Below are 56947 nucleotides of genomic sequence, written 5' to 3'. Positions count from 1 at the left end.
GGCATCGATCTGCGTGGCGCCGCTCTGGTGCAGCACCACGGGGCGCTGCTCGGCAGGCATCAGCGCCAGCGCCTGCGGAACGATCTCGTTGAGCGCCCGCGCGCCCAGGCTGCCGCCCACCACCAGCAGGCGCAGCGGGCCGCTGCGGCCGGCAAACCGCTCGACCGGGCCGGGCTGCCGGGTGAACGCGGCACGCAGCGGGTTGCCCACCCACTGGCCCTGCTTGAACACGTTGGGGAACGCCGTGAACACGCGGTCGGCCACGCCGGCCAGCACCTTGTTGGCCATGCCGGCCACCGAGTTCTGCTCATGCAGCACCAGCGGCTTGCCGGCCAGCACGCCCATCATGCCGCCGGGGAAGGTGATGTAGCCGCCCAGGCCCACCACCACGTCGGGCTTCACGCGCCGCACCACTTGCAGGGCTTGCCAGAAGGCCCGCAGCAGGCGCAGCGGCAGCAGCGCAAGTGTGGCCAGGCCCTTGCCGCGCACGCCCGAAAAATCGATCAGCTCCAGCGCAAAGCCGTGCTGCGGAACGATGCGCGACTCCATGCTGCCGGGCGAGCCCAGCCAGTGCACGCGCCAGCCGCGCGTGCGCAGCTCTTCGGCCACGGCAAGGCCCGGAAAGATGTGGCCGCCAGTGCCGCCTGCCATGATCAAAGCGGTTTTCTGCGTCATACGCGGCCTCCGCGCATCGAATGCTGCGCATTCGGCAGCGTTGCACGCTGCTGCAGCTTGTTTTGGTGAAACAACTCCTCATACGCGGCCTCCGCGCATGAGGAGTTTGTTTTCATAGTCCACGCGCAAGACCACGGCCAGGGCCACCAGATTCATCAGAATCGCCGACCCGCCAAAGCTCATCAGCGGCAGCGTGAGCCCCTTGGTGGGCAGCGCGCCCAGGTTCACGCCCATGTTGATGAAGGCCTGGAAACCGACCCAGATGGCCACGCCCTGGGCCACCAGTCCCGAGAACACGCGGTCCAGCGCAATGGCCTGGCGGCCGATGTGCATGATGCGGCGGGTCATCCACAGGAACAGCACGATGAGCGTGAGCACGCCGACGAGACCGAACTCCTCGCCAATAACGGCCAGCAGGAAGTCGGTGTGGGCCTCGGGCAGCCAGTGCAGCTTTTCGACGCTGCCGCCCAGCCCCACGCCAAAGATCTCTCCACGACCAATCGCAATCAGGGAGTGCGAGAGCTGGTACCCCTTGCCCAGCGCATGCGCTTCGCTGAACGGGTCCAGGTAGGCGAACACGCGCTCGCGCCGCCAGGGCGAGCTGGCGATCATGACGCCGAAGGCCGCCACCAGCACCCCGGCGATCAGGAAGAACATGCGGGCATTCACCCCGCCCAGGAACAGGATGCCCATGGCGATCACGGCCACCACCATGAAGGCGCCCATGTCGGGTTCGGCCAGCAGCAGGACGCCCACGATGGCCACGGCCGCCCCCATGGGCAGCACGGCGCGGAAGAAGCGCTCCTTCACCTCCATCTTGCGCACCATGTAGTCGGCGGCATAGATGAGAACGGCCAGCTTGGCCACCTCGGACGGCTGAAAACCCACCGGGCCGACCGACAGCCAGCGGCGCGCGCCATTGACCACCTTGCCCACACCCGGGATGAGCACCGCGATCAGCATGACCAGCGCCGCCACGAACAGCCAGGGCGCCATGCGTTCCCACAGGGCCATGGGAATCTGGAAGGCCAGCAGCGCGCCGACAAACCCCACCACCAGGTACATCACGTGGCGCGTGAGGAAGTGCGTGGCGGCATAGTTGGCAAAGCGCGGGTTGTCCGGCATCGCAATGGAAGCCGAATACACCATCACCGTGCCCCAGGCCAGCAGCGCCACCACGACCCACAACAGGGCCTGGTCAAACCCCAGCACGCTGGCCGGGGTGCTGGACGACTGGCGGTATTCGGTGCCGCCCACGCGCACGGGCAGCACGTCCACGGCCTGGGGGGCCGCCCCGCCGAACCAGCCGGTCAGGCGCTGCAGGAAGGCGCTGGCGGACACGTTCATGCCATTCCTCCTTGCGCGGGCACACCGGCCTCGTCGGCCAGTTCGCGCACGGCGTCGCAGAACACCTGGGCGCGGTGAGCGTAGTCGCGGAACATGTCGAGGCTCGCACAGGCGGGCGACAGGAGCACGGCGTCTCCCGCATGGGCCCGCCGTGCGGCCAGCCCGACGGCCTCGGGCAAGGTGGTGGCATCCATCAGCGGCACGCCGCAATCGGCTAGCGCGGCGCGGATCTGTGGCGCGTCCCGGCCGATCAGTACCACCGCGCGGGCATGGCGCGCGACGGGCGCGGCCAGCGGGGTGAAGTCCTGCCCCTTGCCCTCGCCGCCCAGGATGACGACGATGCGGCGCTCGGCCCCCAGCCCGGAGAGGGCCGCGACGGTGGCGCCCACGTTGGTGCCCTTGCTGTCGTCAAAGTACTCCACGCCCTGGACGATGGCCACCGGCTCGACGCGGTGCGGCTCGCCCCGGTACTCGCGCAGGCCGTACAGCAGCGGGGCCAGGGTGCAGCCCGCGGCCGATGCCAGGGCCAGCGCGGCCAGGGCGTTCAGGGCGTTGTGCCGGCCACGGATGCGCAAGGCATCGGCCGGCATCAGGCGCTGCAGGTGCAGGTCTTCCACCGCGTCGCTGCGGCCGCGCTTGCGGGTTTCGTCGCCGTCCATCGCGCGCACCAGCCAGGGCATGCCGCTGATGACCTCGATGCCGAAGTCGCCCGGGCGCTGCGGCAGGTCGGGACCGAACGTGGTGTGGGCGCGCACCTGGGGCTTTTGCAGCTTGACCTTCACGGGCGGCGGCACAGGCTGGGCAGCCCCCACGCTTGCCACTGCGTGTGCTGCGCTGCCCCCCAGGGGGGCCGCTGCCGCCTTCGGGCGGCCGGGCGGCGGCAGCATGCGCATCACCTCCGCGTCGTCACGATTGAGCACCATCAGCGCACCCTGGCCGAAGATGCGCGCCTTGGCTGCGGCATACGCGGCCATGTCGCCATGCCAGTCCAAGTGGTCCTGCGTGATGTTCAGCACCGCAGCGGCGGTGGGCTCGAAGCCGCCCTCGCCGTTGCGCACGCCGTCGAGCTGGAAGCTCGACAGCTCCAGCACCCAGGCCTCGGGCAGCAGGCCTGCATCCACATGCTGCGCCAGCGTGTCCAGCAGCGTCGGGCCGATGTTGCCCGCCACGGCCACGCGCCGGCCCGAGCGTTCGATGAGCTGCCCCGTGAGCGAAGTCACGGTGGTCTTGCCGTTGGTGCCGGTGATGGCCAGCACCGCGGGCGTGTAGCCCTGCGACACGCGCAGCGCATGCAGGGCCGAAGAAAACAGGTCTAATTCGCCTCCAACGCTTACACCACAAGCGCTGGCAGCTATCACAACAGGAGCAATCGTGGCCGGGCTCAGCCCGGGCGAGCGGAACACCGCGTCCAGCCCCTGGCCTTCGACCAGGCGGGCGTCGAACGCGCCACACACCAGGCGCACCTGGGGCAGTTCCTGCGCCAGCACCCCGCGCTGGGGCGGTGCCTCGCGCGTGTCCGCCACGGTGACGTCGGCGCCGCAGCGCACGCACCAGCGCGCCATGGCCAGGCCGGAGGCGCCCAGGCCCAGGATGAGCACCCGCTGCCCGTGCAGCAACTGCGCCAGCACCTCGGCAGCGGAGGCGGCCGGGGGTTCCGGGGCCTGCGGGTCGCCGGCGGCCGGAGCGTCTGCCGCGGGCTCGGGCGTTTCGGCGGCGGGGGCCGCGGGCGCCTCGGGCGCGTTCACGTCCGCAAAGATCTGGGCCACAAAGTCGGCGGCGGCCTTGGCGGCCGACACGGCGGACGGCTTCTCCGGGTCCCACGCGGGTTTGCCGGCCGCGGTGGCCGGGGCGGCCACAGGCTCGGCGGCCACGCCCATATCCCCGCCCGTGTCGCCGTGCGCTTCCGGCACCGCGGCAGGCGCGCTGTCGGCCGGCGCCGCAGACGGTTCCACCGGCACGGGCTGCAGCGCTTGCGCGCGCGCGGGCGCCGCCGGCCCGGCCGCGGGCGGCTGGGGGGCGGGCACGGCGGTCGTGCCAGCGGGCAGGGTGTCGTCGGTGTTCATCGCAGCTTCAGGGTGGACAGGCCGATCAGGCACAGCAGCATGGTGACGATCCAGAAGCGCACGACCACCTGGGTCTCCTTCCAGCCGCTCTTTTCAAAATGGTGGTGCAGCGGCGCCATCTTCAGCAGCCGCCGGCCCTCGCCATAGCGCCTCTTGGTGATCTTGAACCAGGTGACCTGCAGCATCACCGACAGCGCCTCGACGACGAAGATGCCGCCCATGATGGCCAGCACGATTTCCTGCCGCACGATGACGGCGATGGTGCCCAGAGCACCGCCCAGCGCCAGCGCGCCCACGTCGCCCATGAAGACCTGCGCCGGGTGCGCGTTGAACCACAAAAACGCGAGGCCCGCGCCGGCCATGGCCGCGCAGAAGATCAGCAGCTCGCCCGAGCCGGGAATGTGCGGGAAGAACAGGTACTTGGAATACACCGAGCTGCCGGTGACGTAGGCGAACACGCCCAGGGCGGAACCCACCATCACCACGGGCATGATGGCCAGGCCGTCCAGGCCGTCGGTCAGGTTCACGGCATTGCTGGAGCCCACGATGACCAGATAGGTCATGACGACAAAGCCCAGCACGCCCAGCGGGTAGCTCACTTCCTTGAAGAAGGGCAGCTGCAGACCGGCCTTGGGCGGCAGGTCCAGCGCAAAGCCGGACTGCACCCAGCCCACGAACAGCTCCCACACCTTGGCGTTGGAGCTTTCCGAAATGCTGAACACCAGGTACAGCGCCGCCATCAGGCCGATCACCGACTGCCAGAAGTACTTCTCGCGCGAGCGCATGCCCTCGGGGTCCTTGTTGACCACCTTGCGCCAGTCGTCCACCCAGCCGATGGCACCAAAGCCCAGCGTGACGATGAGCACGATCCACACGAAGCGGTTGGACAGGTCGAACCACAGCAGCGTGGAGATCGCGATCGACAGCAGGATGAGCACACCGCCCATGGTGGGCGTGCCGCTCTTGGACAGGTGCGTCTGCAGGCCATAGCCGCGGATGGGCTGGCCGATCTTGAGCGAGGTGAGCACGCGGATCACCTTGGGCCCCGCCACCAGGCCGATGAGCAGCGCCGTCATGGCCGCCATCACCGCACGGAAGGTGAGGTACTGGAACACGCGGAAGAAGCCGAACTCGGGCGACAGGCCCTGCAGCCATTGCGACAGCATCAGCAGCATGGCGCACCTCCGGCCCAATGTTGGGCAACGGCGCAGTGCGCGGTGCGGGCGGTGTCACGGGGTTGCGCCATGGTGTCCCTCCGGTGCCGCATTGCGTTGTTGTTGTTCGGGTGCCTGCTGCGGCACGGCTGCGGCAGAGGCGATCGCCTCCACCACCTGTTCCATCTTCATGAATCGCGATCCCTTGACCAGCACGCTGCCCACGGTGGGCAGGGCGTCGCGCACTGCGGCCTGCAGTGCGCCCATCTTGTTGAAAACCCGGGCGCTGGGGCCGCTGCCGCTTCTGCTGCGGTCAAAGGCCGCCGCGGCATGCACCGACTGCGCCCCCAGCACAAACAGGTGTGCAATGCCGGCGGCGCGCGCATGCGCACCCGCCTCGGCGTGGAACTGTGGCCCCTGGTCGCCCACCTCGCCCATGTCGCCCATCACCATCAGCTGCGGGCCGGGCAGTTCGGCCAGCACGTCGAGGGCGGCGCGCATGGAGTCGGGGTTGGCGTTGTAGGTGTCGTCCACCACGGTGATGTCGCGGCCCGCGGCACGCAGGCTGAAAGCGCGCGAACGGCCCTTGACCGGCACGAAATCCTGCAGCCCCTGCCCAATCGCCGGCAACGGAACGCCCGCCGCCAGCGCGCAGGCGGCAGCGGCCAGCGCGTTGGTCACGTTGTGGCGCCCGGCAATGTGCAGGCGGGTGGAGAAGCCGCCCTGCGGCGTGCCCACCTCGACAGCCCAGGCACCCTGCTCCCAGGCGGCCCGCTGGCAGACCACGTCGCCGCCTTCGCCGAAGGTGAGCGTGCGGCGCCCCTGTGCGAGCGTTTGCCACAGGCCGGTGTAGGCATCCCCTGCGGGGAACACGGCCACGCCGTCGGCGGGCAGGCTGGCAAACACCGAGCCGTTCTCGCGCGCCACCGCCTCCACCGTGTGCATGAACTCCAGGTGCTCGCGCTGCGCGTTGTTCACCAGCGCCACCGTGGGCTGCGCCATGGCGGCCAGGCGGGCAATCTCGCCCGGGTGGTTCATGCCCATCTCGATCACGGCGGCGCGGTGCGCGGCGGTGAGGCGCAGCAGCATCAGCGGCACGCCGATGTCGTTGTTGAAGTTGCCCTGGGTGGCAAAGGCCGCGTCACCCTGCCAGGCGCGCAGGATGGACGCGATCATCTGCGTGACGGTGGTCTTGCCGTTGCTGCCCGTCACGCCGATCAGCGGCAGGCTGAACTGCGCACGCCACGCGGTGGCCAGCGCGCCCAGGGCCGCCAGGGTGTCGGGCACCTCGATGCCGGCCAGCCCGGCCGCCTCCAGGCCGCCATGGGCCAGGGCCGCCGCGGCGCCGCCGGCGCGCGCATCGGCCAGGAAGGCATTGGCATCGAAGCGCTCGCCCTTGAGGGCCACGAACAGGTCGCCCGCCTGCAGCGTGCGCGTGTCGGTGTGTACGCGCACCAGCGGCGTGGCGCCGTCGCCTACCAGGCGGGCGGCGGGCACGCGGGGCTGCACCAGGGCCAGCGCCTGCTGCAGGGTCAACATCACGCCAGTGGGGGCGGTCATGCGGTGGCTCCTCGGGCCTGCAGCGCAGCACGCGCATGGGCCAGGTCGGAGAACGGAACGCGCACGCCCGCCGTCTCCTGGGTGTCTTCGTGGCCCTTGCCGGCGATCAGCACCACGTCGGCGGGGGCGGCTTCGGCAATGGCCTGGGCAATGGCGGCGGCGCGGTCGGGCTCGGCCTGCACGGTGCTGCCGGCAATCGTGCCCTGCAGGATCTGGTGCAGGATGGCGGCGGGGTCTTCGCTGCGCGGGTTGTCGCTGGTGACCACCACGCGGTCGGCGTGCCGCTGGGCCACGGCGCCCATCAGCGGGCGCTTGCCGGCGTCGCGGTCGCCGCCGCAGCCAAACACGCACCACAGCTGGCCTCCACGCTCCTGCGCGATGGGGCGCAGCGCGAGCAGGGCCTTGTCCAGGGCGTCGGGCGTGTGGGCGTAGTCCACGGCCACCAGGGGCTGGCCGGGGCTGAGGATCTGCTCCATGCGGCCGGGCACGGGTGTGAGCTGGGCGCAGGCATACAGCGCATGCTCCAGCGGCACGCCCAGCGCGCGCAGGCCGGCCAGCACGCCCAGCAGGTTGGACACGTTGTACAGCCCGATCACCCGTGTCTGCAGCACATGCGTGTGCACGCCCTCGGCCACCGTGAAGCGCAGGCCGCCCTCGCCCATGGCGATGTCGCGGGCGGCCAGGCGGGCCGGGCCGGTGATGGAGAGGCTCCACAGGTCCAGCATGCGGTCGGCCAGCGAGGCGTGCAGCTCGGCGCCGCGCGGGTCGTCGATGTTGACCACGGCCGCCTGCAGCCCGGGCCAGTCGAACAGGATGCTCTTGGCCTGCCAGTAGGCCGCCATGCCCGGGTGGTAGTCCAGGTGGTCTTGCGTGAAGTTGGTGAACACCGCCACGCGGATGCGCGTGCCCACCAGCCGATGCTCGGCCAGGCCGATGGACGAGGCCTCGATGGCGCAGGCCGTGCGGCCCGCGTCGGCAAACTGCTGAAAGGCGCGCTGCAGCCGCACAGGGTCGGGCGTCGTCATGCCGGTGCTGCTGAGCGCAGGAGGTGTGCCCATGCCCAAAGTGCCCACTAGGGCGCATCCACCTTGCGCAAGCAGCTCTTGCTTTGATAGCAAATTCAGCGCTTCGGCCAACCACCATGCGGTGCTGGTCTTGCCGTTGGTGCCGGTCACAGCCAGCACGTCCAGGCGCTGGCTGGGCTGCTCGAACCATTCCGCCGCAATCAGGCCGGTGGCAGCCTTCAGGCCGCGCAGTGCCGCCACGGGCAGGCCGCCGAGCGCAAAGGCGTCCGCCCCGTCCTGCTCGACCAGGCACGCCACGGCGCCCCGCGCCAGCGCGTCGCCAATGTGCGCGCGGCCGTCCGTGGCCGCACCGGGCCAGGCAATGAACGCATCGCCGGGGCGAACCAGGCGGCTGTCGGTCTGCAGCGTGCCCGTGACGCGCTCGCGCAGCCAGGCGACGGCTTCCTGCACCGAGGCCAGCAAGGGCACTGTGGATGGCGTCATAGCGATTCCTCCACCGCGTTGGCCACGATCTGCGGCTTGACGGCCATGTCGGGCGGCACGCCCATCATGCGCAGCGTCTGTTGCACCACTTCGCTGAACACAGGCGCGGCCACCAGGCCGCCGTACACCTGCCCGGCGCTGGGCTCGTCGATCATCACGGCCACGATGATGCGCGGCTTGTCGATGGGCGCCATGCCGGTGAACCACGCCCGGTACTTGCCCGAGGCGTAGCTTTTGCCCACCTGCTTGCGCGCCGTGCCGGACTTGCCACCCACCGAGTAGCCCAGCGTCTGGGCCTTCTGGCCCGTGCCGCCGGGGCCGGCGGCCATCTGCAGCATCTTGCGAACCTGGTCGGCCGTGCGCTCGGAGAACACGGGCACGCCCACGGCGGGCTCGCTGGTCTTGAGCATGGTGGCGGGAATCACGCGCCCGCCGTTGGCGAACACGGTGTACGAGCGCGCCATCTGGAACAGGCTGGCCGACAGGCCGTAGCCGTACGACATGGTGGCCTGCTCCACCGGGCGCCAGGTCTTGTAGGGCCGCAGGCGCCCCGTCACCACGCCCGGGAAGTGCAGCTGCGGCTTTTGCCCGAAGCCGGCGGCCGAGAAGGTCTCCCACATCTCGCGCGCGGGCATCTGCATGGCGATCTTGGTCGTGCCCACGTTGCTGGACTTCTGGATCACGCCTTCCACCGTGAGCACGCCGTAGTTGTGCGTGTCCGAAATGGTGGAGCCCGTGATGGTGATGCGGCCCGGGTTGGTGTCCACGATGGTGTCGGGGCGCACGCGGCCGGTCTCCAGTGCCAGGCCGATGGTGAACGGCTTCATGGTGGAGCCGGGCTCGAACACGTCGGTGAGCGCGCGGTTGCGCAGTTGCTCGCCGGTGAGGTTCTGGCGCTTGTCGGGCACGTAGCTGGGGTAGTTGGCCAGCGCCAGCAGCTCGCCGGTGTGGGCGTCCAGCACCACCACGCTGCCCGCCTTGGCCTTGTGCGCGGTCACCTGGTCGCGCAGCTTCTGGTACGCGAAGAACTGCACCTTGCTGTCGATGGACAGCTGCATGTCCTTGCCATCCACGGGCGGCACGGTCTCGCCCACGCCTTCGACCACGCGGCCCAGGCGGTCCTTGATCACCCGACGCGACCCAGGCTTGCCCGCCAGGTCCTTGTCGAACGCCAGTTCCATCCCCTCCTGGCCGTGGTCTTCCACGTTGGTGAAGCCCACCACGTGCGCAGCGGCCTCGCCTTCGGGGTACTGGCGTTTGTATTCCTTGCGCTGGTAGATGCCCTTGATGTCCAGCTTGGCGATCTGCTGGCCCACGTCCCAGTCCAGCTGGCGCTTGACCCACACGAAGGTCTTGTCCTCGTCGGCCAGCTTTTTCTGCAGCTCGGCCAGCGGCATGTCCAGCAGCTTGGCCAGCTCCTTGAGCTTGGCCTGCACCTCGGGCTTGTCGTGCTCCACGTCTTCGGGAATGGCCCAGATGCTGGCTGCCGGCACGCTGGAGGCCAGGATCAGCCCGTTGCGGTCCAGGATCTTGCCGCGGTTGGCGGGCAGTTCCAGCGTGCGCGCAAAACGCACCTCGCCCTGGCGCTGGAAGAACGCATTGCCAAACACCTGCACGTAGGCGGCACGCCCGGCCAGGCCCAGAAAGCCCAGCGCGATCGCGGCCACGATGAACTTGCTGCGCCACACGGGCGTCTTGCTGGCCAGCAGGGGGCTGGCGGTGTAGACCACGCTGCGGCGGCTCATGGTTGCCCCCCTGTGGCGCTGGCCGGTGCGGCCGCAGCGCCCTGCGGGTCGGACACATACTGCGTGATGGCCGGCGTGGCCGTGCGCATGTTGAGCTGGGCGCGCGCGATCTTCTCCACGCGCAGTGGCGTGGCCTGGGCGCGCTTTTCCACCTGCAGGCGCTGGTTCTCGGTTTCCAGCCGGCGGGCCTCGGCCGTGGCGCGGTCCAGTTCGGTGAACAGGCGGCGCGACTCGTACTGGGTGTGCACCAAATAGATGGCGCTGGCCAGCACGGCCATGAGCAGGACGACGTTGAGCCGAGTCATACCCCGCGACCTCCAGCATCGGTGGAGACGGGCGCGGCCCCGGCGGGGGACGCCGAGCAGGGGCCGCCCCGCAGCGTGGGCGTTGCCGCCCTGCAGGGGGAAGGCGCGAAGCGGCTCAGGAGGTACTGCATGTCAAACCTCCGTGCGCTCGGCCACGCGCATGATGGCGCTGCGTGCGCGCGGGTTGGCCTCCACCTCGGCCGCGCTGGGCTTGATGCGGTCCAGGGCCACGAGCTTCATGGGCTGCGGCATGGCAAAAGGCGCGCGGCGGTCGTACACCTCCTTGGAGTGCTGGGCGATGAACTGCTTGACGATGCGGTCCTCCAGCGAGTGGAAGCTGATGACCACCAGCCGCCCGCCCGGCTGCAGCACCGAGAGGCTGGCCTCTAGCGCCTGTTGCAGCTCTTCAAGCTCGGCGTTGATGAAAATCCGAAGAGCTTGAAATGTGCGCGTTGCAGGGTTCTGGCCCGGCTCGCGGGTTTTGACCGCGCCAGCCACGAGTTCGGCCAGTTCGGCGGTGGTTGCAAGAGCACCCCGTTCTTCGCGCCGAGCAACAATCGCCTTTGCAATGGGGCCAGCAAACCGTTCTTCACCGTAGTCACGTATCACCTCTGCAATCTGCCCGACTTCGGCCGTGGCCAGCCATTCGGCCACGCTGGTGCCGCGCGGGGTGTCCATGCGCATGTCCAGAGGGCCGTCAAAACGGAAACTGAAACCCCGCTCGGGGCTGTCGATCTGGGGCGAGCTCACGCCCAGGTCCATCAGCACGCCGGCCGCGCTGGCGGCAGGCAGCTCGGCCAGGTGGCGGAATCCTTCGTGCCGGATGGAAAAACGCGCATCGGTGATGCGCGTTGCTTCGGCGATGGCTTCGGGGTCCTTGTCAAAGGCCACCAGGCGGCCTTCGGGCCCCAGCCGGTGCAGAAGGAGGCGCGAATGCCCGCCGCGGCCGAAGGTGGCGTCCACCCAGGTGCCGCCGGGCGACGGCCCCGCGCCCCCCAGGAGCGCGTCCACGGCCTCCTGGAGCAGGACGGTGGTGTGTTGCAAAGCGATATCGGCCATGGTCTAGAAGGAGAAATCCTTGAACACGTCCGGCATCTCGCCCTGCATGGCCTGGGCCTCCTGCTCGTCGTAGGTGGCCTTGTCCCAGAGCTCGAAGTGGTTGCCCATGCCCAGCAGCATGGTGTCCTTGCTGATGCCGGCGGCCTGGCGCAGCTCGGGCGAGATCAGCACGCGGCCGGTGCCGTCCATCTCCACGTCCATGGCGTTGCCCAGGAAGATGCGCTTCCACCACTGGGCGGACATGGGCAGCTGGGCGATGCGCTCGCGGAATTTCTCCCACTCGGGGCGGGGGAACACCATCAGGCAGCCGTGGGGGTGCTTGGTGATCGTGAGCTGGCCCGCAGCGGTGGCCGCGAGCACGTCACGGTGCCGGGTCGGCACGGACAGCCGACCCTTCGCATCGAGACTCAGCGACGAGGCACCTTGAAACACGGACGAGATTCCCAGTTGGGTTGGAATCCTCGGAGGCCGAATGGGCGCTCCAAGGGCACTTTTCACCACTTAATTGCACTTTTTTGCACTGTAGCAGGAAAAGCACACCGAACAAGGGGTGTGACAGAAACTTTTGCAATGAAATCAACGACTTAGCCGCGTCTTCGCAAGCGAGGACGCGGCAAAAGTCGTTGAAAAAGAAGAACTTACGGGAGCCTGTGGAAGTGAACTCTCAAGCCCCTGCCGGGCTTGACGCAGTGGTCACAGGATGTAGCGGGAGAGGTCTTCGTCCTGGCTCAGGCTGTCCAGGCGGGCATCGACATAGGCGGCATCGACCGTCACGGTCTGGCCGGAAAGGCGGGTGGCGTCGAAACTCACCTCGTCCAGCAGGCGCTCCATTACCGTGGCCAGGCGGCGGGCGCCGATGTTTTCGGTGCGCTCGTTCACGTTGAAGGCAATGTGCGCCAGGCGGGTGATGCCCTCGGGCGCGAACACGAGCGTGACGCCTTCGGTGGCGAGCAGCGCCTGGTACTGCTTGACCAGCGAGGCGTGCGTCTGGGTCAGGATGGCCTCGAAATCCTGCACCGACAGCGACTCCAGCTCGACGCGGATCGGAAAGCGCCCCTGCAGCTCGGGGATCAGGTCGCTGGGCTTGGACAGGTGGAACGCCCCGGAGGCGATGAACAGGATGTGGTCCGTCTTGATCATGCCGTACTTGGTGGACACCGTGGTGCCCTCCACCAGCGGCAGCAGGTCGCGCTGCACGCCCTGGCGCGACACGTCGGCGCCGCTGGTCTCCTGGCGGGCGGCCACCTTGTCGATCTCGTCGATGAAGACGATGCCGTTCTGCTCGGCGTTCGCGATGGCGCGGGTCTTGATTTCTTCCTCGTTGACGAGCTTGCCGGCCTCTTCATCGGTCAGGAGCTTGAGCGCCTCGGCGATCTTGAGCTTGCGCGTCTTGCGCTTGTCCTGGCCCAGCTGGCTGAACATGCCGCGCAACTGCTCGGTCATTTCCTCCATGCCCTGCGGGCCCATGATTTCGAGCGCTGGCCGCGCCTCGGCCACGTCGATCTCGATCTCCTTGTCATCCAGCTGGCCCTCGCGCAGCTTCTTGCGGAACACCTGGCGCGCGGTGTTGTCGGAGGCCGGCTCGGTGCCTGCGGCGGTGCGGGCCTGCGGGACCAGCACGTCCAGGATGCGGTCCTCGGCGGCATCCTCCGCCCGGGCGCGCACCTTCTTCATCTCGGACTCGCGCGTCTGCTTGACGGCCATTTCCGCCAGGTCGCGGATGATGGAATCCACGTCTTTGCCCACATAGCCCACCTCGGTGAACTTGGTGGCCTCGACCTTGATGAAGGGCGCGTCGGCCAGCCGCGCCAGGCGGCGCGCGATCTCGGTCTTGCCAACGCCGGTGGGGCCGATCATGAGGATGTTCTTGGGCGTGATCTCCTGGCGCAGGCTGCCCTCGACCTGCTGGCGGCGCCAGCGGTTGCGCAGCGCAATGGCCACCGCGCGCTTGGCACCGGCCTGGCCCACGATGTGGTTGTCGAGTTCGGAGACGATCTCCTGGGGGGTCATGGACGACATAGCAGAAATCTCAGTCAAATCAGGCTCCAGCGCTTATGCAGCAAGCGCGGGCAGCTATCAAAAAGATACCAGGCAGCCACCCGCCCGGTGGCGCATCACAGCGTCTCGATGGTGTGGTGCATGTTGGTGTAGATGCACAGCTCGCCCGCGATTTCCAGCGACTTCTTGACGATGTCCTGGGCCGACAGGTCCGTGTGATTGAGCAGCGCCTTGGCGGCCGAATGGGCATACGCCCCACCCGACCCGATGGCCACGATGCCCTGCTCCGGCTCCAGCACGTCGCCATTGCCGGTGATGATGAGCGAGGCGCTCGCGTCGGCCACGGCCAGCATGGCTTCGAGCTTGCGCAGCACGCGGTCGGTGCGCCAGTCCTTGGTCAGCTCGATGGCGGCGCGGGTCAGGTGCCCCTGGTGCTTTTCCAGCTTGGCCTCGAAGCGCTCGAACAGCGTGAAGGCATCCGCCGTGGCGCCCGCGAAGCCCGCGAGCACCTTGCCGTGGTAGAGCTTGCGCACCTTGCGCGCCGAGCCCTTGACCACGATGTTGCCCAGGGTGACCTGGCCGTCGCCGCCAATGGCGACCTGCACGCCGTCAGGCGTCTGGCGACGCACGCTGAGGATGGTGGTGCCGTGAAAGACCGGGGTGTTTTGAGAAGAATCCATAGCTGCCGCAGATGGGGGCGCCCGCGCCCGCTTTCAAGCGAGGGGAAGCTTGCAGGGTCCCGCCCCGCAACGGCCGCCCCGGCGGCGCGCGTCAGTTCTTGCGCGGGACCACCCAGGCGTGCTCGTTGATGCCGATCACGTTGAAGAAGATCGCCACCAACCGCTGCAGGTTGTGGAACTGGACGACATGGCCCTGCCCCTGCTGCTCGGCCGCCCAGTTCAGCACCGAGCCTGCGGCCGCGAAATCGACGCGGATCAGCTTGTCGCAGGCAATGGTGAAGGGCACGCCGGGGCGCAGCATCGCTGCGAAGGGCTCCAGCAGCGGCGCCGCATCGCCCTCCACATGGCCGCTGAGCTGGGCCACGGGGGCTGCCTCTTGCGCAGCGGCACCCTCGCCCAGATCGGAAGCCGCGAAGTCGCTGTCCGCCGCCAGCGGTGCCGCGCCGGACGAAACGCCTTCGTTGTCCGAATAGCCGCAGCGCGGAGAGGCCCAGGAGGGCGGCGAGACCTCGTAGGTCACGCAGTAGTCCAGGGCCACCAGCTCGAACTCTTCCGGCTTGCCCATGAGGCGCAGCGCCGCCATGCGCAGCCGCCACCATTCGGGGCTCGTGGCGCGGTCGCCGGACTGGGTCTTGGCTTCCAGCAGGGCATTGAGTTTTTCCACGCCCGAGAACACCAGCTGGCCGTCCCGCTCGCCCCATTGCGTGAACTGGTCCGCCAGCAACGGCACGGCCGCTTCGTCGATGGACACCAGCCGCGCCCACGACAGCGTCCAGGGCGATGCTGCGCGTGCCAGCGAGGCCTGCAGTGCCGCCACCGAGGACACGGCCAGCGTGGCCGGCGCGTTCCAGTGGAAATCGCGGCGCACGGGAGCAGCGGCCGCGCTGGGCGCGGCGGCCTGCGCCGTCACGGGCGCCATGCCCAGTTGTTCGGGCATCGAGAACCACAGCGGCGCGGAGCGGCTGTACCGGGCTGCGAAGTCGATGGCCAGGGTTTCAAACCTGTCCTGCTGCCCCGTGGCACGGTACAGGTCGAACAGGGTCATCCAGATTTCCAGCTGTTGCTCCGGCGGGTCTTGCTGGTGCTGGGCCAGCACGTCCAGCAGGCCGGCTTCCGCGCCGGCGTGGTCGCCGTTGGCAAACCGGATGGCCGCTTCTTCCAGGTCGGGTTCGTGCACGAATTCCTCCGGTTCGGGCGGGGGCGTTGGCGTGTAAAGGGCCGCAGTGCCAAGGGCGGCTTCCTCGGAGCCGGTGGCTGCCAGCATCTGCGCATCCTTGGCACCGAATTGGCCCACCGCCATGCTGTCGTCGGCGAACAGCGGCGGCACGCTGGCCTTGGCCTCCACGGGCGCTGGCAGGCTGCCGGGCGCAGTGGGCGCATAGGCCCGGGCGTGCTGCGATTCGGTGATTTCCGCCGCCCCGCCGGCCGCCGGCACCGTGGCGGGCTGCGTGGGAGCGTCGGCGCCCTGCTTGCTCTTCCACCACTGCTGCGACATCTGCGCTTCGATCTCGTCGATCTTCTTGAGCGTGACGGCGCGGTCGTCCGGCGACGCCATGCTGCTCTGGAAGAACGAAGGCCGGGCGGTGGGGTCTTCCGTGCGCTGCCCCTGCAGGGCCTCGCGCCGCCGCAGCTTGCGCAGCTGATCGAATTCGCGGCGCCGCACGAAGTCGTTGCGGCGCTTGCGCTCGATCATCTCCTTGAGCATCTGCTTGCTGTACTGGCTCTCCCGATCGTCCTGGATGGAGTCCAGTTCGGTCCAGTTCACCGTCGGGTTCTTCACGAACCGTACCACCTTCGATAGCAGTCCGCCAGGGGTGGTTTCTTCCTTGCTCATGGCTCGGGGTGCTCTGGAATGGGATGAATCAGGCCGCAGGCGGCCGGATCAATCACCGAACATCTTCTGTTTCAGTTCGCGGCGTTGTTGCGCTTCCAGCGACAGGGTGGCGGTCGGGCGGGCAATCAGGCGGCCCACACCGATGGGTTCGCCGGTTTCGTCGCAGTAGCCGTAATCGCCCGCGTCGATGCGCGCGATCGACTGCTCGATCTTCTTGAGCAGCTTGCGTTCGCGGTCGCGGGTGCGCAGTTCCAGCGCGTGTTCTTCTTCGATGGTGGCGCGGTCGGCCGGGTCGGGCACCACCACGGTGTCTTCCCGCAGGTGCTCCGTGGTTTCGCCCGCGCTGTTGTGGATGTCCTGCTTGAGCTGCACGAGCTTGTGGCGAAAGAACGCCATCTGCTTCTCGTTCATGTACTCGCTGTCAGGCATGGCCATGACTTCGGCGTCGGTCAACTCGGCGGCGGACTTGGTTTTCCAGTTGTTCGCCAGCTTGGGGTCTTTTTTGGCAGCGATCACAGAGGGCTGCGCTTGCGCGGTCGTGGGCATGGTGTGTTGGTAACTGGCTTTGGCGGCGGTTGAGGCCACTGCCTGCGCCATGGATGGTACGGTCAATTGGGCCAATCGGGAAGAAGGCCGGGTTGTGCGCACGGGTACCTGCAAATCCGCCTGCGCCGGCGCCGCGGCGGCAGGCGCCGAGACCTTGGGTGCTGCAGCCGCCGCCTTGCCGCCAACGCCCTTGGCAGCCGCCTTGGGCGCCGACGGGACTGCAGCAGTGCTTTTGGCCGCGGCCGGGGTTGCTTTGGTGGCCCCCTTGGATTTGCTGGTGTCGGCTTTCACTTCCTGGTCTCCTCGCAATACGGGCGGGCCCCGGCCGCGCGAGCAGACAGGGGCGGGTGGCAAGCCTTCCGGGGTTTTACCGGGGCGCGATTGTATCGACCTGGACTGGCGCCAGCAGAAACGTTGCAGATACAACACAAACCGCCCCGCGGCGGCCCCTGCGGCGCGGTTTTTCAGGCGAGGCTTTGCTCCAGGCCCTGCAGGAAGATGTCCTTGGGCAGGTCGATGCCGATAAACACCATCTTGCTGGTACGCGCCTCGCCCTCGGCCCATTGGGGCCCCAGGTCACTGCCCATGAGCTGGTGCACGCCCTGGAAGATCACCTTGCGTTCGGTGCCCTTCATATGGAGGACGCCCTTGTAGCGCAGCATGCGCGGACCATAAATGTTGACAATGGCGCCGAGGAAATCCTCCAGCTTCGCGGGGTCGAAGGGGCGGTCGGAGCGGAAGACAAAGCTCTTCACGTCGTCGTCGTGGTGATGGTGGTGCCCGTGGTCATGGCCGTGCTGGTGCGACGGGTGGTTGCAGTGCTCACCGTGCACATGGTCATGGTCATGGCCGTGGTCGCCGTGGCCTTCTTCTTCCTGCAGGAACTCGGGGTCAATGTCCAGCTTGGCGCTCAGGTTGAAGCCCCGCAGGTCCAGCACCTCGTTGAGCGGCACCTCGCCGAAGTGCACCGCCTTGATGGGCGCGCGCGGGTTCATGTGCTTGAGGCGGTGGATCAGCGCGTCGGTTTCCTCCTTGGACACCAGGTCGGTCTTGGACAGGAAGATCTGGTCGGCAAAACCCACCTGGCGGCGCGCCTCCTGGCGGTCGTTGAGCTGCTGGGGCGCGTGCTTGGCGTCCACCAGCGTGATGATGGAGTCGATGAGGTAGGTCTCGGCGATCTCTTCATCCATGAAGAAGGTCTGCGCCACGGGGCCCGGGTCGGCCACGCCGGTGGTCTCAATGACGATGCGGTCGAACTCCAGCAGGTTCTTGCGCTTCTTGGCGGCCAGCAGCTGCAGTGTCTCGCGCAGGTCTTCGCGGATGGTGCAGCAGATGCAGCCGTTGCTCATCTGCACGATCTGCTCCTTGGATTCGGTCACCAGGATGTCGTTGTCGATGTTCTCTTCGCCGAACTCGTTTTCGATGACGGCGATCTTCTGGCCGTGGGCTTCGGAGAGCAGGCGCTTGAGCAGGGTGGTCTTGCCCGAGCCCAGGAAGCCGGTGAGGATGGTGACAGGGATCAGTGCCATGGGTCGTCTTTCAATGCGTGATCGGGGCCTGCTGCGGCCGGCGCGGGCGCCGTGCGCGTGCAGCCAGGGTGTAATTTTTCAGTGTAGCGAGGGTGTCAAGCCCCCGCAGGCGCCGCGCGCTTCAACCCTGCGACCTCACCCTTTGCGCATCACCACCAAGCCCTTGAGGTACTCGCCCTCGGGGAATTCCAGTGTCATCGGGTGGTCGGGCGCGCCGCCCAGGCGCTCCAGGATGTAGCCATCCGCGCCCGCGTCGGCGCCCGCGGACGCGACGATCTTGTGGAACAGATCGGCGCTGATGCCGCCCGAGCACGAGAACGTGAACAGCACCCCGCCCGGCGACAGCAGCTGCAGCGCCAGCCGGTTGATGTCCTTATAGGCGCGCGCGGCCCGCTCGGCATGCGCGGCCGTGGGGGCGAACTTGGGCGGGTCCAGGATGATGGCGTCAAAGCGCTGGCCTTCCTTGAGGAACTGGCGCAGCGAGGCGTTCACGTCGGCATCCAGAAAGGTGGCCCGGTTCGGATCGAAACCATTGAGCGCCACATGGGCGCGGGCGCGCTCCAGGGCGGGGCCGGAAGAATCGATGGACGTCACATGCCCATCGGCCGCCACACCCGCCGCGCGCAGGCCCGCCAAGGCCGCCACGCTAAAGCCGCCGGTGTAGCAAAAGCAGTTGAGCACGTGCCGGAAGCCCAGCCGCTGCGCGTAGTCGGCAAAGCGCTTGCGGCTGTCGCGCTGGTCCAGGTAGAAGCCCGTCTTGTGGCCTTCGGCGATGTTCAGCGTCAGCCGCCACTGGTGTTCGTGGATGGACAGCTCCAGCGGTGGCGGCGCCTCGCCCGGCCGCGCCTCGCCGCCGCGCAGCCAGCCGGTGGCGGGCGGCAGGCCCTCCAGCGCGCGCACGCTGGCGTCCGAGCGCTCGTACAGCTTGGCAAGGCCCGTCTCGCGCAGCAGCGCGTCGGCGATCACGCCCTTCCAGCGCTCGGTGCCGGCGCTGGTGAATTGGGCGACCAGCGTGTCCCCATAGCGGTCCACGATCAGCCCGGGCAGGCCGTCGGATTCGCCGTGCACCAGCCGCACGCCATCGCTTTGGATATCAAAACGGGCTCTAGCGATGATGGAGCGGGCGCAAGCAGCTATGAAAAAAGGAGCATCAATGCGCTGCGCCTCATCGAAGCTCCACACCCGCGCCCGAATGCGCGAGCTGGGACTGTAGGCCGCCCAGGCCAAAAACTGGCCCTCGTGCGATTCCACGCGCACCGTTTCACCGCTGTCGCCGCCGCCCTTGGCGATGGCCGATTCAAAGATCCAGGGATGGCGGCGCAGCAGCGAGCGCTCTTTGCCGGGGCGAAGGCGAAGGGTTTTCATGGCCCGGATTGTGCCGGTTGCGCGGCCGCCGCCCGTCCGCCCCACCGGTGGCACACGGCCGAGGTGCCCGCGTCTCCCCGCAGCGCGACCGGGGATGAAACCGCAATTTATCAAATCGGCAGGGTTGCAATTGACAAAATTGATTTCAACTTCTTACAATTGCCGAAATTATCATTTTTATCAAACATGACCGCACCCTCCACCGAAGCCACGCGGCCCACCGCCGCCGGCCTTCAGAACGCCTTGACGGACCTGCGCGAATTCCTGGCCTTCAAGATCGGCGCCGAGGAGTATGGCGTGGACATCTTGCGCGTGCAGGAAATCCGCTCCTACGAAAAGCCCACCGCCATTGCCAACGCAGCCGCCGAGCTCAAGGGCGTGGTGAACCTGCGCGGCGTGATCGTCCCCATCATCGACTTGCGCCTGAAACTGGGCCTGCAGGAGGCGCGCTACGACCCCTTGACGGTGGTGATCGTGCTCAACATCGGCCAGCGCGTGGTCGGCGTGGTGGTGGACAGCGTCTCGGACGTGCTGACGCTGGAACGCGAGCAGCTGCGCCCGGTGCCCGCGCTGGACATGGACCTCCACCGCGACCACCTGCTGGCCATCGGCTCGGTGGACGACCGCATGCTCATCCTGCTGGACATTGAAAAACTCCTCGCCCCCGCACTGGCCAGCCATCCTCCCGGGCACTGAGCCCACAGCCCCTCCACCTTTCCTCCATGGATCCGTCATGAAATTCTTCAACGCCTTTGGCATCACCCAGCGCCTGTACCTGGTGTCCTTCGCGCTGATCGGCTGCCTGGCGCTGGTCGCGCTGCTGGCCTGGGACAACATCACCGCAATCACCCGGCAGACCCGCAGCGTGGCCACGGAGTCCGTGCCCCACCAGCTGCGCCTGGCCACCATGGAGCTGAACGTGACGCGCACTTCGCTGCAGCTGCGCCACGCCATCCTGGTGCGCACGCCCGCAGACCTCAAGACGACCCTGGCGGACATCGGCGAGAAGCGCAAGCTGATCGACGCGGACCAGGCCACCCTCGAAAAGGCCGCCATCACGGCCGAAGAAAAGGCCGAGTACGCGGCCCTGGTGCAGGCCTTCGCCGGCTTCTGGCAATTTGCGGTCCAGAACGTCCAGCTGATCGAGCAAGGCAACAAGGAAGAAGCATTCGACTACCTGGTGGCCAAGACAATTCCCGCGCGCAACGTGGTGCTGGAGATGCTGAGCAAGCAAAAGCTCCGCCAGAGCGCGGCCCTGACCACCAGCCTGGAGCACATCGAAGCGGACGCCAAGCAAACGCTCAACAGCCTGGTGGCGGCCGTGGCGGCCATTGCCGCCGGCCTGCTGCTCTTTGCCTGGTACGTGGGCCGCGTGCTGCAGCGCCGCGTCGCCCAGGCCCAGACCGTGGCGGCCCGGGTGCGCGACGGGGACCTGACCGGCCAGGTGCTGGACACGGCCAACGACGAGTTCAGCCCCCTGCTCCAGGCGCTGGGCGACATGCAGGCGTCGCTGATCCGCGTGGTGTCGCAGGTGCGCCAGGGGTCCGACAGCGTGGCCACCGCGAGCGCGGAAATCTCGGCGGGCAACGGCGACCTGTCGGCGCGCACCGAGAACCAGGCCAGCGCCCTGCAGGAGACGGCCGCCTCCATGGAGCAGCTCAACTCGACCGTGCGCCAGAACGCCGAGAACGCGCGCCACGCCAACCAGCTGGCCCGCACTGCGTCGGAAGTCGCGACGCAGGGCGGCGACGTGGTGGCCGACGTGGTGCGCACCATGAAGGACATCAACGACAGCTCCCGCAAGATCTCCGACATCATCGGCGTCATTGACGGCATCGCCTTCCAGACCAACATCCTGGCCCTGAATGCCGCGGTGGAAGCCGCGCGCGCCGGCGAGCAGGGCCGCGGCTTCGCGGTGGTCGCCAGCGAGGTGCGCAACCTGGCCAGCCGTTCCGCCGAGGCCGCGCGCGAAATCAAGTCGCTGATCGGCGCCAGCGTGGAACGCGTGGAAGCGGGCTCCGCACTCGTGGACCGCGCGGGCCAGACCATGAGCGACGTGGTGGGTGCCATCACCCGCGTCACCGACATCATGGCGGAGATCAGCGCGGCCAGCTCCGAGCAGAGCCAGGGCGTCGACCAGGTCAACGAGGCCGTCACGCAGATGGACCAGGCCACGCAGCAGAACGCCGCCCTGGTGGAGGAAATGGCCGCCGCAGCCACCAGCCTCAACCACCAGGCGGCAGAGCTGGTGAACGTGGTGTCGGCGTTCAAGGTGGCCGCCGCGGACACCGCGCGCCACGGCGCCCTGCCATCACCGTCCGGCTCCGCCCGCCCCGCCCTGCCGGCGGCGCCGGGCCGGCTTGCCTACCCCGGGTAGCGCCTGCGGCCCGACTTCTTTCCCTGTGCATCCCTCTTGGCCACCTTCGGGTGGCTTTTTTTGTGGCGGATCAGGGCCGGGCTTTTGCGGCAAGGGGCTGGCCGGCGCCAGCGCCGCCCGGATCAGCCGGCCGCAACCACCGCGGCCACCTGCTGGCGCAGGCGCAGCCAAGCCTGCGCCAGGGGTGCGCCGACCGCGCCCCCCTCCGCGGCCAGCTCTTCGGTGGCGCGCGCCAGACGGGCTGCGCCGCCCTCGCCCAGCATCGTCAGCACCGATTTCAGGTTGTGCGCCACGCGCTGCACGGCCGCGCCGTCGGCCGCCGCCATGGCCGCATCGCCCGCCGCCAGGTCGTGCGCGAACTGGGCCAGGCAGGCCTGGCGATAGGCGGCATAGAGCGCCCGGTCGCCTCCGAAGAACTCCACGGCCGGGTCGCGCGCCGGCGCGGCCGGCGGCGCGCCCGCATCCCCTGGCGGGGCCGCAGCCAGGCTGGCCAGCGCGTCCGAAATGCACCCGATCAGGGCGCCCACCGAAGCCGGTTTGCGCAGCACGCGCCAGACTTTCAGCGCTGCCAGCTGGCGCTCGGCGGCGCCGTCGACGCCGCCGCTGAAAACCACCATCCGGCACGCCGCGGCGGCCCCGCCCGCCTGCGCTGCGGCCAGCCCCGACAGCAGGTCCAGGCCCGAACCATCGGGCAGGGTGAGGTCGGTCAGCACCACGGCGGCCGGGCCTGCGCTCCATGCATTCCGCGCCTCGGCCAGCGTGGCACAGGGCACGAGGGCGATGTCCAGATCCTCCAGCGCCAGCTGGACGAACCGGCGCACGTGGGCGTCGTCCTCCACCAGCAAAACGCGCGGCAGCGTCGTCACCATCACAGTCCTTTCAGGGAGCGGGCCGAAAGAAGGCCGAGCCGCCGGGGCCGCGGGCTCAGGGCCGGGGCGCCAGCTGTTTCGCGGGCTGTTGCGCCAGCAGGCCGGCCAGCAAGGCGGGCAGCTCTTGTGCCAGCAAGGGCTTGTGCACCACGGGCAGCCCCGCCAGTGCAAAGGCATACGGGCCGCGCTGGTCCTCGTCCAGCGAGGTCACGACGATGAGCCGGCTGCGCTGGAACTGGGGGTGGCTGCGCAGGCGCGCAATCAGGGTGGCGCCGTCAATGCCGGGCAGGAGGATGTCGACGATGAGCACGTCCGGCTGCAGTTCGCCCGCCATCGCCAGCCCCACGATCCCGTCTTCGGCCACATGCAGTTCGATGCCCGGGAAGTGGTGGGACATCAGCAGCTTGACCAGCGTCTGAAAGTGCACCGAATCCTCGATCAGCAGCACACGCTGCGCGGCGGCGCCCCGGCCTTCAGGCGGCAACGCGGCCGGTGCCGGCGTGGCAGCCGCTCCGCGGGCCCCGGCGGCCGGCAGCGGCGCCGCAGCGCCTGGGGCCGGGCCGGCCCCAGGCGGCGCCTGACGCTGGGCCAGCCACCGCTCGACGGAGGCCTTGGCAATGCGGCGGTGGCCGCCCGGTGTCTTCCAGGCGTCCAGTTCGCCGCGGTCCACCATCAGTTGCACGGACCGCACGGCCATGCCCAGGACCCGCGCCACGTCACGCGTGCTGCAGTCCGCCGGCAAAGAGTCCCATTGGCTTGATTCCATGCGGCAGATTTTATCACTTCAAGAAATCATTTTTATGATAAAATTGATACATTCAAATACGACCTGCCGCCATGAGCCAACGCATCCTGATTATTGAAGACCATGCGGACATCCGCCGCCTGATCCGCATGACCCTGGAGTTCGAGGACCATGAGATCCACGAGGCGGTCAATGCCGACGAGGGACTGGCCGCCGTGCAGCAGTGGCGTCCCCAGTTGCTGCTGCTGGACGTCATGATGCCCGGCAGCATGGACGGCCTGGAGCTGTGCCGGAGGGTCAAGAGCGACCCGGCGCTGGGCTGCCCCTGGGTGGTGCTGCTGACGGCCCGGGGGCAGAGCCAGGACATCGAGGCCGGGATGATGGCCGGCGCCGACGCCTACCTGCTCAAGCCTTTCAGCCCCCTGAAGCTGATCGAGACCATCAACAGCCTGGGCACCGCGGGCGCCGCCCCATGATGCCGCCCGCCCGCGAGGCCACCCAGTTCGCGCCGGCAGCGGCGGTCCAGATGGAGACGATCATCTCCGACCTGGGGCGCATGTACCAGGAGCGCAACCAGGCGCTGCAGGAAGTGGCCCGCGCCCACCATGAGGCGCTCTTTCTGCTGGCGCAGGCGGCCGAATACAAGGATGACGACACCGGCGTGCACATCGTGCGCATCGGGTTCCTCGCCGAGGCGATGGCCCTGTTCCTGGGGCAGCCGCAGGACTATGCGCTCACGCTGCGCAAGGCCGCGCCCATGCACGACATCGGCAAGATCGGCATCCCGGACCATGTGCTGAAAAAGCCCGGCCCGTTCACTCCTCAGGAGCGCGCCATCATGAACCGGCACCCGCTGATCGGTGCGGACATCCTCGGCAAATCGCGCATTGCGCTGTTCCAGATGGCGGCCGAGATCGCCCTCACGCACCACGAGCGATGGGACGGCAGCGGCTACCCCAACCAGCTCGCGGGACGGGCCATTCCGCTGTCCGGACGCATCGTGTCGCTGGTGGATTACTACGACGCCCTGACCATGGACCGGGTGTACCGACCCGCGCTCAGCCACGAGAAGACCGTGGAGATGGTGCAGGCAGAACGGGGAAAAGCCTTCGACCCGGACCTCGTGGACTGCTTTGTGCGCCACAGCACTGCCATCCGGGCCCTGCGCGAGCGCGTCACACGCACCCGCATGGCGTTTTCGGACCTGGCAGACATTGCGCAGGAGGCCGTATGACAGCGCACGCCCCGCGCCGCCGCGCATGGGCCGCCGCGCTGGCGGCGCTCGCGGCGCTGTGGACCCTTGCCTGCCTGCCCGCCACGGCCGGCGAGGTGCTGGACCGCGTGCAGGCCCGCGGCGAGGTCCGGGTGTGCATCTGGCCGGAGTACCAGCGCATCACCTTCCGCGACCCGCGCTCAGGCCAGCTCGGCGGCCTGGACATTGACCTGGCCACCGCCCTGGCGTCCGACCTGCGGGTGCGGCTGCGTTTTGTGGACTCGTCGTTCGTGACCCTGGTGCCCGACCTCCTGTCCAGCACCTGCGACGTGGCCATGTTCGGCATCGCCATGCTGGCGCGGCGCACGGAACAGCTGCAGTTCGCCACGCCTTATCTGCAAAGCGACATCTATGCGGTGACCACCCGCACCAGCCGCGTGGTGCGCCAGTGGAGCGACATCGACCAGCCCGGCGTGCTGGTCGGCGTGCAGGCCGGCACGTTCATGGAAACCGTGCTGCGCCAGCGGCTGCAGTACGCGGGCCTGGTGTCCATCCGGCTGCCCGAGACACGCGAACGGGAACTGGCCGCGGGCCGCGTGGATGTCTTCATGACCGACTACCCCTACGGCCGCGCGCTGACCGAAAGCACGGAATGGGCAGCCTTGCTGAGCCCGCCCAAGCCCTTCCACGTGCTGCCCTATGCCCATGCCGTCAAGCCCGGCGATCCGGAATGGCTGGCCACCCTGAACGCGTTCATCGAACGCGTGCGCCAGGACGGCCGGCTGGGCGCCGCCGCCCGGCGCCACGGGCTCGAACGCATCCTCCTGAACTGACCGATTCCCCCACGCCTCCGTTATGAAACGCCCTTTTCCCCACCTCCAGCGCCGCTTCGCCGACCTCGCGAGCAGCAGGGTCCTGACCAGCGGCTTGCTGCTCATCCTGTGCGTGCTCATCGGCACGGCGGGGCTGATGTGGCTGGAGCTGCGCCGCACCGAGGCACAAGACCGCCGGCAGCTCGAACTGCTGGCCAGCGTGATGGAAGCGCACAGCACGCAGGTGTTTGACAACACCAAGCTGGCGCTGGACATCCTGGCCAAAGGCCTGGGCGCAGAGGGCCAGTCCCTTGCCCAGCTGGAGGCGCAGCAGTCCTACCGCCTGCAGGGCCTGCCGTTCCTGCGCAGCATTGCCGTGGTGAGCCCGCAGGGCCAGGTGCTGGCCTCCACCACCCCTGCGGACCGCCGGGGTCGGGTGGACCTGCAGCGCCTGCACCTGGGGGCCCTGGACGACGACCGCGTGGTCATCGGGCCGTGGGTGGGAGGGCGGACGCTGGCGCAGGGCGATCGCAGCCCGGCCGTGCCCGCCGGCCTGGGGTTCATTCCCGTGGCACGGCGCGTGCAGCTGTCGCCGGCTTCTTCGGTGCTGCTCATCGCACAGATCAGCCCGGACGCTCTGGCCACCTACCAGCAGCAGCTGATGGAAGCCGCACCCGCCCGCACCCAGGTGTTGCTGGTCCTGGACAACGGCACCTTGCTGACGCAGGTCGGCAACGACACCCTGTCTCCCAGCAGCAATCTGGGGGTGCATCCGTTGTTCCAGAAGTCCCTTCCCGGACGCAAAGGAACCTACGGGCCGCTGCCCACGTTTCGCGCCGACTCCAGCCTGGGCGCCTGGCACCTTTCCAACAGCCACCCGGTGGTGACCCTCGTGGAGCAGCCCTATGCAGCCACCACCCAGCAATGGCTGCGCTCGCTGCGCGGGCCGCTGCTGTTCATGGTGGTGGCGCTGGCCGTGATCGGGCTGCTGACCCGTGCCTCGTGGCGCAATGCCCGCGCACGGGAAGCCGCCCAGCGCGAGCGGGACGAGGCCCAGCTGGAGACGGCACGCCGGGAGCAGGAACTCTCCGTGCTGTTCAAGAGCGTGCAGGAACTCATCTTCCGCACCGACGCCGAGGGCATGATCCGCTTCGTGAATCCGCGCTGGCATGCCCTCACCAGCCAGCCCGCGGAGGCCGCCCGCGGCCAGCACCTGCGGGACGTGGTCCAGGCCGAGGACCGCGCCGCCATCGACACGCTGTTCGATGCCGCGGGGCCGGCCGGGGTGCGCATGGCCCAGGTACACCTGAGCGGCCCCGAGGGCGAGACGCGTGCGCTGGACATTGCGGTCGTGCCCCTGCGGGACCGCACGGGCAAGCTGCGCGGCTTTGCGGGCAGCGCCGCCGACGTGACCGACCTGCTGGCCGTGCAGCAGCGCCTGCAGGAGCAGCTGGAGTTCACCGCCCAGGTGCTGGAGTGCAGCCCGCTGCCCATCTGCATGACAGCGCCGGACGGGCGCCTGCTGTCGGTCAACCAGGCCTGGGAGGACTTCACGGCCCTGGACCGTGCCGACGTGCTGGGCCGCCGCAACGCCGACGTGCTGCCCTCCCACGAGGCCCAGGCCTACGGTGCGCACGACGACCAGCTGCTGCGCCAGGGCGGCCGCATCCGCTACGAGGAACGCCTGCGCCGCCCCGATGGCAGCTACCGCGACGTGCAGATCACCAAGGTGCTCGTCACCGCCCACGGCCACCAGCCGGTGGGCATCCTGACGGCCACCATGGACATCACCGAATTCCTGGCCGCCCGCGACCTGGCCGAAGAGGCGTCCCGCGCCAAGTCGGAATTCGTGGCCAACATCAGTCACGAGCTGCGCACGCCGCTGCAGTCCATCCTGGGCTTCTCGGAGCTGGGCACGGCGCGGGGGCGGCACCAGACCCAGCTGGCCTCCATGTTCGGAGAGATCCACGACGCGGGCCAGCGCATGCTGGTGCTGGTCAATGACCTGCTGGACATCGCCAAGATCGAAAGCACCGTCGGCGCCTTCCATTTCGAACGCGCTGACGTGCGCGACCTCATCGAGGACGTGGCCGCCGAGATGGAACTGCTGCTCGGCTCCAAGCGCCTGAGCCTGAGCCTGCGCCTGGGCCGCGTGCCCCTGGTGGCCAAGGTGGACCCCGCACGCTTCCAGCAGGTGGTGCGCAACGTGCTCGGCAACGCGGTGAAGTTCTCGCCCGAAGACACCATCATCGACATCCAGGCCGGCATCGCCGCCGACCACAGCATCCACATCCAGGTGCGCGACCAGGGGCCGGGCATACCGCCCGCCGAGCTTGAGACCGTGTTCCAGGCCTTCGTGCAGTCGAGCAAGACGCGCGACGGCTCGGGCGGCACGGGCCTGGGGCTGGCAATCTGCCGCAAGATTCTCACCGCGCACGGCGGCCGCATCCACGCGACCAATGCGCCGGATGGGGGTACCATCTTCCACATCATGCTGCTCACTGCCGAGTACACCGACACCATGCCGGCCACGCTCACATGATCCAGCTCCCCCGCCTCGCCCGGTGGCGGCGCAACCCCGCCCAGATGTACTTCGTGGTGGCCTGCGTTTTCAGCGCGCTGGTGCTGCTGAGCGCCTGGGCCACGATGGCGGCCCTGCTGCGCTGGCAGTGGAACGAGACGCTGAGCGCCGAGATGCGCCAGAACACCAACACCGCCCTGGCCCTGAAGGAGCACACCCTGCGCATCCTGGACACGGTGGACCAGGCGATGTCGCGGCTGGAGAACACGGCCCGCGACGGCCCGCTGGAGAGCCAGGACTTCATCAGCATCGCCAACGAAACCGGGATGGTGCCGCACATCCTGACCCAGCTGTCCTTCGTGGACGCCGAAGGCCGCTTCCAGGGCAGCAACCTCGACCCCGATGGTTCGCGCAGCAACCACGTAAACCTGCTGGAGCGCAACCACATCGGCGTGCATCTGTTGCCGCCCGCGCAGGCCCCCGGCCCGCAGGGCATGCTGTACAACGGACTCTTCATCGGGCGCGCGGTGCTGGGCAAGGTGTCGGGCGTATCCACCATCCAGCTTTCGCGCAAGGTGGTCGGCGCTGACGGGCGCACGCTCGGCGTGGTGGTGGCCTCGCTCAACCCGTCGCACTTCGCCGACGTGTACCGTGGCGTGGAGCTGGGCAGCGAGGGGGGCGTGGTGCTGGCGGGCCTGGACGGCGCCATCCGCGTGCGGGTCCTGGGTGGCGCCACCGCCAGCGTGGACAGGCCGCTGCCGCCCCCGCTGCTCACTGCAGTCCGCGACAAGAACAGCGGCGCCCTGCTGACGGGGTCCTCCGATGGGCTGTCGCGCATCATCGGCTACAGCCGGGTCGGCAGCTACCCGCTGGCCGTGCTCAGCGGCACGTCGGAGCAGCAGGCCTTTGCGCCCTGGCGCACCACGCGCAACACCGTGCTGTGGCTCACGGTGCTGCTGAGCATCATGGTGGTGGCCTTTGTCGCGGTGTTTCTGGGCAGCATCCGCCGGCTGGCCATCAGCCACGCAGCGCTGGAGCACAGCGAGGCGCATGCCCAGCGCGCCAACCAGGCCAAGAGCGAGTTCCTGGCCGCCATGTCGCACGAGCTGCGCACCCCACTGACCGGCATCCGCGGCTTTGCCGAACTGATGGAGCTGCGCAGCAAGGATCCGCAGACGCGCGAACAGGCGGGCTACATCCGCCAGGGCGCAGAGCACCTCAACGCGTTACTTACCGAGATCCTCGACCTGGCCCGCATCGAGGCCGGCGCCATGCCCACCCACTCCGAGCCCGTGCCCTTGCGGGACTTGGTGAACGAGGTGGTGGAGCTTTTCCGCGTGAGCGCAGCGGCCAAGTCGCTGGCGCTGGAGGTGACCACCGCGCCGGCGGTCCCGCAGACCGTGGTGACGGACCGCCTCAAGCTCAAGCAGATCCTGAACAACCTGTTGTCCAACGCGATCAAGTTCACCCCGGCCGGCGGTGTGCGCCTGGCCGTCGGCATGGATGCCAGCGGGCAGCAGGTGCTGCTGCGCGTGACGGACACCGGCCCGGGCATCCCCCGCGAGCTGCACGGCGTCATCTTCGAGAAGTTCAGCCAGGGCCACGCCCGCATCAGCTACGAGCACGGGGGCACGGGGCTGGGCCTGTCGCTCTCGCGTGCGCTCGCCGGGCTGCTGGGGGGCACGCTGTCGGTGGAATCGCAGGTCGGCCAGGGTTCCACGTTCACGCTTTCGCTGCCCGCCCAAACGCCCGAAACGCCCCAAACGCCTCAGGCGTCCCCGGGCGAATCCTCCCCGGCGTGAACAACGGCGACGCGCCTCAGATTCCGCGCCCGAAGCGGTCCCAGCGCGGCAGCCAGTTGGTGAGGATGTCGGCCGACACCATCACCCGCCGGGCCTGCCCGATGAGCAGGTGGCGCGGCACGAAGCCGATGTAGCGCGAGTCGGCGCTGTTGTCCCGGTTGTCGCCCAGCATCAGGTACTGCGCCGGCGGCACGGTGACGGGGCCGAAGTTCTTGCGGGCGGACACCCCTTGCAGCCACTGGACGCGCCGTTCATGCCCCTGCAGGTGCTCGGTCCACCGGACGGCAGGTACCTGGGCGCCGACTTCGGCCAGCGCTTCCACCACCGTCTCCGGTGCGTCGTAGCGGGCCGGCTCGCCATTGAGATAAAGCACCTCGTCGCGCATCTCCACGGTATCACCCGGCAGGGCGGCGATGCGCTTGATGAGCCGCGTGCCGTCCAGCGGCGAAGCAAAGGTGACCACGTCGCCCCGCTGGGGTTCCCCCAAGTGCGCCAGCACCACGTCGGTCAGGGGGAGCTTCAGGTCGTAGGCCAGCCGGTTGACGAACACCACGTCGCCCTCCAGCAGCGTCGGGCGCATGGAGCCCGAGGGAATGGGGTTCCAGTCGGCGATGGCGGTGCGAAACACCCCCAGGCACAGCAAAAAGACGATAAAGCCCCGGTTGGCCCGCAGGCCGGTACGGATCCATTGACGCATGCAGAAACCCTCTCAGGCGGCCAGAACAGAAGCGGCCGCATCGGCGTCCGAGGCGGATGCAGGCGGTTTGGTTCCCGATGGCCCCCCCGGGCCGCCGCGGGCCGGCAACGGTCAGTCCGCAGGCTTCTTGCGTGCGCGGGGGTGGGCGGCGTCGTAGACCCGCGCCAGGTGCTGAAAATCCAGCCGCGTGTAGACCTGGGTGGTGGTGATGTTGGCGTGGCCCAGCAACTCCTGCACCGCGCGCAGATCGCCGCTGCTTTGCAGCACATGGCTCGCGAACGAGTGGCGCAGCATGTGCGGGTGCACGGGCGTGGTCAAGCCGGCTTGCTGGCTGCGCTGGCGCAACCGCAGCCAGATGGACTGGGCCGTGAGCCGGGCGCCCCGCTGGCCCACGAACAGCGCCACATCCAGCCGCGCCGCGCCTGCACCGCCGAAGGGCACCGCCCGCAGCGCCAGCCAGGCCTGCAGCGCTGCCACGGCGGCCCGGCCCACGGGCACGCTGCGGCGCTTGCTGCCCTTGCCAAACACGTGGGCTTCCCCCGCCTGCAGGTCCACCCAGCCGCGGCCCTGGCGCTGCGCGTCGGCGCTGGGCGCCACATCCAGGCCCACCACTTCGCCCACGCGCAGGCCGCAGCCGTACAGCAGCTCGACCAGGGCCGCATCGCGCGCCTCCAGCCAAGGGTCGCCCCCCGTGTTGTCGTACTCGGCCAGGCGAACCGCGTCGTCCACCCCCAGGGCCTTGGGCAGCGGCTTGGGCGCCTTCGGGGCGCGCACGTCCTGCACCGGGTTGTGCGCAATGAGCCCCTGGCGGCCCGCCCAGGTAAAAAAACCGCGCCAGCCCGACAGGACCAGCGCAATGCCGCGGCCGCTGCGGCCGGCGCTGTGCATCTGCGCCACGAAGCGGCGGATGTGGGCGCTGGTGAGCTGCAGCAGCGGCAGGTTCACGCCGGCGGCGAACTGCGCCAGCCTTTGCAGGTCGAGGGTGTAGAGGGTGAGCGTCCGCGCCGCCAGCCGCTTTTCGACACGCACATGCTCCAGGTAGCGCAGTACGTGCGGGTCGGGTGGTGCCTCCGGCATCCCGCTGCGGTCCTACAAACGGCGCGCGGCGCCCGCCCGCGCAGCGCAGCGCGGCGAGAGCGGGGGGAAGGCGCGCCGCGCCTCAGGGGGGTGGCTCATTTCAGGCGCAGCAAGGCCGCGCTGGCAAGCTCCGCCATGCGCGCCAGGAAGTCGGTGCCCATGGTGGCGTCAAAGCGCTGCGGGTCGGGCGAGCCCAGCACCAGCAGGCCGAACGCCGGCGTGGCGCTGTCGATGGCGCCCGCGCGCAGCGGCAGCAGGGCCAGCGACTGGGCGGGCTCGCCGCCTTCTTCCTGGGCCTGCTGCGCCAGCCAGCCAGCGGGTTCAAAGCCCAGGTTGGGGCCGCAGAATGGCATGGTCAGGGACGAGGCGAAGGCGCGCGCATCGTCGCTGGCGCCCTGGGTGAAATCCGCATCGATGTACGGCGCCGCCACTTCCCACACCCGCACCGCAGCCTGGGGCACGTCGAACAGGGAGCGCACGCCATCCACCACCGCCTGGGGCAGGTCGAAGGGATCGCGCACCTGCAGCAGCGCGCTGGTCCATTGGTGCACCTTGTGCGCAATGGCGGCGTTCTCGGTGCTGTTGCGCACCATCTCCATGATGCGGTGTTCCAGGCCCTTGATCTTCTCGCGCAGCATTTCGGCCTGGCGCTCCTGCAGGCTCACGGCGCGCGCGCCGTGGGGGCTGGTGATCTGCACGCTGGCCAGCACCTCGGCATGGCGCTCGAAGAAGCCCGGCGTGTTCGTGAGGAACTGGGCGATGTCGTCTTCGGTGATCGGGGGAATGTGGGAGGTCGTCATACGGGGGTGTCGGGAATGTCGATCTGGCCTTCGAACACGGTAGTGGCGGGGCCGGTCATGAAAACGGAGTCGGCCTCCCGGCCGCTCCAGGCAATGGTCAGGCGACCGCCCCGGGTCTGCACGTCCACGGTGGTGTCCAGCAGCCCCAGGCGGATGCCCGAGACCACCGCCGCGCAGGCGCCCGTGCCGCAGGCCAGCGTTTCGCCCGCGCCCCGCTCGAACACCCGCAGCCGGACATGGCTGCGGTCCACGATCTGCAGGTAGCCGGCGTTCACGCGCTGCGGAAAGCGGGCATGGCGCTCGATCAGCGGCCCCGTCTGTGCCACCGGCGCCGTGTCCACGTCGTCCACCAGCTGCACCGCATGCGGGTTGCCCATGGAGACGACTGCCACCAAAACAATAGCGTCTTGCGCTTGTCCATCCAGCGCGAGCGGCCATTTTTGCCCCGAACCCTGGGCCACGGGCACCAGGCCCGCCGCGTCAAACGGCACCTTGGCGGGCTCGAACCGCGGACTGCCCATGTCCACCGTTACCCGGCCGTCGCCAGTGAGGCGCGGGGAGATCACGCCGCTCTTGGTCTGCACCCGGATCGTGTCCTTGCCGGTCAGGCCCCGGTCGTGCACGAAGCGCGCAAAGCAGCGCGCGCCGTTGCCGCACTGCTCCACCTCGCCGCCATCGGCGTTGTGGATCACGTATTCAAAGTCCACGCCGTCGGCCACTGCGCCGGGGCTGGGCGGCCGCACGGTCAGGATCTGGTCGGCGCCCACGCCAAAGTGGCGGTCGGCCAGAAAGCGGTACTGGGCCGCGGACAGGCCCAGGGGGCCGGCGGTCTCGTCGAGCACGACGAAATCGTTGCCCGCGCCCTGCATCTTGGTGAAGCGAATCTTCATAGGGCCTGATTATCCAGCCACCCAGCCAGGCCGGCGGCGCGGTGTTGAAAAACTGGCCGGAGGACGCAGAGCCCCGTGTGCTTTTCAGGCTGGCCGGAAGATACTTTTTATGCCATATTGTTACGACTATTCACCTTCCGCCCAGGGCACGCCCAGGGCACGCCCGGGGAGCGCCCCTCCCGCCTCGCTCCCGCCTTTGCCCCCCAGAGAGGAAATGCCTGTGCTGCCTTCACACCCGTTCCTGCCCATGCCTGTCCGAGCGCCCCACCGCATCGCCGCCAAACAAGGGTGGCGCACCCCCGTCCAGGCCGCTGTCTTGCTGGCCTTGTCGCCGACCCTGGCCTATGCCACCTGCACCGCGACCGGGACGTTCGTGACCTCCATCTGCGACTCCGGAGCGGGGAATACAGTCCATTTCACCAGCGATGCTTCGAGCAGCGTCAGCGTACTGACGGTGACTGACCACACGGCCAAAAGCGTTGCGCTGACTGTCGCGGAAAATCTGCTCAGCGCCGGCCCGCCGCCCATCTACGACACCACGGGCGGCCCTTACAACCAAACGCTGAACATTCAGGGTGCGACCACCCTGACCACGCCAGACTACAGCTCGGTCATCAGCCAAAGCTACAAGGCGGACCGGAACATCTCCGTCACCGTGGACCCCATGGTCCAGATCAGTTCCACCGACGGTTTCGGGGGTGTCTGGGTGCGCAACGACACCTCGGGCCACATCGTGGTGGACTCTGCGGGAATCATCGAGACCTTCAGCCCCGGCAGCAACTCCCCCGACGGCATCAACGCGGTCACGAACCTGGGCAACGCCACCCTGACCAACCGGGGCGCGGTGACCTCGCACGGCTACCGCGGTCTGTATGCCGAGAATGGTGACAGCAACAATGCCGCGCCGGTCCCTTTTACCGCCAGCATCACCAACACGGCTGGCGCCGTGGTGCAGGCCTATCTGGCAGGCGCACGCGCTATCAACTATTACGGACTCGCGTCCATTGACAACCAGGGGATCATCGCGTCAACCACGCGGCAAGGCCTGGTTGCCTGGTCGCCACTGGGCAGCGTCGAGATCACCAACAGCGGCACGGTGACGGCCGACGACGACCATGCCATCCAGGCGGCCACGGACAATGGCGCCATCACGGTGACCAACAGCGGCACGCTGACCGCCCACAACAATCCCGCCATCCCTGACGTGGGTGGCCGCGCGCTGCCCCTGTACGGCGCCATTCATGCGGCGGCGGACACGTCGGGGAATGTCACGGTGACCAACCAGGTTGGCGGCCAGATCAACGCCCCGGACGACTACGGCATCCATGCCGAGACCACTCTCGGCACCGTGACCGTCAACAACAGCGCTGCCATCACCGGAGCCAGCGGCATCAGCACCAAAGCCAGCGGGGCGGTAGACATCACCAACAGCGGCTCCATTTCTGCCGCCGGCCCGTCCGGAACCGGCATCTACGTGGCCAGCGCCAGCGGCGGGACCCTCTCCAACTCCGGGACCCTGACCGGCGCAGGCGTTGCGCTGCAGACCGACAGCGCCGCCCTGCTCGCCCAGATCAGCAACCAATCCACCGGAACAATCTCCGGAGCGCTTCACATCAATGGCAGCACCGCCGTGCAAAACGCCGGCGTGCTCTCGCTGCCGGCCAACACCACCTCGACCATCGCCGGCAGCTACGCGCAGGGCATCGCAGCGTCCACCGGCACGGTACGCACCCACATCAATGCGAGCGCGCAATTTGGCAAGCTGCAGGTGAGCGGCCCCGCAACACTGCCTGCCGGGTCCAAGATCGACGTGGTGACAGGAGATGCTGCCTCGTGCCGCAACCTTGGCACCGGCAGCACCATCCCTGGCGTCATCACCAGCACGAACCTCAGCGCAAGCACTTTCGTCGTCACGGACGACTGCAGCAACGTGGACTTCGAGGCCGTCATCAACGGCAATGCGGTGGACCTGCACGCGGTGACCCGCGTCGACGGCGCCTGCGGCACCGCGGCCAACCTGGCGGCCCTGTTCAAACCCGCAGCGAACCTGTGCGCGGAGGGAACAGCCAGTGCCGTGCAGGAGGGCAACCCCTGGACGTGGACCTGCAGTGGCGCCGCCGGCGGTGCTGCCGCATCGTGCTCGGCGCCCAACGCCCCGACCGGCAGCGGCAGCGGCGACGGCCGGGCTTCCGTGAGCGGCAATCAGTGGGTCGTGGATGAAGTCGCCTCCGGCGGGTTCATACCTCTCACGGGGCACCCCAAATCGCCCAGTATCGCGCCACCGCCCAACCTCATCTTCCCGCACGGCCTGTTCGACATCAGACTCATCAGCGGCGACCCCGGCACCTCCGCCACGGTCACCCTGACCTACCCTGCCGCCCTGCCTCCTGGCACGGTGTGGATGAAATACGGTCGCACCAACGCCAACCCGAGCCCACACTGGTACCCGTACCCAGGGGCCGTGATCGCCGGCAACACGGTGACGCTGACGCTGACCGACGGAGGCGCGGGCGACGATGACCTGGCGCAGAACCGGGTCATCATCGACCCCAGCGGCCCCGCCTACGCCCCCGCCAACAACATCCCCACCCTCTCGCAGTGGGGCCTGATGCTGCTGGCGAGCCTCCTGGCGCTGGTCAGCGGCCGGCGCCTGCGCCGGCCCCAAGCCCGCTGAGCCGAGCCGACCCGGTGGGGCCGGGGGCGCGCCGCTGCCATCGGGCAGGGCGGGCCGCTGACCGCCCCGCTGCCACGTCGGGGCGCCGTGGTGGCGCGTGCACTGGCGATCCTCTGCTGCCCGCGTGATGTCCGTGGGCAACACCGGCCTTTTGGGTTGGAATTAGGCTCGTGTCTTCCAGTTGCACCGCCACCGAAAGCCCCCACCGAAGGACCCTGCCATGCCCGATATCGCCAGCTTCCCCATCACCCGCAAATGGCCCGCACGGCATCCGGACCGCATCCAGCTGTACTCGCTGCCCACGCCCAACGGCGTGAAGGTGTCGATCGCGCTGGAGGAGCTGGGCCTGCCCTATGAGCCCCACCTGGTGAGCTTTGAAACCAACGACCAGCTCTCGCCCGAGTTCCTCTCGCTCAACCCCAACAACAAGATTCCGGCCATCCTGGACCCCAACGGCCCGGACGGAAAGCCGCTGGCGCTGTTCGAATCCGGCGCCATCCTGGTGTACCTGGCCAGCAAGACGGGCCCACTGCTGCCGCAGGACACGGCCGGGCGCTACGAGACCCTGCAGTGGGTGATGTGGCAAATGGGCGGCCTGGGCCCGATGTTCGGGCAGCTCGGCTTCTTCCACAAGTTCGCCGGCAAGGACTATGAGGACAAGCGCCCCCGCGACCGCTACGTGGCCGAGTCCCGGCGCCTGCTCAAGGTGCTGGACCAGCGCCTGCAGGGCCGCCCGTGGGTGATGGGCGACCGCTACACCATTGCCGACATCGCGATCTTCCCCTGGGTGCGCAACCTGGTGGGCTTCTACGGCGCTGGCGACCTCGTGGAGTTCGGGCAGTTCACCGAAGTGCAGCGGGTGCTGGACGCCTTTGTCGCCCGCCCGGCCGTGGCCCGGGGGCTGGGCATTCCGGCCCGCGCCTGAAGCACCCGGCTTTTTCATGCGCGTTTGATTTCGATCAGGTCGGCGGGGCTGCCGCAGCACCGGTTGCCACCTACCATGACCCCCTTTTTCTCAACAGGGAGAACCCATGGGACTGACCGTCGACGTACTGGAGGACCTGGGCGCGCGCAACCTTCAGGCCGCGGCCCAGGCAGCCCTGCAGGAAAGTGATGCCATCGCGCTGATCGAACTGCTGGAGATGCTGTGGAGCTGCGAGCTGGAGGGGGCCGGCGCCGTCATCGACGCCGTGCTGCAGCGGCTGCAGCAGTTGCGCGCGCTGCGCTGAGCCGGCGCTGGGCGGCAGCGGCCCCGGCCGGATCCCTAGGAAACCTCTGTACGAATCGAGCGGCAAGTGGGCACTGCGGATCGGGAGGGGCTGCAAGGCGCAAAACGCAGCAATAGCCGCAGCTATTGCGAGGATTTGCAACGCAGCAGACCGCCCGAGGCCGCAGATGCACACGGCGCGACGATTGGTGCAGAGGATCCCTAGCCCAGGCGCTCCTGCAGGAAATCCAGAAAGCACGCGATCCGCGCCGCCAGCTGCGTGTTGCGGTAGTACACCGCGCTGATGCTCTGGCGCACGTCCACCGTCTCCCGGGCCAGCACCTGCACCAGGTCGCCGCGCGCGCGGTCGGCCGCGGTCATGAAATCCGACAGGCACACCACCCCCGCCCCCTGCAGCGCCAGTTGGCGCAGGGTCTCGCCGCTGGACGCGGTCAGGGCCGGGGCCACGGGCCACTCGTCGCCATGGGCGCCGCGCAGCGGCCAGCGGTTGAGCGATTCGGGCTGCGTGAAGCCCAGCAGGGTGTGCCGCTCCAGGTCTTGCACGGAACGCGGCTTGCCGCGGGCCTCCAGGTAGGCGGGGCTGGCCAGAACGCGAACCCGGCTGGTGCACAGCGGCCGCGCATGCAGCGTGGAGTCGCGCAGCGGGCCGATGCGGATGGCCACGTCGGTGCGGCGCGCCAGCAGGTCGATGTTCAGCTCGTCCGTATCCAGCTCCAGCGTGATCTGCGGGTAGGCGCGGCGAAACGCCGGCACCAGGGGCACCACGGCGTGCAGCATGAACGGCGTGGCGGCGTTGACGCGCAGCCGGCCCGCGGGCTGCTGGCGGCGGGCCGCCAGGTGCTCTTCGGCCTCTTCGATGGAGGCCAGGATGGCGCGCGTGCGCAGCAGAAAGCCCTGGCCCTCCTCCGTCAGCTCGGTGCGGCGCGTGGTGCGGCGCAGCAGCGTGGTGTCCAGCTTCTTCTCCAGCCGCGCCAGCGCCCGGCTGGTGCCCGAAACCGTCTGGCCCAGGCGCTCGGCGGCTGCGGTGAGGGAGCCGCTTTCCACCACGGCCACAAAGGCCTGCAGCTCTTCCAGGGTGGTTTTCATGATGGTTGTCCCTTGCCGGGGACCCTCCGCACCGTCAATTATTGACTGCCGCGCAAGTATATTCTGCTGATTCACTACTTTTTCTACAAGGACCAAGGGACCACACTCCGGGCGTTTCCACCAGGAGTGCTTTCATGCCCATTGCCTTGTTCGCGCTGACGCTCAGCGCTTTTGCCATCGGCACCACCGAATTCGTGATCGTGGGCCTGCTGCCCACCGTGGCGGCCGATCTGGCCATCAGCCTGCCGTCGGCGGGCCTGCTGGTCAGCCTGTATGCGCTGGGAGTGGCCGTGGGCGCGCCCGTGCTCACCGCGCTGGCCAGCCGCGTGCCGCGCAAGACGCTGCTGCTGGCACTGATGGCCCTGTTCACCGCCGGCAACCTGCTGGCCTGGCAGGCCCCCAGCTATGCCGCGCTGGTGGCCGCGCGCGTGCTCACCGGGCTGGCGCACGGCGTGTTCTTCTCCATCGGTTCCACCATTGCCACCGGCCTGGTGCCGCGCGAGAAGGCCGCCAGCGCCATTGCCATCATGTTCACCGGCCTCACGGTGGCCCTGGTGACGGGCGTGCCGCTGGGCACCTTCATCGGCCAGCACTTCGGCTGGCGCGACACCTTCCTGGCCGTGGCGGCACTGGGCGTGCTGGCCTTCGCCGGCAGCGCGCTGTTCGTGCCGCGCGGCATTGCGCACACCCCGCCCGCCACGCTGCGCCAGCAGGCCCGCGTGCTGGCCGAGCCGCGGCTGCTGCTGGTGTACGCCAAGACGGCCATCGGCTACGGCGGCACGTTCATCCCCTTCACCTTTCTGGCGCCCATCCTCACCGACATTGCGGGTTTCAGTGCGGGCGCCGTGGGCTGGGTGATGCTGGTGTACGGCGCGTCCGTGGCCGCGGGCAACCTGTGGGGGGGCCGCCTGGCCGACCGCCTGGGGCCCATCCCGGCGCTGCGCATCCTCTTTGCGTTGCTGGCCGCCGTGTTGCTACTGCTGCAGTTCACCGCGCCCCATCCCTGGCTGGTGGTGGGCACCGTGCTGCTGTGGGGTGCGGTGGCCTTCGGCAATGTGCCGGGGCTGCAGGTCTATGTGGTCCAGCAGGCCGAGCGCTGCACGCCCGGGGCGGTGGACGTGGCTTCGGGCCTGAACATCGGGGCCTTCAACCTGGGCATTGCCGGCGCCGCCTGGGCCGGCGGCCAGATCGTGACGCACTGGGGCTTGATGCACACGCCCTGGATCGGGGCGCTGGTGGTGCTGGTGGCGCTGGGCCTCACGCACTGCAGCGGCGTGCTGGACCGGCGCGGCGGCATCCCGGCCCGCAGCGGCCGCCCCGTGCCCGCGGCGCACTGAGCCCGATAATGGCCCGATGCCCCGCTCCCGCCAACAATTGCACCCCCACCGCGAGCCCGTCGCGCCCCGCCCCGCCGCCACCGTGCTGCTGCTGCGCGACGCCGCCGACGCGCAGGGGGGCATCGAGGTGCTGATGACCCGGCGCTCGGACCAGGCCAGCTTTGCACCGGGCGCCTACGTGTTCCCCGGCGGCGGCATCGACGCGCTGGACGCCGCGCCCGAAACCCACGCCGCGGCCGACCGCCGCCCCACGCAGAGCGACCTGCACCTGACGCAGGCCATCGCCGCCATCCGGGAAAGCTTCGAGGAACTGGGCGTGCTGCTGGCGCGGCATGCGGCCGACGGGCGCTGGGCCGACGCGAGCAACATCGCCGCCCTCGACCGCCACCAGCCCTTCGTGGCGCAATGCAGCGCGCGGGGCCTGCGGCTGGCGGCCGACAGCGTGTTCCTGCTGGCCCACTGGACCACCGACCGCGACCTGCCGCGCCGCTTCGACGTGCCCTTCCTGGTGGCCCGCATGCCCGCAGGCCAGGAGCCCGTGGCCGACGAAGCCGAGCAGTTCGAGCCCGTGTGGGTGCGCCCCGCCGACGCGCTGGCGCGGCACGAGGCGGGGCAGTTCTTCATGATCTTCCCGACCATCCGCACGCTGCAGCGGCTGGCCGCGTTTGCCACCACGCAGGCCGTGTTCGACGCGCTGGCCGACGAGCAGCCGCTGTGGACCAGCTGCCCCCGCGCCGGCACCCTGGCCGGCAAGGAGGCGCGCTACATGGAAGGCGACCTGCCCTACGGCGAGCTGGCCCTGGTGTGCCCCGACGGGCAGATCGCGCACCCGCTGGACTGGCAGACCGAGCGCCCGGTGCCGCTCTTGCGCAACGTGCAGCGCCTGACGGCACCCAACCCCGGCGTGATGACCGGCCCGGGCACCAACAGCTACCTGGTGGGCGACCCGGCCACGGGCTACATCGCCATCGACCCCGGCCCGGCCGATGCCGACCACCTGGACAAGCTCTGGCGCGCAGCGGGCGGCGACATCCGCATGATCGTGTGCACCCATTCGCACCCCGACCATGCGCCCGGAGCGGCGCCGCTGCAGGCGCTGTGCGTGCAAGCCGGCCGCACCAGGCCGCCCGTGCTGGGCCTGCCCTCGGCCCCCACTGCGCGCGCGGCCAGCCAGTTCACGCCCGACAGGGCGCTACAAAATAATGAGCTGCTCGCGCTTTCGGGCAAAGGACCAGAGGGCGAAATCACCCATACCCTGCAGGTGGTCCACACCCCCGGCCATGCGGCCAACCACCTGTGCCTGCTGCTGGTGGAAGACGCCCTGCTGTTCAGCGGCGACCACATCCTGAACGGCAGCACCACGGTGGTGGACCCGCCGGACGGCAACATGGCCGACTACCTGGACTCGCTGGACCGGCTGGACGCCCTGTGCGCCGCGCAGGGCGTGGAGTTCATCCTGCCCGCCCACGGCTACGTGATCGGCGACGCCCGCGGCGCCATCGCCCGCCTGAAGGCCCACCGCCTGGCGCGCGAGGCCAAGGTGCTGGCCGCCCTGCAGGCGCTGCCCGAGGGCAGCGTGGAAGACTGGGTGCGCCACGCGTATGACGACGTGCCGCCGCGCATGTGGCCGGTGGCCCAGCGCTCGCTGCTGGCCCATGTGGAGCGCATCCGATCACTGCAGCCCGGCAACGACTGAGCCGAAACGTTTTCTCCCTGGGTTGGTATGGCAAAACCGCTCGCGCTGAGCCCGTCGAAGCGCCGCGCAATGCTTCGACAGGCTCAGCACGAACGGTTCATGCCTGTTCTGGCGTGACGATTGTTTAAACCATCCCCCGGCGTCAGCCCATTCCTCGCCAAAACCTCTCTTCCATGACCAACCAACACCCCGACCCCACCCACATCCGCCTGGCCAAGCGCGTGGCCGAACAACTGAACTGCTCGCGCAGCACGGCCGAGCAATTCATTGAAGGCGGCTTTGTGAGCGTGGACGGCCGCGTGGAAGAAGCCCCCGGCGCCCGCGTGCGGCCCGACCAGACCGTGACCGTGGCGCCGGACGCCAGCCCCCTGGCCCTTACGCCTGTCACCCTGCTGCTGCACAAGCCCGCGGGTTTTGAAGCCGGGCTGGGCCAGCCCGCCGGGGCCGCGGCGCATGCCAGCCGCAGCCAGGGCGCGCCGCAGGCGGTGTCGCTGCTCGGCGCCGCCAGCCACCTGGCAGAGGACGCTTCGGGCATCCGGGTGCTGCAGCGGCACTTCAAGCAGCTGGAGTGCTACACCCCGCTGCCCACCGAGGCCAGCGGCCTGGTGGTGTACACGCAGGACAAGCGCGTGGCGCGCAAGCTGGCCGAGGACATCGAGACGCTGGAGCAGGAGTGCATCGTCGAGGTGAAGGGCGAGATCGCCCCCAACGGCCTGCAGCGCCTGTGCCACGGCCTCTCCTTCAACGGTCGGCCGCTGCCGCCCATCAAGGTGAGCTGGCAGAGCGAGCACAAGCTGCGCTTTGCGCTCAAGGGCATCCGGCCGGGGCAGATCCCGTCGATGTGCGAGGCCGTAGGCCTCACCGTGGTGGGCCTCAAGCGCATCCGCATCGGCCGCGTGCCGCTGGCCAAAGTGCCGGAGGGCCAGTGGCGCTATCTGCAGCCTTGGGAGAGGTTTTGACCCCCCTGAGTCGCCTTCGGCGCCTTCCCCCCAAGGGGGACGCACCCAGTGGCCTGGCAGAGCCAGTTCCACGGGTGCACTGGCGGAGGAGCGCCCCCGACAAGCGCTCCTGCCGGTGTGCGGACAACACTCTGTCAGCTACCAAAAACATAGCTGCCAGCGCTTGATACGCAAGGGATAGAGGCCAATCTGGCTTGAAATTCTCTTCTGGGCCCGCTGCTACACTGCGCGCCACAACAGGAGGGAGTTCATGCGCCAACAGGCAAACGACAGCGCGGCAGCCCAGGTGTCCACCTTCATGCCGCAGAACATCGACGCGCACCCGCTCGAGTTCACCGGCAGCGGTGGCGAGTATTTCCGGGTGTGGATCGTCAACGTGCTGCTCAGCATCGTCACGCTGGGCTTCTACACCCCGTGGGCGCGGCGGCGCACGGCGCAGTACTTCTACAGCCACACGATGGTGGCCGGCAGCCCGCTCGAGTTCACCGCACAGCAGCGCAAGATGGTGATGGGCTTCGTGCTGCTGATGCTCATCACCCTGGCCTACAACATCGCCGCCAATACGGGGCAGGACGCTGCCGTGGGGCTGCTGCTGCTCGGCGGCGCGGCCCTCTCGCCGCTGATCTGGGGCAGCGCGATGCGCTTCCGGCTGGGCTCCACGCGCTGGCGTGGGCTGCGGCTGCAGTTCACCGCCAGCTGGAAAGAGGTCTACCTGGCCAGCTGGCCGCTGTTCGCCCTGGCGCTGGTGTGGTTCGGCGTGTTTTTCGGCCTGCAGATGCTGTCGCCCGAACTGGCTCAGGTGCTGGAGGAAGTGGAGGAAGAAGTCGCCCGCCCCAGGATGCCCGCGTTCACCCCGGCCATGGGCGCCCTGCTGCTGCTGGGCCTGGTGCTCACGGTGCTGTGCTTCATCCGGCTGGAATACAACTACAAGAGCCTGCTGGTGCTCAAGACCCGGGTGGGCGCTGAACCGGGCCGCTGGAAGCCGGTGTACATGGATTTCGTCAAGGTCTGGCTGGCCACGGTGGCCGTGTTCATCCTGTGCGTGGTCGGGTTCTCGCTGCTCATCGGCCTGCTCGCGGGCAGCTCCATCGCGCTGGTGGCCAGCCAGAGCAGCCGCATGGGGCTGTGGCTGTTCGTGGTGATCATGGTGTCCATCGTGGCCGGCATCTTCATGCTGGTGCTGGCCTCGGCACCCGCCCGCGCGTACCGCGAGGCGCGCATGTTCCAGCTGATGTGGAACAACATCGGCGTGAGCCAGGTGGCGCGCTTCAAGTGCCACCTCCAGAGCGGGCGCTACGTGGGCCTGCGCCTCAAGAACATGCTGCTCACGCTGCTGACCCTGGGGCTGTACCGCCCCTTCGCCCGCGTGAGCGAGTACCGCATGAAGTGCGAGTCCGTGACGCTGCACGTCAAGGGCGGCGTGGAGCAGGTGGCCGGCACGCTGGTGCGCCAGCAGCAGGGCGGCCTGGGCGATGCGCTGGCGGACGCGGCCGGCCTCGACTTGATCGGATGAAGCGCATGTCCTCTGCGCAGACCGCTGGCCCGCCTTCCCGCGAACCGAGGGAAGCGGGAGAAACGGGAAGCCGCGCTGCGGCCCAGGGGGATGCCCCCGTCTTGCCTGGCCGCTGGTTTGACGGCCTGAGCAGCAAGGCCCGGCCCGTGATGGTGGGCCTGCAGCCCACGCCGCAGGGCCCGTCGCTGGTGCTGCACCCGCTCTCGCAGCCGGGTGCCGAGCCGGTCGTCTTCGCGTGGAAGGACGTGGGCTGGCCGGAGGCCTGGAACGCGCGCAAGCCCCCGCCCCGGGTGGTGGTGGACCTGCGCGACCACGGCAGCCTGGAGATCGACGCCGTGGCCCAGTGGCGCGCGGCCCTGGCCGCGGCGGGAGACCGCCCCGGCATGGCGCAGCGCATGCAGACCCGCTGGCCGGTGCTGCTGTGCGTGGCGGCGGCCGCGGCCGTTGGCCTCACGCTGTTCTACCGCTACGGCACGCCCTGGGCTGCCACCCAACTCACGCGCTTTGTGCCGCTGGCCTGGGAGACCAGCGTGGCCGAGAACGTGCTCCAGCAGATGGACGCCGGCACGCTCAAGCCCAGCAAGCTGCCCCGGGAGCGGCAGGACCAGCTCAAGGCACGTTTCGACGCGCTGGCGCGGCTGGCTCCGCCCGGCCTGCAGCGCTACCCCGGCTACCGGCCGCCCTTGAGCCTGGAGTTCCGCTCCGGCATGGGCGCCAATGCCTTCGCACTGCCCGGTGGCAAGGTCGTGATGACCGATGGCATCGTGAAAGCCGCGGCCGACAAGGGCCTGACCGACGATGCCCTGGTCGGCGTGCTGGCCCACGAAATGGGCCACGTGGTGCAGCGCCACACCACGCGCATGGTGGTGCAGCAGGGCGTGCTGAGCATGGGCCTGGGGCTGGCGCTGGGGGATGTGTCGGGCGTTGTCTCGACCGGAGCCTCCGTGCTCACCGGCCTGTCGTACAGCCGCGCGCACGAGCGCGAGGCCGACTGCTACGCCATTGCGCTCATGGCGCACACCGCGTTGCCCACGGCGCCCATGGGCCAGCTCTTGCTGGCGATTGCGCACGACGAGGATGCCAAAGACGCCCGAAAAAAAGACGCAGGCCAGGGCCCGGCCACCGGCGCATCGGCCCCGGCTGCAGGCGCCAGCGCGCCGGGCAACGCAAGCCAGCGCAGGGCTGCCGAAGACCTGGCCTCGCACCCCGTCTGGTCGCTGCTGAGCAGCCACCCGGACACCGTGGAGCGCGCCACCGAACTGGAACGGGGCCACGCCCCGCACTGCGCCAAAAACTGACGGGGCGCGGGGCGCCGTTGGGCTGGTGAGAAAAAATAAAGTGTGAAGCGCGCCGATAAGCCGGATTCTGTGCACCACGGTTGCCCGCAGTGTGACCGCCATTAATCTGGGCCGGGGGTCGCCCACCCGGCTCGGTGCTACCTACCCGCCAACTCTCCCCGCGGAACCACAAGGTCGAGAGAGGTCGCCCTGCTCCCGTGGTTGGCCTACTTGGTATTGCTGCGCGTAGAGATTGCCCGTTTCACCCGAAGCGGGCGTGCCGCCCGCTTCGGGTGGCTATGGTCTTTGCGGCTTTCGCCGCAAACCGCCTGGCTTGCGCCAGCCGTGTCCGCTTTCGCGGACGACCGATAGAACACCTTCGGTGGCCTGCTGTGCCCGCTCCGACTCGTCTCTGTTGCTCTGATCCTCACCTCACGGTGGGCAGCCGTTAGCTGCTACGCTGTCCTGTGCAGTCCGGACGTTCCTCCAATGCCTGGTTTCCCAGATTGCACCAGCGGCGGTCTGGCGTGCTTCACGGCGCGGATTATTGCATTGCCCAGTCTTTCTTAAGCCTCCGCAGGCATAGTGGCCCCAACGATTCCAAAAAAAACTGGCATGAAGACCTTTCAACGCAAAACCGCAGGGCGCATTGCTGCTGTGACGCTGGTGCTGGCTGCTTGCGCCAGCCCCCTGGCCTGGCAGGTCTCGCGCGAGAACGCCGAGCAGCAGGTGGTGGCCTTTGCCCAGGAGGAATCGCGCCGCGTGCTGGCGGTCCAGGGCAGCGTGCGCCTGGACGGGCCGCAGGCGGCCGCCCAGGCCCGGCAGGCAGCGCAGCTGCTCACCGGCGGGCTGTTCGAGATTGCAGAAATCTACGGCGCCGACGGCCGCAAACTGGCCGAATCCGTCACGCCCACGGGCCATGCGCTGGAGCAGCGGCTGCCCCGGCATGGCACGCCCCGGTACACGCAATCGTCGTACGAGAGCCTGGAGCTTGCGGGCGGCGAGTGGGCGCTGCGGGTGTTTGTGCCGCTGCGCGAAACACCCGCCGCCGCCATCACGGGCTACTTTGAAGGGGTGCGCACCATCCCCGGCTGGCAGCACCGGCAGATCCTGTCGGACGCGTTCATCGCCAGCCTGATGGTGTGCCTGGCCTCGCTGGCGTGCGGCGCCGTGATCTACCCGGTGGTGGTGCATCTGGCCAAGGAAAACGAGCACAAGGCGCAGCAGGTGCTCGACTCGCACATCGCCATGATGGAGGCCCTGGGCCGGGCCATTGCCAAGCGCGATTCCGACACCGGCGCGCACAACTACCGCGTGGCCTGGCTGGCCGCCAGCGTGGCCGAAGCGCTGGGCCTGCGGGGTGCCGCCATGCAGTCGCTGATTGCAGGCAGCTTTCTGCACGACGCGGGCAAGATCGGCATCCCCGACGCCATCCTGCTCAAGCCCGGGCGCCTGGACGATGCCGAGATGGACACCATGCGCACCCATGTGGCGCTGGGCGAAGACATCGTCACCGGCGCCGGCTGGCTCGACGGGGCCCGCGACGTGGTCGGCAACCACCACGAAAAGTGGGACGGCAGCGGCTACCCGCACGGCCTGGTGGGCGACGCCATCCCGCTGCCGGCGCGCATTTTTGCCGTAGCCGACGTGTTCGATGCGCTCAGTTCACGGCGCCCCTACAAAGAACCGCAGCCGTTTGCCCAGGTGATGGCGACCCTGCAGGACGGCCGGGGCAGCCACTTCGACCCCGCCGTGCTCGACACCTTCAGCCGGCTGGCGCCGGCGCTGCACCGCCAGCTGCAAGGCCTGGACGAAGCCGCCACCCGCGCGCTGATGACCAGCATGGTGCAGCGGCATTTCGACATCCTGGTGTGAACCGCCTGCCGACGCCCATGACCGCCCCGCCTTCTTCCTCCTCCTCTTCTTCCCTTCTTCCATGACCACCCCCACCCATTTCGACACCGCCGCCCGCGACTGGGACCAGCGTCCCACCTCGGTGCAACTCGCCGCTGTGGCGCCGCGCCTGCTGGCGCAGCTGCCCCTGTCCCCCGCCGACCAGGTGCTGGACTTTGGCGCGGGCACGGGCCTGCTGGCCACGCAGATCGCGCCGCGGGTGGCGCAGGTCACGGCCCTCGATACCAGCGCCGCCATGCTGGACGTGCTGCAGTCCAAAGGCCATGCCAACATCACCCCGCTCTGCGGCGACATCTTTGCCGGCCTGCCCGGGCAGTACCACGCCATCGTGAGCTGCATGGCCCTGCACCATGTCGCGGACACCGGCGCGCTGATGCAGGCCTTTGCCGACGCGCTGCACAGCGGCGGGCGCATCGCGCTGGTGGACCTGTACGCCGAGGACGGCAGCTTCCACGGCGACAACGCCGCCAAGGGCGTGCAGCACTTCGGCTTTGAGCCCAAGGCCCTGCAGGCGCTGGCCGAACAGGCTGGGCTGCGCGACATCGCCTTCACCGAGATCCTGCGCCTGCACCAGCGCAACGGGCGGGACTATCCGCTGTTCCTGATGACGGGGCGCAAGCCGTAGTGCAAATTTGATAGCTGCTTGCGCACAGCCGGCGGGCGCTGTGGGCCTTTTTGGCCTCCAACCCGCACCCGTAGCGCGCTATGCCCCCTCCGGCATATCCATATGCGCCGCCGGAAGAACAAGTAGTCCAGAATGCGCCCCACACCCCCTTTTCCCGTTTTCTTTCCCTTGCCTTCACAGGAGATGCCATGAAAGTTGAAAACATTCTGCAGACCATTGGCAACACGCCCCACGTGCGCATCAACCGCCTGTTCGGCGCGGGCGCCAATGTGTGGGTGAAGTCCGAGCGCAGCAACCCGGGCGGCTCCATCAAGGACCGCATCGCGCTGTCCATGGTGGAAGACGCCGAAAGATCCGGTGCGCTCAAGCCCGGCGGCACCATCATCGAGCCCACCAGCGGCAACACCGGCATTGGCCTGGCGCTGGTGGCGGCCGTCAAGGGCTACAAGCTGATCCTGGTGATGCCCGACAGCATGAGCATCGAGCGCCGCCGCCTGATGCTGGCCTATGGCGCACAGTTCGACCTGACGCCGCGCGAAAAGGGCATGAAGGGCGCCATCGCCCGCGCGCAGGAGCTGCAGGCGCAGACGCCGGGCGCGTGGATTCCCCAGCAGTTCGAGAACCCCGCCAACATCGACGTGCACGTGCGCACCACGGCGCAGGAGATCCTGGCGGACTTCCCCGACGGGCTGGACGCGCTCATCACCGGCGTGGGCACCGGGGGGCACCTCACGGGCACCGCGCGCGTACTCAAGGCCAAGTTCCCGCAGCTCAAGGTGTTTGCGGTGGAGCCCACGGCCTCGCCCGTGATCTCGGGCGGGCAGCCTGCGCCCCACCCCATCCAGGGCATCGGCGCGGGGTTTGTGCCCAAGAACCTGGACACCAGTGTGCTGGACGGCGTGATCCAGGTGGACGCCGAGCCCGCGCGCGAGTTTGCACGCCGCGCCGCGCGGGAAGAAGGGCTGCTGGTGGGCATCTCGTCAGGCGCCACGCTGGCCGCCATTGCGCAAAAGCTGCCCGAGCTGCCTGTCGGCGCGCGCGTGCTGGGCTTCAACTACGACACGGGCGAACGCTACCTGTCGGTGGAGGGCTTCCTGCCCGCGTGACGCACCGCGTGCGCCCGTTGGCGCGCTGAACCCGGGGGCCCGCAGCGGCCCCCTTTTTTTGGCCGGCACAGCACAAGTCCACGGCCAGCCGTCCTACAGCGGGGGCGGTCCGTGGCTCCAACAATCGATGCAACCCCTTGGCTCGCCAGTGGCGGCGCGCTGCCAAGGCCCCTACTCCGATTGTTTTGCCATGGCCACTTCCCCTTCCGAGCTTTCTTCCCCTGCGGGGCAGCCCATCGCGTTCAAGGTGCTTACCGTGAACGTGCACAAGGGCTTTACCAGCTTCAACCGGCGCTTCATGCTGCACGAACTGCGCGAGGCGGTGCGGGGCGTGGCGGCGGACCTGGTGTTCCTGCAGGAGGTGCAGGGCACGCACCACCGGCATGCGAGCCGGCTGGCGAACTTTCCGCAGGTGCCGCACTACGAGTTCCTCGCCGACACGATCTGGTCCCAATACGCCTACGGCCGCAACGCGGTGTACGACAACGGCGACCACGGCAACGCGCTGCTGTCCAAGTTCCCCATCACGCACTACGAAAACCACGACATCTCGGTGAGCGGCCCCGAGCGGCGCGGCATGCTGCACTGCGTGCTGCAGCCGCCCGGCCACCACCTGCCCGTGCATGCGGTGTGCGTGCACCTGGGGCTGCAGGAGGCGCACCGCCAGATCCAGCTGCGCCGCGTGTGCGAGCTGCTCAACACGTTCCCCGCCGAAGAGCCCGTAGTGCTGGCCGGCGACTTCAACGACTGGCGCCACCGTGCCCACACCATCCTGCAGCGCGGCGCCGGCCTGCAGGAGGTGTTTGTGCAGGCCTTCGGGCGGGCAGTGCGCACGTTTCCGGCCTCCATGCCGCTGCTAGCGCTGGACCGCATCTACGTGCGCAACGCCACGGTGCACACGCCGCTGCAGCTGCCCAAGCGGCCCTGGAACAAGCTGTCCGACCATGCGCCGCTGGCGGCGGAGATTCTGCTGTGACCCGCGCGTTCCGCCCGCCAAGGTCGTCCCGCTGGGTGCCGGGCAACCATTTCGAGCTGCTGGAAAACGGCGAGGAGTTCTTCCCCCGGGTGTTCGAGGCCATTGCGGCCGCCCGGCACGAAGTGATGGTGGAGACCTTCATCCTCTGGGACGACAAAGTCGGCCGGCAGCTGCACGCAGCGCTGCTGGCGGCGGCGCGGCGGGGCGCCGACGTGCATGTGCTGGTGGATGGGTTCGGCTCGCACGACCTGTCGGACGCCTTCCTGGGCGAACTGGTCGCGGCCGGGGTGAAGTTCCGCATCTTCGACCCGGGTCCGCAGGTGCTGGGTCAGCAGCTGAACCTGCTGCGCCGCATGCACCGCAAGATCGTGGTGGTGGATGGCCAGGTGGGCTTCATCGGCGGCATCAACTACTCGGCCGACCACCTGGCCGACTTCGGGCCTGAAGCCAAGCAGGACTATTCCGTGCTGGTGCGCGGCCCCATCGTGGCGCACATGCACCAGTTCACCCGCGAGGCCGTGCTCACGCGCGCCGAGCGCAGGCGGCGCCAGAGCCCCGCCCCCGCCACCGGGCGCCCGCACGCCGGCACGGCGCACGCCATCTTCGTCACGCGCGACAACCACCAGCACACCAACGACATCGAGCGGCACTACCGCGTGGCCCTGCGCGCCGCGCGCCACCGGGTGGTCATCGCCAATGCGTACTTCTTTCCCGGCTACCGGTTCATCCGCGAAATGCGCCGCGCCGCACTGCGGGGCGTGGAGGTGCGGCTCATCCTGCAGGGCCGGCCCGACATGCCCATCGTGCGCACAGCCGCCACGCTGCTGTACGACCACCTGCTGCGCGCCGGCGTGCGCATCTACGAGTACTGCGACCGCCCCTTGCATGGCAAGGTCGCGCTGGTGGACAACGAATGGGCCACGGTGGGCTCCAGCAACCTGGACCCGCTGAGCCTGTCGCTGAACCTGGAGGCCAATGTGGTCATCCAGGACCGCGGCTTCAACGCGGCGCTGCACCGGCGGCTGGCCCACCTGATGGAGAACAGCTGCACGCAGGTGGAGGCGCAGCCCCCCGGGCGCTGGCACGGCCTGCGGCTGCTGCGCAGCTACGCGGTGTTCCACCTGATGCGCTGGTTCCCGACCTGGGTGGGCTGGCTGCCGCGCCACCAGCCCACCATCACCCTGGCGCAGCCCGCCGCCTCCGCTGAGCCGGACCGCCCCGCCAGCGCGGCGGCCTGAGCCCATGGCCCGCGCCCACGCTGCCACGGCGCCCGAGCGGCACGGATGGCGCGGCCTGGCGCAGCGGCCGTGGTGGCCCTGGGTCGGGCGGGGCCTGGCGGCGGCCTTCTTTGCGGTGGTGGCCGCGCTCATCTTCCACCAGGCCCGCACGGTGGACTGGCCCGCCGTGCTGCAGGCGCTGCGCGCCCTGCCCGTGGGCGTGCTGGCCGGCGCCGGCGCGCTGGCCCTGCTGAGCCACCTCACCTATGGCACGTTCGACTGGGTCGGCCGGCACTGCACGGGCCACGGCCTGCCGCGCAGCACCACGCTGGGCATGGCCATGACGAGCTACGCGTTCACGCTCAACCTGGGCTCGCTCATCGGCGGCGTGGGCGTGCGCTACCGGCTGTACGCGCGGCGCGGCGTGGACCCCGGCACCATCGGCCAGGTGGTGGGCACCAGCATCCTCACCAACTGGGTGGGCTACCTGCTGCTGATGGCCGCCCTGCCCTGGCTGTGGCAGCCGCCACCGCTGGCGGGCTGGACGGCGGCGCCCTGGCAGCTGCGCGCGGGCGGCGCCGTGCTGGGCTGCGTGGCGGTGGCCTATGTGCTGCTGTGCGCGCTGCGGGCCGGCCGCGCACTCACGCTGCGCGGCCATGCGTTTCCGCTGCCGCGCTGGCCCGTGGCGCTGTGGCAGGTGGCCGTGTCGGCCCTGAACTGGATGCTGATGGGCGCGGCGCTCTACACCGTGCTGCAGGGTGCCGTGCCCTACCCAGCCGCGCTGGCGGCCGTGATGCTGGGGGCCGTGGCCGGGCTGGTGCTGCGCGTGCCCGCGGGCCTGGGCGTGCTGGAGGCCGTGGGCGTGGCCTTGCTCACCACCCCCACGCTGGGGCAGGACCAGGTGCTGGCCGCGCTGCTGGCGTACCGTGCGCTGTACTACTTCGTGCCCCTGGTGCTGGCGGGCCTGGCGTTCGGCGTGGCGGAGCTGCGCTGGCGCCGGGCCGACGAGGCCGCCGCGCCGGCCACCTCCAGTATTTGAACAAAAAATGGCTCTAGCGCCTGTCCAGCAAGCGCGAGCAGCTATGCTTTTTGAAGCATTGAATGCCCCACCGCACCGCCCCCGGTAAAATTGGCGCCCCAACCCATTGCACCCGCCCGATCGACACGGGCCCGCAACACCATGATCCGACTCTCCGAAATCCGGCTGCCCTTCACCGTGGCCGAAGCCCCCGAGGCGCCCCTGCGCGCCGCTGCCGCCCAGATCCTGGGCATCGCCGATGCCGACATCGCCCTCCTGCACGTCTTCAAGCGCAGTTTCGATGCGCGCAAGGCCGACCTGCTGGCGGTGTACATCGTGGACCTCACGCTGGCGCAGCCCGAGCGCGAAGCCGCGCTGCTCGCCCAGTTTGCGGGCAATCCGCACATCCAGCCCACGCCCGACATGGCCTGGCACCCCGTGGGCCAGGCGCCTGCCAACCTGCCCCTGCGGCCCGTGGTGGTGGGCTTTGGCCCCTGCGGCATCTTTGCCGCGCTGGTGCTGGCGCAGATGGGCTTCAAGCCCATCGTGCTGGAGCGCGGCAAGACCGTGCGCGAGCGCACCAAGGACACCTGGGGCCTGTGGCGCAAGCGCGAGCTGCATGCCGAGAGCAATGTGCAGTTCGGCGAAGGCGGCGCCGGCACGTTCAGCGACGGCAAGCTCTACAGCCAGATCAAGGACCCGCGCCACCTGGGCCGCAAGGTGATGAATGAGTTCGTCAAAGCCGGAGCCCCGGAAGAAATCCTGTACGTGGCCCACCCGCACATCGGCACCTTCAAGCTGGTGAAGGTGGTGGAGAACCTGCGCGAGCAGATCATTGCGCTGGGTGGCGAGATCCGCTTCGAGCAGCGCGTGACGGATGTGATCATCGAAGGCCAGGGCGACCAGCGCCGCCTGCGCGGCCTGAAGGTGCTGAACCAGGCCACGGGCGAGACCACCGAGCTGCGTGCCGACCACGTGGTGATGGCGCTGGGCCACAGCTCGCGCGACACCTTTGCCATGCTGTACCAGCGCGGCGTGGCCATGGAGGCCAAGCCGTTTTCCATCGGCTTTCGCATCGAGCACCCGCAAAGCGTGATCGACCGCGCGCGCTGGGGCCGCCATGCGGGCCACCCGCTGCTGGGCGCGGCCGACTACAAGCTGGTGCACCACGCCGCCAACGGCCGCGCGGTGTACAGCTTTTGCATGTGCCCCGGCGGCACGGTGGTGGCCGCCACCAGCGAGCCGAACCGCGTGGTGACCAACGGCATGAGCCAGTACTCGCGCAACGAGCGCAACGCCAACGCCGGCATGGTGGTGGGCATCGACCCGCGCGACTACCCGCAGGACGCGCAGGCGTTTGAAACCCACCTGGGCCAGACCTACGGCGTGGAGCGCCTGGCCCCCGGCCAGTTTCACCCGCTGTCGGGCAGCGTGCTGCAGCGCCAGCTCGAATCCAACGCCTTTGTGCTGGGCGGGCGCGACTACAGCGCGCCGGGCCAGCTGGTGGGCGAGTTCATTGCGGGCAAGCCCTCCACGCAGCTGGGTAGCGTGGAGCCTTCGTACAAGCCCGGCGTGACCCTGGGCGACCTGCACGCCGCCCTGCCCGGCTACGCCATCGAAGCGCTGCGCGAGGCGCTGCCGGTGTTCGGCCGCAAGATCAAGGGCTTTGACATGCACGACGCGGTGCTCACGGGCGTGGAGACGCGCACCTCGTCGCCGCTCAAGATCGGGCGCGGCGAAGACTTCCAGAGCCTCAACACCCCGGGCCTGTACCCCGCCGGGGAAGGCGCCAGCTACGCGGGCGGGATTCTGTCGGCCGGTGTGGACGGCATCAAGGTGGGCGAGGCCGTGGCGCGCAGCCTGCTGGCGGGCTAGTCCAGCAGCGTTAATCCAGCAGCACTTCCGGCCGCAACGCGGCCGCGGGCAGGTGGCGCAGCACGGCGTCTTCAAACGCCTGCGCTGCGGGGGTTAGCGGCCGGTCGCGCCGGCGCATCAGGAACAGTTCGCGCTGCACCACCGGCTGCAGGGGCACAAACCGCATGCCGTGCGCCGACGGGTGCGAAGCCCCGAGTGCAGACAGCACCGCCACGCCCACCCCGGCCTGCGCCAGGGCCAGCTGGATGCTCAGGCTGGACACCTCCACGCCCTGCTCCATGGGCGCCAGCAAGGCCGACCCGTGCATGCGCAGCAGTTGCAGGATGCTGGTGTCGGCGCTTTCCTTGAGCAGCGGCAGGCGCGGCACGCCCTGCGCGTCCGCGCGGGTGAGGCGGAAGTGGGCACGCGGCGCCAGCAGCCCCAGCGGCGCGCGCAGCAGGCGGCGGCACGCCAGCGCATCCACGTCGCCCACCGGCGAGCCGATGCCCAGGTCCGCATCGGCCTGGCGAACCCTGCGCACGATGCCCTCGCTGTTGTCGTCCACCAAGCGCAGCCGCACGGCCGGGTGCGCGGCCTGGAACGCCCGCACGGCGCCGGGCAGCACGATGGAGCCGAAAGAACTGCCCACGGCCACCGTCACCCGCCCCCGCACGCCCTGCCGCCCTTGCAGCGCGAACATGCGCCCGGCCTCCTCCAGGTCCTCCAGCAGCCGCTTGGCCGTGGGCAGGAAGGCCTCGCCCTCGGGGGTGAGCGCCACGCGCCGCGTGGTGCGCGCGAAGAGCAGCGTGCCCAGCTGCGCCTCGAACGCGGCAATGGCGCGCGTGAGCGCCGGCTGGCTCAGGTGCAGGGCCTCGCTGGCGCGGGAGATGTTGCCCAGGGCCGCCGTGGTCACAAACAGGCGCAACTGGCGTTCGCTCAGATTCATGCGCTGGGATTATGAATGCACCCCGCGAATGCATTGGACGCATGACCAACGCACCCCTACAGTGCCCGGCAGGAGGAACAACCCATGGGATGGCATCACTGGATCGCACTGCCGCTGGCGCTGGCGCTCCCCTTGGCCGGGGCACAGGCGCCCGCAGGCAGCACCCAGGGCTCGGCCCTGGTCCACACGCCCGAGTCGGCGCGCGCCGTCGTGGAGCAGGCGGCCGTGGTGCTGCCCGCGCAGGTCACCGGCGGGCCGGTGTTTACGGGGCGCTGGAAGGACGCCCCCACCCAGGTACGCGAGCGCGCCCCGGTGGTGGTGTTCCTGCACGGCTCTTCGGGCCTGGGCCTGCCGGCCATCGGGGAATGGCAGCAGTGGCTGGCCCGCCAGGGCATCGCCAGCGTGGCCCCCGATTCGTTTGCGCTGCCCGACCGGCTCACCTACAAGTCACCGATATCGCAAGACCTGTACGAGCAGGTCCACGCCCTGCGGCTGTCGGAAATTTCGCTGGCCGTGCAGGCGCTGGCGCAGGCCCCCTGGGCCGACCCGGCCCGCTGGGTGCTGGCCGGCACCAGCGAGGGCGCAACGGCGGTCGCCCGCTACCGCGGCAGCGAGTTTGCCGGGCGCATCGTCTTTTCGTGGAGCTGCGAAGACAACTACTTCGTGCGCAGCCACGGCACCGCCCTGCCCGAAGACAAGCCGGTGCTCAACATCATCAGCCTGACGGACCCGTACTTCTCGCCCGCCAACACCTGGCTGGGCAACCGCGCGGCACTGGGGCACTGTGGCGCGGCCCTGCGCCAGCACAAGCAGGCCAGCATCGTGCTGATTCCCGGCGCGCCGCACACGGTGCTGAACCTGCCGGCGGCGCGCCACCCGGTGGCGGGCTTTCTGCGGGACGTGTTCCAGCTGCCTTGAACGGGGCCGGGGCCCCGCGCCTCAGGGCCGTTGAAGGAAGTCCACCGCCAGCGCCGCCAGGCTGCGCGCGCCCACGGGCATCTGGTCTTCGTCCAGGTCGAACAGGGGCGAATGGTTGGACGGCGCCTTGGTGAAATCCTTGCCCTTGGGCGGCGCGCCCAGCATGTAGAAGAACCCGGGCACCACCTTCTGGAACTCCGAGAAGTCTTCCGAGGCGCTGACCTTGGGAATCACCATAGTCTTGCCGCCCAGGGCCAGGTTCAAGGCCGGCAGCGAGGCCTGCGTCAGCGCGGCCGGGTTGGTCGTGACCGGGTAGGCCACCGGGCCGAAGCGCACCTTGGCCTTGGCGCCACTGGACGCCGCGATGGACTCGGCCGTGGTGGTGATGCGCTGCAGCGCCTCCTGGCGCATGCCTTCGTCAAAGGTGCGCAGGGTGCCCAGCATCTCGACCTTGTCCGGAATGATGTTGTAGCGCGTGCCGCCCTGGATCTGGCCGATGGTGATCACGGCCGGCTCCTGGCTGATGTTGAGCTGGCGGCTCACCACCGTCTGCAGCCCCAGCACCACCTGGCTGGCCGCGACGATCGGGTCCACCGCGGACCACGGCGCCGAGCCATGCCCGCCACGCCCCTCGATCTGGATGGCGATGTTGTCCGATCCGGCCATCAGCGGTCCGCTGCGGTAGCCCACCACGCCGGAGGGCAGGTTGGCCGTGATGTGCAGGCCGTAGATGGCCTGCACGTCCTTGAGCGCGCCCGCCTCGATCATGGCCTTGGCGCCAAAGCTGGGCACCTTGCCGTTGGCGTCGGCCTCCACGGGTGCGCCTTCTTCCGCAGGCTGGAAGATGAACTTGACGGTGCCGGGCAACTGGGCCTTCATGCCGGCCAGCGCCTCGGCCACGCCCATGAGCATGGCGGTGTGGGCATCGTGCCCGCAGGCGTGCATCACGGGCACCTCCTTGCCCAGGTAGGTGGCCTTGGCCTGGCTGGCAAACGGCAGGCCCGTGTTTTCCTGCACGGGCAGCGCGTCCATGTCGGCCCGCAGCGCCACCACCTTGCCGGGCCGGCCGCCGCGCAGCGTGCCCACCACGCCCGTGCCGCCCACGCCGGTCTGCACCTCCAGGCCCAGCTTCTTCAGGTGCTCGGCCACCAGTTGGGCGGTGCGCTGCTCCTGGCCCGAGAGCTCGGGATGCGCGTGGATGTCACGTCGCCAGGCCACCATCTTGGGCGCCACGGCATTCACCGCCGCCTCCAGGGTTTGCAGGCCGGCGGCGTCCAGCGCCTGGGCCTGGGCAGAGGCGGCAGAAAAAGCCAGCCCGCCGGCGGTCAGGCCGGCAGCGAGCGCGATCGAGGAAAGACGTAGGTGCATGGGCAGATTCCCGAAAAAAACGAGGGCGGAACGGAAAAGCACGCTCATGCTAAAAGCCCAGCAC

At 69.1% G+C, this 56947-nt stretch carries 48 protein-coding genes and 1 other RNA gene (1 of these 49 cut by a window edge); 23 read left to right on the top strand and 26 right to left on the bottom strand.

The features are described from left to right. From murG to LWW96_RS03505, 16 genes are all read right to left on the bottom strand, one after another. On the bottom strand, positions 1–675 hold the 5' portion of the coding sequence (gene murG, locus LWW96_RS03580; protein ID WP_291484296.1) for an undecaprenyldiphospho-muramoylpentapeptide beta-N-acetylglucosaminyltransferase. It extends 393 nt beyond the left edge of the window; the window shows 675 of its 1068 coding nt (coding positions 1–675); its start codon is at positions 673–675; the stop codon falls past the left edge of the window. Positions 676–753: 78 nt separating this feature from the next. Next, positions 754–2022 (bottom strand): putative lipid II flippase FtsW, encoded by a 1269-nt coding sequence (gene ftsW, locus LWW96_RS03575; RefSeq protein WP_291484295.1) that lies wholly within the window; start codon positions 2020–2022, stop codon positions 754–756. Beyond that, on the bottom strand, positions 2019–3899 hold the full coding sequence (gene murD / locus LWW96_RS03570; protein WP_366117929.1) for a UDP-N-acetylmuramoyl-L-alanine--D-glutamate ligase: 1881 nt from the start codon (positions 3897–3899) through the stop codon (positions 2019–2021). The genes ftsW and murD overlap by 4 nt, the downstream gene beginning before the upstream one ends. Positions 3900–4081: 182 nt before the next feature. Beyond that, positions 4082–5260: a phospho-N-acetylmuramoyl-pentapeptide-transferase gene (mraY, locus tag LWW96_RS03565; protein WP_291484294.1), complete on the bottom strand. Its 1179-nt coding sequence runs from the start codon at positions 5258–5260 to the stop codon at positions 4082–4084. A gap of 54 nt (positions 5261–5314) precedes the next feature. After that, a complete protein-coding gene (gene murF, locus LWW96_RS03560) occupies positions 5315–6799 on the bottom strand; it encodes a UDP-N-acetylmuramoyl-tripeptide--D-alanyl-D-alanine ligase (RefSeq protein WP_291484293.1) in 1485 nt (494 codons plus the stop codon). Further along, entirely contained in the window at positions 6796–8307 is a 1512-nt protein-coding gene (locus tag LWW96_RS03555; RefSeq protein WP_291484292.1) for a UDP-N-acetylmuramoyl-L-alanyl-D-glutamate--2,6-diaminopimelate ligase, read from the bottom strand. The genes murF and LWW96_RS03555 overlap by 4 nt, the downstream gene beginning before the upstream one ends. Next, the gene (locus tag LWW96_RS03550; protein ID WP_291484291.1) at positions 8304–10052 is read right to left on the bottom strand and encodes a penicillin-binding protein 2; all 1749 of its coding nucleotides are present in this window, start codon (positions 10050–10052) and stop codon (positions 8304–8306) included. The genes LWW96_RS03555 and LWW96_RS03550 overlap by 4 nt, the downstream gene beginning before the upstream one ends. Then, on the bottom strand, positions 10049–10357 hold the full coding sequence (gene ftsL / locus LWW96_RS03545) for a cell division protein FtsL (protein WP_291484290.1): 309 nt from the start codon (positions 10355–10357) through the stop codon (positions 10049–10051). Before ftsL ends, LWW96_RS03550 begins: the two co-directional genes overlap by 4 nt. A gap of 132 nt (positions 10358–10489) precedes the next feature. Further along, positions 10490–11416: a 16S rRNA (cytosine(1402)-N(4))-methyltransferase RsmH gene (gene rsmH / locus LWW96_RS03540; RefSeq protein WP_291484289.1), complete on the bottom strand. Its 927-nt coding sequence runs from the start codon at positions 11414–11416 to the stop codon at positions 10490–10492. A 3-nt stretch (positions 11417–11419) separates the two neighbouring features. Further along, positions 11420–11848 (bottom strand): division/cell wall cluster transcriptional repressor MraZ, encoded by a 429-nt coding sequence (gene mraZ / locus LWW96_RS03535; protein WP_291484288.1) that lies wholly within the window; start codon positions 11846–11848, stop codon positions 11420–11422. Positions 11849–12109: 261 nt separating this feature from the next. Next, on the bottom strand, positions 12110–13435 hold the full coding sequence (gene hslU, locus LWW96_RS03530; protein WP_291484287.1) for an ATP-dependent protease ATPase subunit HslU: 1326 nt from the start codon (positions 13433–13435) through the stop codon (positions 12110–12112). Positions 13436–13530: 95 nt separating this feature from the next. Beyond that, positions 13531–14094, bottom strand: coding sequence for an ATP-dependent protease subunit HslV (gene hslV / locus LWW96_RS03525; protein ID WP_291484286.1), 564 nt, complete (start codon positions 14092–14094; stop codon positions 13531–13533). A gap of 91 nt (positions 14095–14185) precedes the next feature. Then, on the bottom strand, positions 14186–15928 hold the full coding sequence (locus LWW96_RS03520; RefSeq protein WP_291484285.1) for an STAS domain-containing protein: 1743 nt from the start codon (positions 15926–15928) through the stop codon (positions 14186–14188). Between the two features lie 48 nt (positions 15929–15976). After that, positions 15977–16765 (bottom strand): RNA polymerase-binding protein DksA, encoded by a 789-nt coding sequence (gene dksA, locus LWW96_RS03515; protein ID WP_291484284.1) that lies wholly within the window; start codon positions 16763–16765, stop codon positions 15977–15979. A 173-nt stretch (positions 16766–16938) separates the two neighbouring features. Then, positions 16939–18003 (bottom strand): GTP-binding protein, encoded by a 1065-nt coding sequence (locus tag LWW96_RS03510; protein ID WP_291484283.1) that lies wholly within the window; start codon positions 18001–18003, stop codon positions 16939–16941. 135 nt (positions 18004–18138) lie between these two features. Next, complete coding sequence (locus LWW96_RS03505) at positions 18139–19368, bottom strand: class I SAM-dependent methyltransferase (protein WP_291484282.1); 1230 nt, start codon at positions 19366–19368, stop codon at positions 18139–18141. A gap of 186 nt (positions 19369–19554) precedes the next feature. On the opposite strand from LWW96_RS03505, the gene LWW96_RS03500 reads away from it, so the two are divergent. Then, positions 19555–20064 carry a chemotaxis protein CheW gene (locus LWW96_RS03500; protein WP_291484281.1) on the top strand — a complete coding sequence of 170 codons (510 nt, stop codon included), beginning with the start codon at positions 19555–19557 and terminating at the stop codon, positions 20062–20064. Positions 20065–20101: 37 nt separating this feature from the next. Continuing rightward, the gene (locus LWW96_RS03495; RefSeq protein WP_291484280.1) at positions 20102–21745 is read left to right on the top strand and encodes a methyl-accepting chemotaxis protein; all 1644 of its coding nucleotides are present in this window, start codon (positions 20102–20104) and stop codon (positions 21743–21745) included. A 122-nt stretch (positions 21746–21867) separates the two neighbouring features. On the opposite strand, the gene LWW96_RS03490 is transcribed toward LWW96_RS03495, so the two are convergent. Next, positions 21868–22611, bottom strand: coding sequence for a response regulator (locus LWW96_RS03490; protein WP_291484279.1), 744 nt, complete (start codon positions 22609–22611; stop codon positions 21868–21870). A gap of 58 nt (positions 22612–22669) precedes the next feature. Further along, a complete protein-coding gene (locus tag LWW96_RS03485; RefSeq protein WP_291484278.1) occupies positions 22670–23380 on the bottom strand; it encodes a response regulator in 711 nt (236 codons plus the stop codon). Between the two features lie 71 nt (positions 23381–23451). Here LWW96_RS03485 and LWW96_RS03480 point away from each other — a divergent pair, with 71 nt between their 5' ends. Genes LWW96_RS03480 through LWW96_RS03460 form a run of 5 tightly spaced genes read left to right on the top strand, consistent with a single transcriptional unit; the run spans position 23452 to position 29707 of the window. After that, positions 23452–23835: a response regulator gene (locus tag LWW96_RS03480; RefSeq protein ID WP_291484277.1), complete on the top strand. Its 384-nt coding sequence runs from the start codon at positions 23452–23454 to the stop codon at positions 23833–23835. Continuing rightward, positions 23832–24593, top strand: coding sequence for an HD domain-containing phosphohydrolase (locus tag LWW96_RS03475; protein WP_291484276.1), 762 nt, complete (start codon positions 23832–23834; stop codon positions 24591–24593). Before LWW96_RS03480 ends, LWW96_RS03475 begins: the two co-directional genes overlap by 4 nt. Then, a complete protein-coding gene (locus LWW96_RS03470) occupies positions 24590–25405 on the top strand; it encodes an ABC transporter substrate-binding protein (RefSeq protein WP_291484275.1) in 816 nt (271 codons plus the stop codon). The genes LWW96_RS03475 and LWW96_RS03470 overlap by 4 nt, the downstream gene beginning before the upstream one ends. 22 nt (positions 25406–25427) lie before the next feature. Beyond that, entirely contained in the window at positions 25428–27926 is a 2499-nt protein-coding gene (locus LWW96_RS03465; RefSeq protein ID WP_291484274.1) for an ATP-binding protein, read from the top strand. Beyond that, positions 27923–29707 carry an ATP-binding protein gene (locus LWW96_RS03460; protein ID WP_291484273.1) on the top strand — a complete coding sequence of 595 codons (1785 nt, stop codon included), beginning with the start codon at positions 27923–27925 and terminating at the stop codon, positions 29705–29707. The genes LWW96_RS03465 and LWW96_RS03460 overlap by 4 nt, the downstream gene beginning before the upstream one ends. A gap of 16 nt (positions 29708–29723) precedes the next feature. Here LWW96_RS03460 and lepB read toward each other — a convergent pair whose 3' ends face one another. From lepB to dapF, 4 genes are all read right to left on the bottom strand, one after another. Further along, entirely contained in the window at positions 29724–30404 is a 681-nt protein-coding gene (gene lepB, locus LWW96_RS03455; RefSeq protein WP_291484272.1) for a signal peptidase I, read from the bottom strand. 111 nt (positions 30405–30515) lie between these two features. Beyond that, positions 30516–31481: a tyrosine recombinase XerC gene (locus LWW96_RS03450; protein WP_291484271.1), complete on the bottom strand. Its 966-nt coding sequence runs from the start codon at positions 31479–31481 to the stop codon at positions 30516–30518. 95 nt (positions 31482–31576) lie between these two features. Further along, entirely contained in the window at positions 31577–32281 is a 705-nt protein-coding gene (locus LWW96_RS03445; protein WP_291484270.1) for a DUF484 family protein, read from the bottom strand. Next, positions 32278–33171, bottom strand: a complete 894-nt coding sequence (dapF, locus tag LWW96_RS03440) for a diaminopimelate epimerase (RefSeq protein ID WP_291484269.1) — start codon at positions 33169–33171, stop codon at positions 32278–32280. Before dapF ends, LWW96_RS03445 begins: the two co-directional genes overlap by 4 nt. 247 nt (positions 33172–33418) lie before the next feature. On the opposite strand from dapF, the gene LWW96_RS03435 reads away from it, so the two are divergent. The 3 genes from LWW96_RS03435 (at position 33419) to LWW96_RS03425 (ending at position 37074) form a co-directional block, all read left to right on the top strand. Further along, the gene (locus tag LWW96_RS03435) at positions 33419–35845 is read left to right on the top strand and encodes an IPTL-CTERM sorting domain-containing protein (protein ID WP_291484268.1); all 2427 of its coding nucleotides are present in this window, start codon (positions 33419–33421) and stop codon (positions 35843–35845) included. Positions 35846–36065: 220 nt separating this feature from the next. Then, positions 36066–36770 (top strand): glutathione S-transferase N-terminal domain-containing protein, encoded by a 705-nt coding sequence (locus LWW96_RS03430; RefSeq protein WP_291484267.1) that lies wholly within the window; start codon positions 36066–36068, stop codon positions 36768–36770. Between the two features lie 106 nt (positions 36771–36876). Further along, complete coding sequence (locus LWW96_RS03425) at positions 36877–37074, top strand: hypothetical protein (protein ID WP_291484266.1); 198 nt, start codon at positions 36877–36879, stop codon at positions 37072–37074. Between the two features lie 200 nt (positions 37075–37274). Here LWW96_RS03425 and LWW96_RS03420 read toward each other — a convergent pair whose 3' ends face one another. Further along, entirely contained in the window at positions 37275–38159 is an 885-nt protein-coding gene (locus tag LWW96_RS03420) for a LysR family transcriptional regulator (protein ID WP_291484265.1), read from the bottom strand. Between the two features lie 134 nt (positions 38160–38293). Here LWW96_RS03420 and LWW96_RS03415 point away from each other — a divergent pair, with 134 nt between their 5' ends. The 5 genes from LWW96_RS03415 to LWW96_RS03395 all read left to right on the top strand — a co-directional run bounded on the left by LWW96_RS03415 (position 38294) and on the right by LWW96_RS03395 (position 44962). Next, entirely contained in the window at positions 38294–39496 is a 1203-nt protein-coding gene (locus LWW96_RS03415; RefSeq protein WP_291484264.1) for an MFS transporter, read from the top strand. Positions 39497–39512: 16 nt separating this feature from the next. Continuing rightward, positions 39513–41192: an MBL fold metallo-hydrolase gene (locus LWW96_RS03410; protein ID WP_291484263.1), complete on the top strand. Its 1680-nt coding sequence runs from the start codon at positions 39513–39515 to the stop codon at positions 41190–41192. A 173-nt stretch (positions 41193–41365) separates the two neighbouring features. Continuing rightward, the gene (locus LWW96_RS03405; protein ID WP_291484262.1) at positions 41366–42151 is read left to right on the top strand and encodes an rRNA pseudouridine synthase; all 786 of its coding nucleotides are present in this window, start codon (positions 41366–41368) and stop codon (positions 42149–42151) included. A 250-nt stretch (positions 42152–42401) separates the two neighbouring features. Next, positions 42402–43664 carry a YjgN family protein gene (locus LWW96_RS03400; RefSeq protein WP_291484261.1) on the top strand — a complete coding sequence of 421 codons (1263 nt, stop codon included), beginning with the start codon at positions 42402–42404 and terminating at the stop codon, positions 43662–43664. 149 nt (positions 43665–43813) lie between these two features. After that, positions 43814–44962, top strand: a complete 1149-nt coding sequence (locus tag LWW96_RS03395) for a M48 family metallopeptidase (protein ID WP_291484303.1) — start codon at positions 43814–43816, stop codon at positions 44960–44962. Positions 44963–45002: 40 nt separating this feature from the next. Here the strand turns inward: LWW96_RS03395 and rnpB are convergent. Next, positions 45003–45475, bottom strand: an RNA gene (gene rnpB / locus LWW96_RS03390) — RNase P RNA component class A. Between the two features lie 81 nt (positions 45476–45556). On the opposite strand from rnpB, the gene LWW96_RS03385 reads away from it, so the two are divergent. From LWW96_RS03385 to LWW96_RS03355, 7 genes are all read left to right on the top strand, one after another. Further along, positions 45557–46816, top strand: a complete 1260-nt coding sequence (locus tag LWW96_RS03385) for an HD domain-containing phosphohydrolase (protein WP_291484260.1) — start codon at positions 45557–45559, stop codon at positions 46814–46816. Between the two features lie 61 nt (positions 46817–46877). Further along, positions 46878–47480, top strand: a complete 603-nt coding sequence (locus LWW96_RS03380) for a class I SAM-dependent methyltransferase (RefSeq protein WP_291484259.1) — start codon at positions 46878–46880, stop codon at positions 47478–47480. Positions 47481–47668: 188 nt separating this feature from the next. Further along, positions 47669–48586, top strand: coding sequence for a cysteine synthase A (gene cysK, locus LWW96_RS03375; protein WP_291484258.1), 918 nt, complete (start codon positions 47669–47671; stop codon positions 48584–48586). Between the two features lie 190 nt (positions 48587–48776). Further along, the gene (locus LWW96_RS03370) at positions 48777–49562 is read left to right on the top strand and encodes an endonuclease/exonuclease/phosphatase family protein (protein WP_291484257.1); all 786 of its coding nucleotides are present in this window, start codon (positions 48777–48779) and stop codon (positions 49560–49562) included. Then, positions 49559–50800 (top strand): cardiolipin synthase ClsB, encoded by a 1242-nt coding sequence (gene clsB / locus LWW96_RS03365; RefSeq protein ID WP_291484256.1) that lies wholly within the window; start codon positions 49559–49561, stop codon positions 50798–50800. Before LWW96_RS03370 ends, clsB begins: the two co-directional genes overlap by 4 nt. Before the next feature lie 4 nt (positions 50801–50804). Beyond that, positions 50805–51818: a lysylphosphatidylglycerol synthase domain-containing protein gene (locus LWW96_RS03360; protein ID WP_291484255.1), complete on the top strand. Its 1014-nt coding sequence runs from the start codon at positions 50805–50807 to the stop codon at positions 51816–51818. A gap of 141 nt (positions 51819–51959) precedes the next feature. Beyond that, on the top strand, positions 51960–53672 hold the full coding sequence (locus tag LWW96_RS03355) for an NAD(P)/FAD-dependent oxidoreductase (protein ID WP_291484254.1): 1713 nt from the start codon (positions 51960–51962) through the stop codon (positions 53670–53672). Positions 53673–53682: 10 nt separating this feature from the next. On the opposite strand, the gene LWW96_RS03350 is transcribed toward LWW96_RS03355, so the two are convergent. After that, entirely contained in the window at positions 53683–54597 is a 915-nt protein-coding gene (locus LWW96_RS03350) for a LysR family transcriptional regulator (protein ID WP_291484253.1), read from the bottom strand. Positions 54598–54681: 84 nt separating this feature from the next. Between LWW96_RS03350 and LWW96_RS03345 the strand changes: the two genes are divergently transcribed. Then, positions 54682–55515: an alpha/beta hydrolase gene (locus tag LWW96_RS03345; protein ID WP_291484252.1), complete on the top strand. Its 834-nt coding sequence runs from the start codon at positions 54682–54684 to the stop codon at positions 55513–55515. Positions 55516–55536: 21 nt separating this feature from the next. Here LWW96_RS03345 and LWW96_RS03340 read toward each other — a convergent pair whose 3' ends face one another. Beyond that, the gene (locus LWW96_RS03340; protein ID WP_291484251.1) at positions 55537–56883 is read right to left on the bottom strand and encodes an amidohydrolase; all 1347 of its coding nucleotides are present in this window, start codon (positions 56881–56883) and stop codon (positions 55537–55539) included. Positions 56884–56947 lie beyond the last annotated feature (64 nt).

Origin of the sequence: Acidovorax sp., assembly GCF_021287135.1 — a bacterium.
In the GTDB taxonomy this organism is placed as follows: Bacteria; Pseudomonadota; Gammaproteobacteria; order Burkholderiales; family Burkholderiaceae_C; genus Acidovorax.
Note: the sequence above shows the minus strand (reverse complement) of the source record. Positions and strands in the feature narration are given on the sequence as shown.

Coding starts and splice junctions, on each gene's coding strand:
- ftsW (WP_291484295.1), bottom strand. CDS start 2,022: ATGAACGTGTCCGCCAGCGCCTTCCTGCAGCGCCTGACCGGCTGGTTC.
- murD (WP_366117929.1), bottom strand. CDS start 3,899: ATGGGCGTGGCCGCCGAGCCTGTGGCCGCCCCGGCCACCGCGGCCGGC.
- mraY (WP_291484294.1), bottom strand. CDS start 5,260: ATGCTGCTGATGCTGTCGCAATGGCTGCAGGGCCTGTCGCCCGAGTTC.
- murF (WP_291484293.1), bottom strand. CDS start 6,799: ATGACCGCCCCCACTGGCGTGATGTTGACCCTGCAGCAGGCGCTGGCC.
- LWW96_RS03555 (WP_291484292.1), bottom strand. CDS start 8,307: ATGACGCCATCCACAGTGCCCTTGCTGGCCTCGGTGCAGGAAGCCGTC.
- LWW96_RS03550 (WP_291484291.1), bottom strand. CDS start 10,052: ATGAGCCGCCGCAGCGTGGTCTACACCGCCAGCCCCCTGCTGGCCAGC.
- ftsL (WP_291484290.1), bottom strand. CDS start 10,357: ATGACTCGGCTCAACGTCGTCCTGCTCATGGCCGTGCTGGCCAGCGCC.
- rsmH (WP_291484289.1), bottom strand. CDS start 11,416: ATGGCCGATATCGCTTTGCAACACACCACCGTCCTGCTCCAGGAGGCC.
- hslU (WP_291484287.1), bottom strand. CDS start 13,435: ATGTCGTCCATGACCCCCCAGGAGATCGTCTCCGAACTCGACAACCAC.
- hslV (WP_291484286.1), bottom strand. CDS start 14,094: ATGGATTCTTCTCAAAACACCCCGGTCTTTCACGGCACCACCATCCTC.
- LWW96_RS03520 (WP_291484285.1), bottom strand. CDS start 15,928: ATGAGCAAGGAAGAAACCACCCCTGGCGGACTGCTATCGAAGGTGGTA.
- LWW96_RS03510 (WP_291484283.1), bottom strand. CDS start 18,003: ATGGCACTGATCCCTGTCACCATCCTCACCGGCTTCCTGGGCTCGGGC.
- LWW96_RS03505 (WP_291484282.1), bottom strand. CDS start 19,368: ATGAAAACCCTTCGCCTTCGCCCCGGCAAAGAGCGCTCGCTGCTGCGC.
- LWW96_RS03500 (WP_291484281.1), top strand. CDS start 19,555: ATGACCGCACCCTCCACCGAAGCCACGCGGCCCACCGCCGCCGGCCTT.
- LWW96_RS03495 (WP_291484280.1), top strand. CDS start 20,102: ATGAAATTCTTCAACGCCTTTGGCATCACCCAGCGCCTGTACCTGGTG.
- LWW96_RS03485 (WP_291484278.1), bottom strand. CDS start 23,380: ATGGAATCAAGCCAATGGGACTCTTTGCCGGCGGACTGCAGCACGCGT.
- LWW96_RS03480 (WP_291484277.1), top strand. CDS start 23,452: ATGAGCCAACGCATCCTGATTATTGAAGACCATGCGGACATCCGCCGC.
- LWW96_RS03475 (WP_291484276.1), top strand. CDS start 23,832: ATGATGCCGCCCGCCCGCGAGGCCACCCAGTTCGCGCCGGCAGCGGCG.
- LWW96_RS03470 (WP_291484275.1), top strand. CDS start 24,590: ATGACAGCGCACGCCCCGCGCCGCCGCGCATGGGCCGCCGCGCTGGCG.
- LWW96_RS03465 (WP_291484274.1), top strand. CDS start 25,428: ATGAAACGCCCTTTTCCCCACCTCCAGCGCCGCTTCGCCGACCTCGCG.
- LWW96_RS03460 (WP_291484273.1), top strand. CDS start 27,923: ATGATCCAGCTCCCCCGCCTCGCCCGGTGGCGGCGCAACCCCGCCCAG.
- lepB (WP_291484272.1), bottom strand. CDS start 30,404: ATGCGTCAATGGATCCGTACCGGCCTGCGGGCCAACCGGGGCTTTATC.
- LWW96_RS03450 (WP_291484271.1), bottom strand. CDS start 31,481: ATGCCGGAGGCACCACCCGACCCGCACGTACTGCGCTACCTGGAGCAT.
- LWW96_RS03445 (WP_291484270.1), bottom strand. CDS start 32,281: ATGACGACCTCCCACATTCCCCCGATCACCGAAGACGACATCGCCCAG.
- dapF (WP_291484269.1), bottom strand. CDS start 33,171: ATGAAGATTCGCTTCACCAAGATGCAGGGCGCGGGCAACGATTTCGTC.
- LWW96_RS03435 (WP_291484268.1), top strand. CDS start 33,419: ATGCCTGTCCGAGCGCCCCACCGCATCGCCGCCAAACAAGGGTGGCGC.
- LWW96_RS03430 (WP_291484267.1), top strand. CDS start 36,066: ATGCCCGATATCGCCAGCTTCCCCATCACCCGCAAATGGCCCGCACGG.
- LWW96_RS03425 (WP_291484266.1), top strand. CDS start 36,877: ATGGGACTGACCGTCGACGTACTGGAGGACCTGGGCGCGCGCAACCTT.
- LWW96_RS03420 (WP_291484265.1), bottom strand. CDS start 38,159: ATGAAAACCACCCTGGAAGAGCTGCAGGCCTTTGTGGCCGTGGTGGAA.
- LWW96_RS03415 (WP_291484264.1), top strand. CDS start 38,294: ATGCCCATTGCCTTGTTCGCGCTGACGCTCAGCGCTTTTGCCATCGGC.
- LWW96_RS03410 (WP_291484263.1), top strand. CDS start 39,513: ATGCCCCGCTCCCGCCAACAATTGCACCCCCACCGCGAGCCCGTCGCG.
- LWW96_RS03405 (WP_291484262.1), top strand. CDS start 41,366: ATGACCAACCAACACCCCGACCCCACCCACATCCGCCTGGCCAAGCGC.
- LWW96_RS03400 (WP_291484261.1), top strand. CDS start 42,402: ATGCGCCAACAGGCAAACGACAGCGCGGCAGCCCAGGTGTCCACCTTC.
- LWW96_RS03395 (WP_291484303.1), top strand. CDS start 43,814: ATGGTGGGCCTGCAGCCCACGCCGCAGGGCCCGTCGCTGGTGCTGCAC.
- LWW96_RS03385 (WP_291484260.1), top strand. CDS start 45,557: ATGAAGACCTTTCAACGCAAAACCGCAGGGCGCATTGCTGCTGTGACG.
- LWW96_RS03380 (WP_291484259.1), top strand. CDS start 46,878: ATGACCACCCCCACCCATTTCGACACCGCCGCCCGCGACTGGGACCAG.
- cysK (WP_291484258.1), top strand. CDS start 47,669: ATGAAAGTTGAAAACATTCTGCAGACCATTGGCAACACGCCCCACGTG.
- LWW96_RS03370 (WP_291484257.1), top strand. CDS start 48,777: ATGGCCACTTCCCCTTCCGAGCTTTCTTCCCCTGCGGGGCAGCCCATC.
- LWW96_RS03360 (WP_291484255.1), top strand. CDS start 50,805: ATGGCCCGCGCCCACGCTGCCACGGCGCCCGAGCGGCACGGATGGCGC.
- LWW96_RS03355 (WP_291484254.1), top strand. CDS start 51,960: ATGATCCGACTCTCCGAAATCCGGCTGCCCTTCACCGTGGCCGAAGCC.
- LWW96_RS03350 (WP_291484253.1), bottom strand. CDS start 54,597: ATGAATCTGAGCGAACGCCAGTTGCGCCTGTTTGTGACCACGGCGGCC.
- LWW96_RS03345 (WP_291484252.1), top strand. CDS start 54,682: ATGGGATGGCATCACTGGATCGCACTGCCGCTGGCGCTGGCGCTCCCC.
- LWW96_RS03340 (WP_291484251.1), bottom strand. CDS start 56,883: ATGCACCTACGTCTTTCCTCGATCGCGCTCGCTGCCGGCCTGACCGCC.